This window comes from Tateyamaria omphalii (assembly GCF_019802125.1).
Lineage (GTDB): Bacteria > Pseudomonadota > Alphaproteobacteria > Rhodobacterales > Rhodobacteraceae > Tateyamaria > Tateyamaria omphalii_B.
On the sequence record NZ_JAHVHT010000002.1, the window covers coordinates 1 to 56,356 of the forward strand.

Below are 56,356 nucleotides of genomic sequence, written 5' to 3' on the forward strand. Positions count from 1 at the left end.
CGCAGCGATACATCCAAGCCAGCATAATACTCCATTCGAATTCTCCCATGTTCACAGATGCCCTGTGATCCTATCGGGAGCTCGACCTCAGTTCAGGGTCAGCCCAATTACGCATGCTTTGGGCTGCAGTCCGTCAAAAGCAGTAGTCTGGGAATAGCACGACAACCCAAAACCCTAACAAATCCTAAGTCCCCCTCTGTAACCCATTGAAGTCTATGGGGGCGTGGGGTGTCCCAGCGTGGGACACCCAGGGAACGGCCCCATCCGGGGCCCATGAAAATCAATGCACGACCGCATCCTCGGGCCGGGGCCGATTGGTCCCCGAAACCCGGTCCCCAATCAGCAGCCCATCAGGCCCAGCCGTCACCTCCACGGTCTCTCCATCCTTGATATCCCCGGCCAAAAGCATCTCCGCCAGCGGGTTCTGAAGCGCCGATTGGATCACCCTTTTCAAGGGCCGCGCCCCGAAAACCGGGTCATACCCCTCATCCGCCAGCCAGGTCTTGGCCGCCTCATCCAGCGACAGATCGATTTTCCGGGCCGCCAACCTTTTGAGAAGCCGGGCCATCTGGATGTCCACGATCCCGTCCATATCCCCGCGCGCCAGCCGATCAAAGATGATGGTCTCATCCAGACGGTTCAGGAATTCAGGCCGGAAATGCGCCCGCACCGCGTCCATCACATCCCGCCGCGCCTGAGACGCATCCGCCCCGTCCGGCAGCTGGCTGAGCGCCTGGGCACCCAAATTTGAGGTGAGGATAATCAGCGTCTGCTTGAAATCCACAGTCCGCCCCTGACCATCCGTCAGAACCCCATCATCCAGAACCTGAAGCAACACGTTGAACACGTCCGGATGCGCCTTCTCGACCTCATCAAACAGCACCACCTGATAGGGCCGGCGCCGCACCGCTTCGGTCAGCACGCCCCCCTCATCATAGCCCACATAGCCCGGAGGTGCCCCGATCAGCCGCGCCACCGCATGCTTTTCCATGAACTCCGACATGTCGATGCGAACCATCGCGCTGTCATCGTCAAACAGGAACTCCGCCACAGCCTTGGTCAGCTCGGTCTTGCCCACGCCGGTCGGCCCGAGAAACAGGAAAGACCCCAACGGCCGGTTCTCATCATTCAACCCCGCCCGCGCGCGGCGCACGGCATTGGCTACCGCACGCACGGCACTGTCCTGCCCAATCACCCGGTTGTGCAACTGCTCTTCCATGCGCAAGAGCTTCTCACGCTCGCCTTCCAGCATCTTGGACGTCGGAATACCGGTCCAGCGTTCAACCACGCTCGCGATCTGCTCAGGGCGCACGGCTTCTGCCACCATGGCATCCGTCTCGGCGCCCTCTGCCTCGGAAAGTTTACGCTCCAGATCCGGAATCACGCCATAGGACAGCTCACCCGCCTTCGCGAGGTTGCCCTCGCGCTTGGCGATGTCGAGCGCCGCGCGTGCATGATCCAACTGCTCCTTGATGTCACGGGCAGAGGCCAGCTTGTCCCGCTCGCCCTGCCATTGCGCCGTCATCTCGGCGCTGCGCTCCTGCAGGTCGGCGAGATCCTTCTCCAGCGTCTCGAGACGGTCTTTCGACGCCTGATCGTCCTCAAGCCGCAGGGCTTCCACCTCGATCTGCATCTGCAGGATCTGACGGTCGAGTGCATCGAGTTCCTCAGGCTTGGAGTCCACTTCCATCCGCAACCGGCTCGCGGCCTCATCGACAAGGTCGATGGCCTTGTCGGGCAGGAAACGGTCCGTGATGTAGCGATGCGAGAGCGTAGCCGCCGTCACCAATGCAGAGTCCGATACGCGCACGCCGTGGTGCAACTCGTACTTCTCCTTGATCCCGCGCAGGATGCTGATCGTATCCTCAACCGTCGGCTCGGCAATCATCACCGGCTGGAAACGACGGGCGAGGGCCGCGTCCTTCTCAACATACTTGCGGTATTCATCGAGGGTCGTGGCACCCACACAGTGCAACTCACCGCGCGCCAAGGCCGGCTTGATCAGGTTGGCCGCGTCCATCGCGCCATCCGTCTTGCCCGCACCTACAAGGGTGTGCATCTCGTCGATGAACAGGATGATCTCGCCCGCGGCTTCGGTCACTTCGGTCAGAACCGCCTTCAGCCGCTCTTCGAACTCACCGCGATATTTCGCACCCGCGATCAGCGCGCCCATGTCCAAAGCCAGCAACCGCTTGTTGCGCAGGCTTTCGGGCACGTCACCATTCACGATGCGCAGGGCCAGACCCTCGGCAATCGCGGTCTTACCCACACCCGGCTCACCGATCAGCACCGGGTTGTTCTTGGTCCGACGGCTCAGCACCTGCATGGCGCGGCGGATTTCCTCGTCGCGGCCAATGATGGGATCGATCTTGCCCGCCTCGGCCCGCTCGGTCAGATCCATCGCGTATTTCTTCAGCGCGTCATAGCCTTCTTCGGCACTAGCACTGTCGGCCGTGCGGCCCTTGCGGATGTCATTGATGGCAGAATTCAGAGCCTGCGGGTTCACCTTGCCCGCCTCAAGCGCATCCTTGGCACCGGATTTGACCATGCCAAGCGCCATCAACACCCGTTCGACCGGCACAAAACTGTCGCCTGCTTTCTTGGCCAGCGCCTCGGCCTCGGCCAGCACCTTGGCGGTCGCGTTGTCCAGGTAGACCTGCGCGGCATCGCCCGTCACCTTGGGCATCTTGGCCAGCGTCTGGTCCACATGGACCAACACGCGCGATGGGTCACCACCCGCACGCGTGATCAGGTTGGAGGCGAGGCCCTGCTCGTCATCCATCAACGCTTTCAGCAAGTGTTCGGGGGCAAGCCGCTGGTGGCTTTCGCGGGTTGCAATCGTTTGGGCCGCTTGGACAAAGCCGCGCGACCGCTCCGTGAACTTGGACAAGTCCATGGGTCATTTCTCCTTTTCAGCGCCCAGTTTAGCCCGCGCCCTCTCGGAGGCACACGGGCCATCGGGCCTATGGATCACAGATGGGTAAGAGCGGTGCGTTGCACAAGTGCCACAGGTCGAAAATCGGCGCGATTTTCCGGGTATACGCGCGCGGTCAAATAGTCCGTCAAACTCACATATTTGCTTCACAACCATACGGACACCTCACATTTTTCAGCAAAAACGTGCCGATTCAATGGCTTACTCATCGCTGGAATATCCATACGCCGCCGTAAAGAAAAAGTTAACAAATTCAGAATCTTGAGGCAGATCAGCGCGCAACATCCCGATGCCAATGCACGGCTCCGTGAATCGCCGTGACGGTTTTTCCCCCTGAAAACCGGGAACCGGCTACCCATGTCGTAAGTTATACGAGCAGAACCACAACATGTAGGTGACCAAAATGCAGACTGTTCCGTTGCAACTGAGCGATGTGATTTACAACGCCGCCACGCAGTCTTTCGAAGCTCTCGTGACCGTACACGACACGGACGGAGCACACAGCTACGCTTGCGCCATCGACGCACCCATTACCATGGAATTTGAAGACGCCGCCGCAGGGCTCGCGACGCAAGCCATGCGCCGCCACACGCACGGGCGGTCAAATGCGGCACATCTCCCCGCAGCACGCGCGCCGCGCCGCCCGAACAGACTGGCCGGTCTGCGTCGCATGACAATCGACAAGTTCGCAACGCTGCGCCCGCGCGCAGCCTGAGTTCCCTCGTTTCGTCGCTGGACCCGCATCGCGCTTTTCTGTCCCCCGCGCCATGCTCCACGACGAAACCAAGACAGAGACGGGTGCCTGCCTGCTAAGTCTCTGATACTGGCCCGGATGCCACGCGCATCCGGGCTTTTTTTCCGCCGACACCTGCCCTACACCCGGCCCAGGCCAAGCGCGAGGGGCAGAACATGGCAGATGACAGGTTGATCGTGGCGATGGATGTGCCACATGCGGTGGCAGGACTGGAACTGGCCGACCGGCTCGGCGACAGCGTCAGCTTCTACAAGATCGGGCTGGGGATGCTCACGGGGGGTGGTCTGGCGCTGGCCAACGAGCTGAAACAGGAACGCGGCAAACGTATTTTCCTGGACATGAAACTGTTCGACATCGGCGCGACCGTCGAGGCTGCGGTGCGGGGCCTTGCGCAATTCGATCTGGATTTCCTGACCGTTCATGGTGATCCGCATGTGGTCCGCGCGGCCAAGGAAGGGGCGGCAGGCAGCAACCTGAAAATCCTCGCCGTCACGATCCTGACGTCGCTCGACCGTCAGGACCTGGATGACAGCCTGATCCAAGCGGGCGACATCGGTGATCTGGTCAGTGAACGGGCCGGTCGCGCATTCGCGGCCGGGGCCGACGGCGTCATCGCTTCCCCGCACGAGGCGGCCATGATCCGGGTGCTGCCAGAGGCGGAGAATCGGCTGATCGTGACCCCGGGTGTGCGGCCTGCCGGGTCCGATCTGGGTGATCAGAAGCGAGTCGCAACACCCGCAAATGCCATCGCCAGCGGCGTCGACCACATCGTCGTGGGGCGTCCCATCTGGAAATCTCCGAACCCAAAAGCGTGCGCCGAAGCAATTTTGGCAGAAATGCTTAGTCCGCAGGCACAATCTCCAAACCACTGACAACGCGCCAGTTTTTAGACTCGTCCACAGAAACTGACGCTTATGTGGATCAATAAGTTGTGCCATTTCGGCAACGGACCACCGTATATTGGCCGGTCAGGAAATCCGTACTCGGAAAACTCCCGCAATGGTGGTAGTTTACCCTAGGTGATACTCCCCGACGAACCGGCTCTTCCTGAGGTTCGTCACCTCCCCCCGCTTAGCGCGGGGGGCTTTATGTAAGGCCCCCTAAAACTCGGCAGACCGTACGCCAGCTAGGTAGTCACGCAAGCGCGGCTTGAACAATGGCACGACCATCTCGTGGTCCAGAAAGGTCTGCACGTCCATCAGCTCCCACGCTTGTCCCTCATCCCCCAGCACGATGTCACGTGCGGTTTCTTCGGGCACATGCGCTGCGAAAAACCAAGTGATTTTGCCGCTGGTGGCGGCATAGTCACGGCCCCAGCGCACGAGCCCGGGATCGAGCGTCAGGTTCAATTCTTCCCGTGTCTCGCGCAGGGCACATTGCAGCGGCGTCTCGCCATTTTCCCATCCGCCACCAGGCAAATCCCAGTAGTTCGGCCATTTGATATTCGGATCGTCATCCCGCAGCATGGTCGCAAGGCGGTCGCCGACAAACAGGGCCAGCTTCGCTCCGGTGATCCGTCTGCCCATGTTCAATCCTTTGTCGATTTGCTACATCGACAGGACTAGCCACAAAGCCACCCCATGCCCAGCCTATGCCGTGATTGCCTGACCACCTTTGCAGCGGGAAACCGCTGCCCGTCCTGCAATGCGCCGCGCGTGGTCAGCCATCCCGAGCTGTTCGATCTGTCGATCGCGCATATGGACTGCGATGCGTTCTACGCCTCGGTGGAAAAGCGGGATGATCCAAGCCTTGAGGGCAAGCCAGTGATCATCGGCGGCGGGCGACGCGGCGTGGTGTCCACGGCCTGCTACGTGGCCCGCATCCGCGGCGTGCGGTCGGCCATGCCAATGTTCCAGGCGCTCAAGCTCTGCCCCGACGCCGTGGTGATCAAGCCGCGCATGGACGCCTATGTCGAAGCCTCCCGCGCGATCCGCGTCATGATGGAGGAGCTGACCCCCGCCATTGAACCCCTGTCGCTGGATGAGGCGTTCCTTGATCTCACCGGCACCGCCCGCCTGCATGGCGCACCCCCGGCGGTGATGCTGGCGCGGCTGGTCAAACGGATGCGGGACGAGTTGGGCCTGACCGGTTCCATCGGCCTCTCGCACAACAAGTTCCTGGCCAAGGTCGCTTCCGACCTCGAAAAACCGCACGGATTTTCGATCATCGGCGCGGCCGAGACGACCGACTTCCTCCGCAACAAACCCGTGCGCCTGATCTGGGGCATCGGCCCCGCCGCCCAGCAGTCGCTGGAGAAGGCAGGGATCCGCACCTTCGCCGACCTTCTGCGATGGGAGCAGACCGACCTCGTGGCCCGCTTCGGATCAATGGGCGACCGGCTGTGGAACCTTGCACGGGGCAAGGACGCCCGGCGCGTGACCCGCAACGCGCCCATGAAATCCATCAGCAACGAAACCACCTTTGGCGAGGATACGAACGATCCCGACATCCTCGACGGTCACCTCTGGCGTATGGCGGACAAGGTGGCGAGCCGGGCAAAAGCCAAGGGGATCGCAGGCCGCGTCGTGACGCTCAAACTGAAACGTCACGACCATTCGTCCCTGACCCGCCGCGTGTCCCTGCGCGACCCCGCGCAACTGGCCGACACGATCTACCGCACGGCACGCGGGTTGTTCGATCAGGTGGGGGATGAGGGGCCGTACCGCCTCCTCGGCTGCGGGATCTCCGACCTTGTGGATGCGGACAGCGTACAGGCTTCCGGTGACCTGCTCGATCCCGGCGCACGGCAAAGGGGCGAGGCCGAGCGCGCCGCCGATGCCATCCGGGACCGCTTCGGGCAGGATGCAATTGTGAAAGGGCGCGCCCTGCGCTGAGTGCTACTCAGCAGCCAGCGGCATCCGGCTCTGACCAACTGTCGACAGCTCGGACACAACCGTGCGTAGTCGGTCCCGCACATCATCGAAATCCGCGTTCGGCGTCACCGTGCGTTCGTTCATGTAGAGGGAGCGATCAATCTCCACCTGCACCGCATGCTGGTGGCGGGACGGACGACCATAGGCCTGCGTAATATAGGCCCCTGCAAAAGGCGCATTGCGTGCAACCGTAAAGCCGGCCGCGGCAAAGGCCGCCTCGACCATGTCCACGATCTCGGCCCCGGCAGCGGCACCGAACCGGTCCCCCAGAACCACATCGGGCCGTTTGCGTGCGCCCTGTGCAATGCCGTCCATCGCTTCATGCGGCATAGAATGGCAATCAATCAGAACGGTCAGCCCATGATGCTGATGCGCCCCATCCAGCAGCTTTTGCAGAATGGCGTGATAAGGCCGCCAATAAAGATCAATGCGCCGCTCGGCCTCGCGCATCGGCAGCTTCCCGCGATAGATCACCCGGCCATTCGCGACCACACGGGGGATCACGCCCAGACCGCTTGCAATGCGGGGATTGTGCCCTTGGCGGCGGACCCCTTCGATCAGGGCGGGGTCAAGCTCATCCGCGCTGCGGTTCAGATCGACAAAGGCCCGGGGCGCGCCGGCCTTGAGCAAGGGGGCGCCGTATTGCGGTGCCATGTCAAAGAGCTTGTCGACAAACGCGTCCTCGGACGAGCGGATCGTCTTTTCATCGAGCATGGTCCGACGCAGGAAACTCCACGGGTAGTCGCGACCCGAATGGGGCGATGCAAACACGACGCACGACGTGCGGCGCTCCGGGTGCAGAACTTCGTATGCGACCTTTGGCATGGCCCCTCCTCTGGCGTCCAACATAGCCCGAGAAGTGGGAAAGCCAAAAGCCCTTGATCCTCTGATCGACTCCTTTTATACGCCCCCTCACCCGGCGCGGATTCCCGCGCCCACAGGTCTGTGGGCAGGCAATTCGGGACGGTCAGAGTGGGCGATTAGCTCAGCGGTAGAGCACTTCGTTGACATCGAAGGGGTCACAAGTTCGATCCTTGTATCGCCCACCATCCATTTCGCCAACCGGGGCAACCCGCACGGCATCTACACCAGCGCAGATGCGCTAAACTGCAACCCGGCGCTGCTTCGCGCCATGAAACATGAGGAAGAAGCGCCATGAAGGTTCGCAACTCGCTCCGTTCGCTCAAGAACCGGCACCGTGATTGCCGCGTCGTGCGCCGCAAGGGCCGCGTGTACGTCATCAACAAGACGCAGCGCCGGTTTAAAGCCCGCCAAGGCTAAGGTCACAGCGATACAGATTGAAAAAGCCGCTCCATCCGGGGCGGCTTTTTTCGTTGGAGCGGTCGCGTTGCACCGCCACCCTCGGCAGCTTGAACACCAATGCAAAACCTGAGGCGTGCATTGCCAGACCGCGGGGTGGCGATCCAAGGCCAGTTCGATTCACTTTATGTCAGCCAAGCACATCTTCGCTCAGAAGGACGCGCCCAGACCAATCAAATCGCCAGCCCGGGGGGCGGTCTGGCAATGCACGGCGCCTTCGGCTTGATTCCGTGCAGGCACTTAAAACCCAGCACCCTTCGCGGTCCACGCCGCCATCTCGTCATCCGCAATCGTCAATGACACCCGCCAACGCCCCGCAGTCTTGCGCAGGATATAGACATGCTCCCAAGCAGCGATGACCTCGCCATCCTTTCCAAGCATCCGATACGCCATGCGCGCCTGTGCGACGTCCGGGAAGAGCGTTTCGACTGCCAGCAGCTCGCCTTTCGGCTCCACGACGCCTTGCTTGCGATAGAACTCCATCAGGCCGACGCAGTGATCACGGAAGGCGCCGCGCTCCATCGCAAAGTTCCCGGTGGGCGACGGAAAAAGGCCGACCTCATCCCACAACTCTGACAAAGCGTCGGCATCCTCCCGATCAAACGCGCCGACATAGTCGCCAAAGAACGCCGCGATCTCTGCCTGAACATCCGCGCTCAAGAGGCAACATCCACGTCAGGCTGCGCGTCAGCCTGTGCGAGCTGCATCTTCACAATGTCGGTAAAGGCCATCGTCGGGTTTGCTTCGGCCAGCATACCGATCTTCATCCAGAACTCCGCCTGCGCGTTGATGGACCGGCACATGACCGAACTGGCGCGCCGGATCTCCTCGTGCAGCCCTTCATCAATCTTGACCAGTCCCATGTCGTGATCCTTTCGATGATATACGGTTCATATATGAAACATATATATCAGAAGGTCAAGTTAGGGCACTAGAACCCGATGAAGTAATCCGCCAGCGCCATGAACAGCGGGATGCTCAGAATAGCCACCGGCGTGCCCAGCCCGGTGGACGTCCCCACATAGGCCGACGGGTTCGCCTCGGGCAGCGCCGCGCGCATCGTGGGTGGGCCAGAGATGTCAGAGCTCGACGCCGCCATGATCGCCAGCAACACCACACCGCCTGCCGAGAAGCCGGTCAGATGGTGCGCGATCAGACCTGCACCAAAGCCCAGCGCACCATGCACCAGAGGGGCCGTGATCCCGTAGAACAGGTACGCATGCGCCACGCCCTTCAGCTCCGACAGCCGCGACCATGCCTCGATCCCCATGATCAGCATCAGCACGGACAGCAGTCCCCGGAACAGCGGCTCGTAAAAGCTGGCATAGACCGATTCAGGCCGCGCAAAGAGGCCCAGCGCCAAGCCCAAAAGTAGGGCAGAAATGGCAGGCGACCGCATCGTGTCGACCAAGATGCCCTTGATCAGACCCTGTTCGACCGCCGGGCCACCTGTTCCTCCGCCACCCATGGCTATGGTGCCGCCCTGCACATTCGCGGCTGCTGCCTTCCGCGCAGCCGCCAGCCGCGCCAGCACGATGGCGGTCACAAGGGCCGCAACATCCATGAACGGATAAAGCGCGCCGATGAACCCTTCATAGGCAATGCCTTCATCATCCAGTACCGCCATGCCCGCCGCGAGGGTCGATGCGGACACCGCCCCGAACAGCCCGACCGTGGCCGTGGCGTCCAACTGCGACACGCCCCGCCACTTGGACAGCGTGAAGCGCCCCAGAACGACAATGGCAATGCCGAGTGCGGCCGCCAGTAGCGCAGGCACCGCCAGCTCCATGAAATTCGCCTCGCGGACAGAGATGCCTGCACCGATCCCCACTTTGAGCAGCAGCAAGACGACGATGAATTTGTAAATCGGTTCGGGGATCTCGAACTTGCTACCCAAAGCGGCCAGCACCATCCCCCCGATCAGAAAGGCGAGCGTCGGCTTCTGCAATTGCGCCAGAATGGTCGTAACAATCTCGGTGATGATATCCATGACACGCCTCTCCTTGGGGTTGGAGCAGCATGTAGCGGCGCGGCCAGTGGATAAAAAATATAACTATTGCTCCCTATCGTTCTATATTCTGAATGTATGGATACGCTGAATTATCACCACCTCCGCTATTTCCGTGCCGTCGCGCATGAGGGCAACCTGACCCGTGCCGCTGAAAAGCTGAACCTGTCGCAATCCGCTTTATCCACGCAAATCAAGGCGTTGGAGGCACGGCTGGGCCATAACCTTTTTGAACGTGTGGGCCGTCAGCTGAAGCTGACCGAGGTCGGACGCATCGCCCTTGACCACGCCGACCGCATCTTTGGCACCGGGCAGGAACTGATCGAGACGCTGAACCGCAGCGCCGCCCATGCCCCGCCCCTCCGCGTCGGTGCGCTCTCGACCCTGTCGCGCAACTTCCAGATGCAGTTCCTGCGCCCCATTCTGGATCATCCAGAGGTCGACATCGTTCTGAAGTCGGGTCAGAACACCCCCTTGTTGCGGTCCCTGGAAGAACTTGCGCTTGATGTCGTTCTGACCACGGATGCGCCCACCAGCGCTGCCGGCTCCGACTTCATCGCGCATCGCCTTGCCGGTCATGTCGTCAGCCTGCATGGCACGCCGGACCGGATGCGGCATGGATCATTGCAAACCCTGCTGTCCTCTGAACCCGTGATCGTACCTACAGAAAGCGCGATCCGGACCGGGTTCAACCGCCTTACAGCGCGGCTTGGCCTGCAACCGCGCATCATCGCGGATGTGGACGACATGGCGATGGTGCGCCTGCTTGCACGCGAAGGCGTCGGCCTCGCCCTTGCGCCTGACATCGTGCTGGCTGATGAGATCGCGTCCGGGCAACTCGTCACGGCACCGTTCAACACCGGCATCACCGACACGTTCTATGCCGTCACGACCCAACGCAGCTTTCCGCATCCGATGCTCTCGACACTGTTACCTGACTGAAGCCTGTGCATCACGGCACAGCGGCAGCCCTTGTCACCCCTGCCGTGTCGCATAGGTTCGGGCGATACATGAAATGCGAAAGGCCCAGATATGAGCGATCCCACCTACACGCCCCCCGCCAAATGGACATGGGACGCAGAGTCCGGGGGCAAGTTCGCCTCGATCAACCGGCCCATCGCCGGACCCACGCATGACAAGGAGCTGCCGGTCGGCAAGCATCCCTTTCAGCTTTACTCGCTCGCGACCCCCAATGGCGTGAAGGTCACGATGCTGTTCGAAGAGCTGCTGGCCGCGGGCATCAGCGACGCAGAATATGACGCCTGGCTGGTGGACATCGGCGAAGGCGACCAATTCGGCTCGGGCTTTGTGAGTGCCAACCCAAACTCCAAGATCCCCGCGCTGATCGATCGCTCTGGCGACAAGGAGCTGCGTGTCTTCGAAAGTGGGTCCATCCTGATCCACCTTGCCGAGAAGTTCGGCAAGTTCCTCCCTGCCTCCGGCCCCGCCCGGACGGAAACGCTCAACTGGCTGATGTGGCAGATGGGGTCGGCCCCGTTCCTCGGCGGCGGGTTCGGTCACTTCTATGCCTACGCGCCTGAGAAATACGAATACCCCATCAACCGCTACGCCATGGAGAGCAAGCGGCAGCTGGATGTGCTGGACCGTGAACTGGCGGAGAAGCCGTTCATCGCGGGGGACGAGTATACCATCGCCGACATGGCGATCTGGCCGTGGTACGGGCAGCTTTGCCTGGGCCGTCTCTACAGCGCGGCAGAGTTCCTGGATGTGGAGAGCTATACCAACGTGCTGGCGTGGGCCAAGAAGATCGACGAGCGGCCCGCGACCTTGCGCGGGCGGATGGTGAACCGGGCGTTTGGGGAGCCGGAAATGCAGCTTCACAATCGCCATGATGCGTCCGATTTCGACACGCAAACGCAGGACAAGATCGGGTCCAAGGACGCGTGAACGGTATTTGTCCCCGCGGGGACACGCTGTTCGGTCAGGTCACGCGATCTTCATCGCTGTCTGAAACTGCAACGAAACCAAGGCGCTGCCGCATCGTGCGGTGTGGTAGCGCATTTTAACCCGTGGCGCGGCACCCTCGTGCCCGACGGGGTGCGGTCGGTTGCCGGGCGCGCGAAGCAAGCTAGGTCAAAAACATCTTGTTTGATCGGAGACCTGCCCCATGCGCGCCATCCTTCTTGCCCTTTCGGTTCTTATCCCCTCCGCCGCTGTTGCAGACTTGACGGTCAGCTTTCGCGATGGCGCCCCAAAAGACCGCTTCACGCTCAGCTATGATGGAGCCTGTGCGCTGGACCGGCTCGACGTGCAGATCGACCTTGGCGCGGCACCGGCTGGGTTGATCTTTGACACCACGGCGGCGGGCGCAGGGGTCGAGGTATTCCAGCCGCTTGAATGGGTGTCGGGCGCTGCCAGCACCTCTGAAGTGACGGATGGTGATACGCTGTTGTCGCTGTCGCTCGACGAGGTTCGGCCCGGCGCGACCTGGGCCTTTACCGTGGACATCGACGACACGACAAGCACCCGGCAGATCACCGTGGATGGTTCGGAAATGGCTGGCGCCGTTCTAAGGGCTGACGGACAGGCCGCTGCATTTGATGCGTCGGGAATGGCGACGGTGCGGCTGGCAAACTGCCTGTCGTAGCGCGGGCGTTTTACCGCAGCGCGACACCTGCAGCATTGAGACGATCCTGCGACTTGGCCGTTGGTGCGGCCGCAAGCGTGCCTTCCGTGATGACCCCGACCTCATAGCCGCGCTGACGCGCCGCAAGTGCCGTTTTCAGGACGCAGTAGTTCAAGTCGAGCCCGACAATCCGGAGCCGCCCGACATTGAGCTCCGCCAGCAGGGGCTCCAGCGCGCCCGTTTCGAATGAATCCTGCACCCGTTTGACCAGAACATGGTCGGCAAGATCGTCAAAAGGTGCAGCCAGCTCGGTGCCCGGCGTGCCAGCCACCGCCTGCCCTTTCATCAGCAGGCGGGCGATGGCCTTGGTTGATGGGATGGACCATTCCTGGCGTACCGCGATGACAGGCATTCCTTGCGCCTTGGCTTCGGCCACTTCGTTCAGAATGGTGGCTTCGGCCTGTGCCTTGGCCTCATCAGAATAGGGGCCGTGATCCCAGAACACGGTTTGCAGATCGATCAGCAGCACCGCCGTCTGGGGCCGGTTCCCGATGGGATCGCCCTGACTGATGGCGCCGATGCGGTGAATGCCGTTGCCCAGCCAAAGAACTGAGCCCAGTGCGAATGCTGCCACGATATATCCCACGAGTGTCATATCTCAGCGCCCTCTTTCCTGAGCCGTTCCGTGAGCATCCGCACAACGCGCAGCGCGGTCGATACGTCGGCTGACGGCAGGTCGGCACCGATGGTCTGCACAAGCGCCATTTCCCGCTCGATCACCTGCGCGATCAGGGCGCGCCCCGTGTCCGTCAGGGCCAGAAGCGGCGACCGTTTGTGCCGGGGATTCGGACATTGCCGCGTCAGGCCGGAGGCAAGTGTTTCGTTGACCATGACCTGCACATACTGACGCTTGATGTCCAAATGCGCCGCGATGTCGGGCACGGTCATGTCGCCCTCTGCGTGCAACACCTCCAGCACCGCCCTCATCCGGACGGTCAGGTCGGTGTCCGCCAGCCCGCGTTCGACGGCAGCTTCGGCCGCCTGCATCAACGGGCGGGACATCCAGACGATCTGATAAAGCTCATCGTTCTGCATAATGACAATATACATGTCATTTTGACATTATAATTGTCAATATGATTTCAGCGCAAACAGCCTCGGGCTGAAATCACTCCGTCCAATTGGATTGAAGCGTTAGCGCCGCCCGACCTGGCGGCAGATCAGGATCACCGGCAGCAAGCCCACGGCCACGATCACAAGGCTGGGCACCGCGGCACCATTCAACCGTTCGTCCGAGGCGAGGCGATAGGCCTGCACCGCCAGCGTGTCGTAGTTGAAGGGCCGCATGATCAGCGTTGCGGGCAGTTCTTTCATCACATCGACAAAGACGATCAGCAATGCCGTCAGCAGGCTTGGCGTCAGGATCGGGAGGTGAACCCTGCGCAGGGTGGCGAAGGGCCCTTTGCCCAGTGATCGGCTGGCCGCGTCCATATTCGCGTGGACCAGCGCCTGCCCACCTTCGTAAGCGCCGAGAGCGGCAGCCAGGAAGCGGACCATGTAGGCAAAGACGAGGAGCCAGATGGAGCCGGTGATCAGCAGCCCGGTGGAGATGTCGAAGGTGCTGCGCATCCAGGCATCGAGCGCATTGTCGAACGCGGCGAAGGGCACGAGCAGGCCCACCGCAATGACACCGCCAGGCACAGCGTATCCAAGCCGCGCGATATAGGCGGCGATGGTCGAAGACCGTCCGGGACGGCTGCGCAGGTAGTAGCCCACAGTGATCGCCGCCACGAGCGTCAGCCCTGCCGCCGTCGAGGCAAGCACCAGGGAGTTGCGTATGAAGCCGAGGTAGCGGGTGCTCAGCAGGTCCTGCTCGGACCCAATGCCCATGTTGAAAAGCGCGATGATCGGGAAGACAGCCCCGAAGAAGACCGGCACGGTGCAAAGCGCGATGGCGCCGGCCGCGTACCAGCCCGTGAGCGTCAGGGGCGGGTGGTGGCGCTGGCCCCGGCTGGGGTCATGGTATTTGGCCTGTCCCCTTTGCGTCCGCTCCAACACCGCGAGCAGAAGCGCAAAAGAGAGCAGGCAGAGCGCCAGTTGCGCCGCCCCGGCCCGGTCGCCCATCGAGAACCAGCTGGTGTAGATGCCGGTGGCAAAGGTCTGGACCCCGAAATAGGCGACGGTGCCGAAGTCGGCGATCGCCTCCATCACCGCCAGCAGAACGCCCGCCGCGATGGCCGGTCGCGCGAGTGGCAGGCTGACCCGGAAGAACGCCGAGAGTGGGCGAGAGCCCAGTGCCCGCGCCGCCATGAAGGTCGAGCCACTTTGCTGGATGAAGGCGGCGCGGCTGAGAAGGTAGACGTAAGGGTAGAGGACGAGGACCAGCATGGCGGCGGCACCGCCGAGCGAGCGAATCTCCGGGAACCAATAGTCGCGTGGTCCCCAGCCCATGATACTCCGCAGCGTGGTTTGCACGATGCCGGGGTGGTCGAGGATATGCGTGTAGGCGTAGGCCAGCACATAGGCCGGGAAGGCGAGCGGTAGGACCAGCGCAATCTCGAACAGCCGCACGCCGGGGAACCGCGTCATGGTCACGAGCCAGGCCGCCCCCGTGCCGATGGCGAAAGTGCCGACCGACACCAATGCAACGAGGAGCAGCGTGTTGCCCGTGTAGCGCCCAAGTACGGTGCCGATGAGGTGCTGTACCGTGTCCGTCCCGCCCGTGGCCGCTGCCACGCCTACGGCCACCATGGGCAGCAGACAGATGAGCGCAACGATCCAGCCAAGCACCGGCAGCGCGCGCGGCACCGCGCTGCGCGGGGCGTCGGACTGAAAGAAAGAGGTAAGCGCCACGTGTGTTCCCGTTTCTGGACCTTTGGCGTTATCTTATGTTTTCGCTCGGGTTTCCAGTGTCTGGATGGGCGGAGGACACCTCCGCCTTACGAGGCCTGTGCGGGATGGCTGGTGATGGAGGGGGGCCAGCCCCCCGGCTGCGCCTCCCCCCGGAGTTTATCTGGCAAGATGAAGGATCAGTCGTAGCTGCGCTGGTCTTCGATCACGAGCCCGTCTTTGGGCAGGGAGCCGGGTGCATGGATCTCGATCGTGCCCTTGAGTTTGAGTGTGTCGATCACGGACTGCGCGTAGGTTTCGGTCGTGTCGCACGGGCTTTCGATCTGGACCGTCATGGCGTCCTGTTCACCCTGCCGGGTGGCGATGACGCGGGCGCGGGTGACTTCATCGTGCTTAGCGACCAGCGCCGCGACCTGTTCCGGGCGCACGAACATCCCCTTGATCTTGGTCGTCTGGTCGGCGCGGCCCATCCAACCCTTGATGCGCATGTTGGTGCGGCCGCAGGGGCTGTGGCCGGGCAGCACGGCACTCATGTCGCCGGTGGCGAAGCGGATCAGCGGGTAGTCGGGGTTGAGGGAGGTGACGACGACTTCGCCCACCTCGCCTGGCGCGACTGGGTCGCCGGTGCCGGGGGTGACGATTTCGACGATCACGCCTTCGTCCACGATCATCCCTTCGAGCGCGGGGGACTCATAGGCGATGTTGCCCAGATCCGCTGTCGCATAGGACTGCATGCAGGTGATGCCGCGGTCCTTGTACTCCTGACGCAGCGAGGGGAAGAGGGCACCACCGCCAACCGCCGCCTTCGTGATCTTGAGCGTCACGCCCATCTCTTCGGCCTTGTCGAGGATGATCTTCAGATAGTCGGGCGTGCCTGCATAGGCGGTGGTGCCGACGTCGCGCGCCGCTTGGACCTGTAATTCGGTTTGCCCCGTCCCGGCGGGCAAGACAGTCGCACCAACCGCCCGCGCACCGTTTTCGAAGATCATACCGGCAGGCGTAAGGTGATAACCAAAGCAATTCTGCACAATATCACCTGGCCCGAAACCGGCAGCATGCAGGAAGCGGCCCATGCGCCACCAATCGTGGCTGACCCCGCCCGGTTCATAGATGGGACCGGGGGATTGGAACACATGGGCAATGTTCGACACCGGGATGCCACCAAATGGCGGTTTTTCAGCCTGCCACTTTGCCAGTTCGGATTTGCGCAGAACCGGCAAATGGGCGAGGTCATCGATGTATTTCAGCTTGCCGATCTCGGGGAGGCAGTTGCCTTCGGCCGCTGCTATGCGCGCCAGATTGGCGTTCACCGCCTCAAGCTGCGCCGCATGGCGCGCGTCGGACGAGCGGGTTTCCAGATCGTCGTAATACACTTTGTCCAACATCTCTTTCATACCGCCCTGATCTGTTGCGGACCTTTGACATCGAGGCGTTCGATCTCGCCCCGCACTTCCATTTCCAGTTTGACCGTCACCACGTGCCAGCCGAGCTTGCCCAGATCGGCGAGGGTCTGGTCATCCAGCCGCGCCTGCACCGCTGTGTTGAGGTCTTTGTAAAGTATCGGCCCCTCTTCCAACGCCCCAAGGATCGCACCGCGCACTGCGTCGAACTTCCACGTGGGAATGCTCGTGACCCCATCGCGCCCTTCGGCGGGGGTGCGGCAGGCGACCTTGTCCATGTCAGTTGGCCAGAACGGTGAGCGGTTCACCCTTGCGCACGACAAAGGTGGTGATTGCAACCATCGGCGCGTCACCCACATTGGTCAGACCGCCATGCACCTGTCCTTCGGGGAAATAGAGCGGCGTTCCGACGGCGAACTCGACAATGTTGCCATTGGGCGCTTCGGCACGCGCGTCTGTGACAACCACCGTGTGTTCATCGCCCGGATGGGTGTGCAACGGAATGGTGGCCCCTACTGGCACGGTCAGGCGGAACACAACCACTTCCATGGTGTCCGATCCCGGCACGGCAGTGCGGCGGATTTCCTCGCGCGCGATGTCCTGTGCCAAGGCATTGCCCGCCATCAAGAGGGCGATTGCAGTCAAAACAAATCGTTTCATGCCAAAACTCCCTTAGCTCAGCCAACGTTTGCGGCGGCGGTAGCTCCGCACATCGCGGAAGGACTTGCGCCCTTCGTCCGACATGCCGAGGTAGAATTCCTTTACATCCGGGTTCTCGCGCAGCTCTGCGGCAGGGCCGTCCATCACCACGCGCCCGCTTTCCAGAATGTAGCCATAATGCGCAAAGCGCAGGGCGACGTTCGTGTTCTGCTCGGCCAGAAGGAAGGTCACGCCCTCATTCTCGTTCACCGATTTCACGATGCCAAAGATCTGTTCGACCAGCTGAGGGGCCAGCCCCATCGACGGCTCATCCAGCAAAATCGTCTCGGGCTTCGACATCAGCGCCCGGCCAATCGCCGTCATCTGCTGCTCCCCGCCCGAGGTATAGCCCGCCTGCGACTTCCGCCGCTCCTTCAGCCGAGGGAAATAGTCATAGACCATCTCAAGATCAGCAGCGATCGCACCCTTGCCATCCGAACGGGTATAAGCGCCGGTCATCAGATTTTCCTCGACCGTCAGGTGTTCGAAGCAATGCCGCCCCTCCATCACCTGCACGACGCCGCGTTTCACCAGATCGGCGGGATCCATCTCGGCCGTATTGGCCCCGTGATAGGTGATCGACCCCTTGGTCACCTCACCGCGCTCGCTCGCCAACAAACCCGAAATCGCCTTGAGCGTCGTGGTCTTGCCCGCGCCATTGCCACCCAGCAGCGCGGTGATGCCACGCTTCGGCACCTTCAGGCTCACGCCTTTCAACACGAGGATCACGTGGTTGTAGATCACCTCGATATTGTTGACCTCAAGAACGGTCTCGGTCTGAACCTCGGCATCCAGCATGGGCCACCTTCATTGTTCCAAAAATATGCAAATCCCCGGCGGCAACAGGTGCTGCCGCCGGGTCGTGGGGCTTAGCAGCCCGCTTCGATGTTGTTCTCGCTGGCGTAGGACGCGCTGTCCTCGTCGATCAGCGGCTGGATCACTTCCATGTCCGTGGCCGAGAATTCAGAGATCAGTGACCATGTGCCCGCGGATGCGTCCCACTGCGTCATGCCGATCAGGCCGGGACCACCGTGGTTTTCACACGACACGTTGAAGGACGGACCAAAGCCCGGCAGACCCAGTTCGGTCATCTTGGCTTCGGTGATCTCCAACGCTTCCATACCGTCGCGCATCATGGCTGGCGTGATCTCGGCCGTGCCATGGATTTCCTGCGCGGTTTTGGCCGCCTCGGCCGCCAGCATCGCGGCATAAAGGCCACGGTTATAAAGCACCGTACCGATCTGGTCGCCGGCACCCGCGGCCTTGCCCGCATCCACGACATATTGCTGGATGTCATCAAAGACGGGGAAATCACTGCCCACGCCGTGGAATGTCAGCGCCTTGTAGCCGTTCGCCGCGTCACCCGCAGGCAACACGTCGTTTTCAGAACCGGACCACCAGATGCCGATGAAGTTCTCCATCGGATAGCGGATGTTGGCCGCTTCCTGGATCGCCACCTGATTCATCACGCCCCAGCCATACATGATGACATTGTCGGGACGCTCACGGCGGATTTGCAGCCACTGCGATTTCTGCTCCTGACCGGGGTGATCCACGGCCACCAGCATCAGCTCAAAGCCGTGCTTTTCCGACAGCTCTTCGAGCGTGCGGATCGGCTCCTTGCCATAGGCGGAGTTGTGGTAGACGAGCGCGATCTTCTTACCCGCGATGTCGCCCTGGCTCATCAGGTAGTTGATCGCTCCCGACGCGCCATTCCAGTAGTTGGCAGGGTAATTGAACGTGTGGCTGAACACTTGGCCGTTGGCGGCAGAGGTCCGGCCATAGCCCATGGTATGCATGGGAATGTTGTCCGCCGTGGTCTTGGGGATCAGCTGGTAGGTGATGCCCGTCGACAGCGGTTGATAGACAAGGCTGCCTTCACCCTTGGTCGACTCGTAGCATTCCACACCCTTCTCGGTGTTGTAGCCCGTCTCGCATTCCAGCACGCGGGTCGCGACCCCGCCGATGCCGCCGTCACGCTCGTTCAGCAGGGTGAAGTAGTCGGCATAGCCGTCAGCAAAGGGGATGCCCCCCGCCGCATATGGGCCAGTCCGGTAGCTCAGGCTTGGGAACACGAGGTCCGCCATCACCGGGCTTGCCGCCATCATGGCTGCGACGGCATAGGTGCCTAGTTTGTATTTCATCGGTATTTCCTCCCTAATGGTTATCCGATGCGAGCCATCCGGCCCATCCGTAGGGCGGGGTTCACCCCGCCATTGTTGGTGGCGTCCCTAGTGCGGGAACGGCCACAATCTCAGTTTCTCCTTGGCCACGCGCCACAGCTGCGCCAGCCCGTGCGGTTCAAGGATCAGGAACATGATGATCAGCCCGCCCACGATGACCAGTTGGAAATGCGCCACGATGTCAGTGGGCCACCCGAACATGTCCACGCCGACGATCTTGAGCACCACGGGCAAGACGACAAGGAACGCCGCCCCGGCAAAGGACCCGAAGATGGAGCCCAAACCGCCGATGATGATCATGAAGAGCACAAGGAACGATTTGGTGATGCCGAACACCTCACCCACCTCGACCGCACCCAGGTAGACGGCAAAGAACAGGGCGCCGGACACGCCCACAAAGAAGGACGACACGGCAAAGGCGGTCAGCTTGGCCTTCAGCGGGTTCACCCCAATGATCTCGGCCGCGATATCCATGTCACGGATCGCCATCCACTCACGCCCAATCGATCCGCGCGTCAGGTTGCGGGCAAGAATTGCAGCCCCCACAGTGAACACCAAACAGAACAGGTAGGTGGCCCACGCCTCTGTGTTCGGACCAGTCACTTCGATGCCGAACACCGTACGCTCCGGCGCGTTGATCTGGCCAGAAGCGGAGTAGTTGTAAAACCACGACACCTTGTTGAAGAGCCAGACGAGGAAGAACTGCGCCGCCAGCGTCGCCACGGCCAGATAGAACCCCTTGATCCGCAGGGACGGTAGGCCAAACAGCGTGCCCACCGCCGCCGTGATGCCTCCGGCGAGGATCACGTGAAAAAAGATGTTCACATCCGGAAAGGCCGTCATCAGCTTGTAGCAGGCATAAGCCCCTACAGCCATGAACCCGCCTGTCCCCAGCGAAACCTGCCCGCAATAGCCAGTCAGGATGTTCAACCCAATGGCCGCGATCGCGTAGATCAAAAACGGCAGAAAGATCGAATTGACCAGATAATCCGTCATGACAAAGGGCATGACCAACACGGCCACCGCCAGCACGACATAGTAGCGATACCGGTCGAACTTGATCGGGAAGGTCTGGCTATCCTGCGGATATGTGGTCGAAAAATCGCCCGCCTCACGATAGAACATTATGCCATTCCTCCTGCCCGGCGCATGGTGAACGCGCCCTTTACCATCATCCCGGTTTTCCGCGCTTTGCCACATTTCCCGCCCGTGCCCATGGCAGACTGGCCCTGGGTAAATGGAGTGGGATCTATGACCGCGATTCTGGACGACATCCGTCGTCTCGATGCCGCGCACGCGCGGGGTGAATTGAGTGCTGTCGATCTGGCAGCGGAAAAGGCCAAGCTGTTCGAGGCGATACCGGACGCCGACGATGTGTATGTCGCAACACCGGCACGCGAACCGCCGCGCCGGACACAGTCGCGCCTGGGGCAAACACTGCTGCTCTGCATCTTCGTTCTGACGCTCTGCGCGGGGGCCACGATGCTGCTGACCGGCGACCTCATGCTTGCGATGACACTGTCGGTCACGGTGCTGGCCGCGCTGACGGTCGCGCTGTTCCGGCAATTGGACGACGGGTAAGAAGGCGCAGGGCGGGTGGGTGTCGTGAGGCAAAGCCTCACGCAGTCACCCGACCAAAGATCACACACGCTCAATGATCTTCTCCCCAAACAGGCCCTGCGGGCGGAACACGAGGAAGATCAGCGCCAGCACATAAGCAAACCAGTTCTCGGTCGCGTTCATGGTGAAACCAAAGAGCGCGCCGGCGAGGTCACCTGAGGACATGAAGAACTCGAACAGCTTCTCGCCAACCCCGATGATCAGCCCGCCGACAATGGCGCCGGGGATTGAGGTAAAGCCGCCCAGCATCAGCACCGGCAACGCCTTGAGCGCGATCAACGACAGCGAGAACTGCACGCCGGACTTCGCACCCCACATGATGCCCGCGACGAGGGCCACAAAGCCCGCAACCGACCACACCAGGATCCAGATGTAGTTCAGCGACACACCGACCGACAAAGCGGCCTGGTGGTCATCCGCCACAGCCCGCATGGCCCGACCCTGCTTGGTATATTGCGAGAAGATCACCAACGCCGTCACCAGCAGAATCGCAATGATCGTCGCCGTAATGTCCAGATTGTCGATGAAGAACCCATAGCCAAACAGGTTGAACGTCGCCTCATCAATGGCAAGGTTGATGCCCTGCGGCAGACAGGTCCCCTCGGCCAGACACACATCCAGCTTCTTGATCTCGGACCCCCACATCAGGTCGGCCACACCTTCCAGCAGGTACGCCAACCCAATGGTCGCCATGAACAGGATGATCGGCTCCTGCCCCACGAGGTGACGGAAGATGAACCGCTGCACCATCCACGCCAGCAGGATCATCACCAACACGGTCAGGATGATGGCGATGATCGAATGCACCTCCCACCCGAAGTGGTGAATCTTGGTCCCGAAAACCGCGTTGATCAGATGGGCAAAGGGCACCTGCCCCGACTGAATACCCACCAGCGTCATCGCAGCAAACAATGCCATGACCCCCTGGGCAAAGTTGAAGATGCCCGACGCCTTGAAGATCAGGACGAAGCCAAGCGCCACAAGGGCATAGAGCACCCCGGCCATCAGACCGTTCAGGAACACCTCACTGGCATAGATCAGTTGATCCGACATCTCTTACCCCTTCCATCCCATGGAGCTGCAGAACGCAGCGGCGGCCGGTCCCGTCGTTGCCGCGAACACGACGCGGTCCCCGTCACCTGCATTGAACAGCAGGTAAATGTCGGGCGCGTCAGCGGTGCAGTTTGCATAGGCGCGCTGCGGCGGCGGAAACTTCAATTCAACCAGGCCGTTCGAGCGCAAACGCGCATCCGCCCCGATCCAACCCGTCGTGTTGAATTGCGGCCATTGCGGAGACTTCGGCCCCGATCCACTGCACGTCCATGTCCCCGGTGTGGTCGAGTTGCCGCGCGCATGATCGAAGCTGACGGCAAAGTCGAACCCGCCGCCGGACCCTTGCGGATAGACGACGGTCATCTTGATCCCGCCCTCATCCTCATCCACGTCAAGCGGCGCAACCTGCGAAGTCCAGACAGTGGTCGGTTGCGCCGCGATATACCGCGCGCATTCCCCAAGGCCCGCTTCGAACAGCGCCTGATCCTGCGCCTGCGCCAGTCCAGCCCAGGACATCGCGACAAGCGCCAATGACACCAACCGCTTAATCATGCGACACCCCAAGATAGGCGTCGATCACATCCTGATTGTTGCGCACCTCATCGGGCGATCCATCCCCGATCTTCTTTCCGTAGTCCATCACGACCACACGGTCCGACAGGTCCATGACCACGCCCATGTCGTGTTCGATCAAGGCAATCGTGGTCCCAAATTCGTCATTCACGTCGAGAATAAAGCGGCTCATGTCCTCCTTCTCCTCCACGTTCATGCCCGCCATCGGCTCGTCGAGGAGCAGAAGCGACGGCTCGGCGGCCAAAGCCCGCGCCAGCTCCACCCGTTTCTTCAACCCGTAGGGCAGGCGCGCCACCGGCGTCTTGCGGATCGCCTGAATCTCAAGAAAATCAATGATCCGCTCAGCCACTTCCCGGTTCGCGGTCTCTTCCGCTTCGGCCTTGCCCTTCCAGATCGCCTGCCCCCACAGACCGGTCTTCATATGTGTCAGCCGCCCGGTCATAACGTTGTCGAGCACGGTCATGCCCTCGAACAACGCAATGTTCTGAAACGTCCGCGCAATCCCCTGCCGCGCCACCTCAAAGGGTTTCATCGGCGGCCGCGGTGCACCCTTGTAGAACACCTGCCCCACCTGCGGGATGTAGAAGCCGGAGATGACGTTCAGCATCGAGGATTTGCCGGCACCGTTCGGACCGATGATCGCGCGGATCTCTCCTTCACGAATATCGAACGAGATGTCCTTGATCGCCTCGACCCCGCCAAAGCGCAGGGTGATGTTCTTCATCTCCATCACCACGCCGCCGATCTTGCGGCCATCGGCAGTGACGTATCCTTCGGCCTGATCAAGCATGAACTGCCTCCATCGCCCGCGGGATCAGCGGGATATTAACCATTTTATGCGCACCCTCGGACATCGCCTCGGAGGGCTTGCCATGTTTGACGCACTTGAACGCCGCTACCTGCTGAAACTCGCATTTGACTGCCGTCGAAAGGGGCTGAGCGCTGTCGAAACCCGCAAGATCATGCGCCGCAACATCGGCTACTTCACAGGCGACAACCGCCTGTCTTGCGCGGTCCGGCACGTGTTCGAGGACAAAGACTGACACCCTCTTCACTTTGCTAGGTAAACTCCCCCCGGAGGGCCGATCCGCCACAAGTCCCCCTCGCCAAACATGACGCGCCCTACGGGATGGCGGGCGGGGCGATGGCGCAGCCGAGCGTCGCACCGACATCCTCATTCCGCAGCCATCTTCTGCGCCACGGCGGACGTCACAGCCGACCGGATCTCCAACGTCGCCGAAATCGACCCCTTGCGCCCATCTTCATAGGTCACCTCGGTCACCGTCGACACCTCCGACGATCCATCATAGAGCGCCGTGATGATGTCTGCGTACTTCTCTTCAATGATCCGGCGGCGTACCTTCCGCGTGCGGGTCAACTCGCCATCGTCCGCATCCAGTTCCTTGTGCAGCACGACAAAGCGATGCACCTGGCAGCCCGACAACATCTCGTCCTCGGCCACCGACCGGTTCACCTCTTCCACGTGGTCCGTGATGGTCGCCAAAACCTGCGGATGCCCCGCCAGCTCTTGATATGACGCATAGGCAATGTTGTTTCGCTCGGCCCAGTTGCCCACCGCGGTCAGGTCAATATTGATGAATGCCGTACACTCATCCCGCCCATTGCCAAAGACCACGGCCTCCAGAATGTTCGGGAAAAACTTCAGCTTGTTCTCGACATATTTCGGCGCAAACAGCGCACCTGACGCCATCTGCCCCACATCCTTGGCCCGGTCGATGATGCGCAGATGCCCGGTGTCTTCTTCAATAAAGCCCGCGTCGCCCGTCGCGACCCAACCCTCGGCATCCTTGGTGTCAGCCGTGCTTTCCGCGTTCTTGTAGTACTCCACGAACACGCCAGGTGAGCGATAAAACACCTCGCCATTTGGCTCGATCTTCAGCTCCACACCGGGGCACTTCACTCCAACGGTATCGCTGCGCACCTCGCCATCGGGCTGCGCTGTGATAAACACGGTGGCCTCAGTCTGGCCGTAAAGCTGCTTCAGGTTGATGCCCAAAGACCGATAGAAATCAAAGATTTCCGGCCCAATCGCCTCACCCGCGGTATAGCCAACACGCACCCGCGAAAATCCAAGCGTGTTCTTCAACGGACCATAGACCATCAACTCGCCCAGCGAGTACTTCAGCCGATCTACAAGCCCTACAGATTTGCCATCCAGAATGGCGGGGCCAACCTTCCGCGCGTGATCCATGAAGTAATGGAACATCTTCTGCTTGAACGCGCCCGCATCCTCCATGCGGATCATCACGTTGGTCAGTTGCCCCTCAAACACGCGCGGTGGAGCGAAATAGTAAGTCGGCCCAATCTCACGCAGATCAACATGCATGGTGTCCGCGCTTTCCGGGCAATTCGTACAGAACCCCGACCACAACGCCTGCCCAACGGAAAAGATAAAATCGCCAACCCACGCCATCGGCAGATAGGCCAGGATGTCATCGCTCTGCCGCAACCCATCGAACTCCGACGACGACTTCGATGTCTCGATCACGTTGCGATTGGACAGCACCACACCTTTGGGCTTGCCCGTGGTACCCGACGTATACAGCATGACGCAGGTGCTATCGTAATCCAGCGCCGCAATCCGCCTCGCCATCTCCGGCGCCAACTCATCCCGCTTGGCCCGACCGGCATCCTGCACATGTGAATACTGATGCAGTTTCGAATGATCGTATTTCCGCAGACCGCGCGGATCGAGGTAGATCATCTGCTCAAAGCCGGGCAGCTGCGCCTGCACTTCGATGACCTTGTCCACCTGCTCCTGATCACCCGCGATCACAAAACGCGCGCCCGAATGATCAAGGGTATAGGCCATCTCTTCGGCGGCGGCGTCCTGATACAGCGGCACGGGGATCGCGCCCGCCATTTGCGCCGCCATCATCGACCAGTAGAGATAAGGCCGGTTGCGCCCGATCACGGCGATATGGTCGCCGGGCTGCACACCCAAATCAATCAGCCCAAGCGCCAGCGCTTCGACCTCTTCCAGCGTCTCGGCCCAGGTCCAGCTTTGCCAGATCCCGAATTCCTTCTCGCGATAGGCCGGGGCCGATCCAAATTCCTTGGCATTTCGATGTAGCAGCGCAGGAACGGACACCAGCCCGTTCGCGCCTTCAGGCGACTTGACCACGAATGTTCCTCCCGAGCACCCCCTCCCCGGGGCGCACATGATCGCTTTGACGATTCTTACACGTCTAAGGATGTCCGGTTCACGCTGCGCGTCAACTTTTTCCTGATGTTTTCCCAATCCTTACGAATTGTAACAGCCCACCAGCAGCCGTTGTGCGCGGCGCAAATCCAGTGCTAGCCATAGATCATGGCACAGGATCACACAGCCTCCCTAACGGCCTCTGGCCTCAACCTGATCGCGCAAGCGCTCACGATCTACGACCGCGACCTGCGCCTTGCCGTCTGCAATGCCCCTTTCCAGCAAATGTTCGATCTGCCCGACGCCCTGGTCACCCCCGGCTCGACCTTCCGCGAGACGATCACCCACCTCGCCAAGCGCGGCGAATACGGCCCCATCGACGATCTCGACACCTTCGTGCAGGAACGGGTCGACCAGGCCCTCGCGTTCGAGCCGCACTACATGGAACGCACCCGCGCCAACGGCCGCACCATTTCTGTCGAAGGGTCGCCGCTCCCCCAAGGCGGCTGGGTCACCGTCTACACCGACATCTCCCACACCAAGTCGCAAGAAGCGCTCCTGCGTGCCCGTGCCACCGAACTTAGCGACCAGGTCCTGCAGCACACCGAAGCGCTCAGCTCCACCAACCGCCAACTTGCCGCCACCGTCTCCGCCCTTGAGGAAGCCAAGCGCCAACTGACGGAAACCGAAGCACGCACCCGCCTCACGACCGAAATGATGCCCGCCCACATCGCCCATGTGGATGCCACTGGGCACTACACCTACTCCAACCGACGGCTCAGTACGGTCATCCCCAGCCGCCCCTCGGAAATCGTAGGCGAACATATCTCCGACGCGCTCGGCGCCTTTGCATACGGACGCATCGCCTCAAACCTCGCCCGCGCCTATCAGGGTGAGGCATCGGTGTTCGAATTCACTGACGAAGCCAGCGCCAGACGCATCCGTGTGGCCTTCACCCCCGAAGCCTCGGGCGGCGTCTACATCCTCTCCATGGACATCACCGAGGAAACGCAAGCCCGCGTCGCGCTGCAACAAAACCGCCGCCGCACGCTGGCGGCACAGATGACATCGGGCATGGCACACGACTTCTCAAACCTGCTGACCATCATCCTCGGCCTGCAATCCAAACTATCCCGTATGTACAACCTCCCCCAAGGCGCCAGCGACCTGATCGAAGGCACGCTTTCAGCCACAAGACGCGGCGGCGAGCTTCTCAACGCCATCGCCGACATGACCGCAGGCCGCGCCATGCGCCCTGCCGCCACGGACATCGAAACGCTGCTGGCAGACGTCACCACCATGGCACAATCGACCTTGCCACCGGGCCTCACCCTAAGCACCTTCACCACCGTCACTGGCCCCCACATGCTGGACCCGGGCCTGGTCAAGGACAGCCTCCTGAACCTCATCCTCAACGCCCGCGACGCCTGCGGCACGGCCGGAGAGATCACGCTCACTGCTCGTCCCGTCCACGACACCTGGCTCGAATTCATCGTCACCGACACCGGACCCGGTTTCTCGAACGAGGCGCTCGAACACGGATTCGATCCGTTTTTCACCACCAAAGGCAGCGAAGGCTCCGGCATGGGCCTGCCCATGGTCTACGACATGACCAAACGCGCAGGCGGCGATCTGAAACTCGGCAACGGCGACGTCGGCGCGCAAGTCCGCCTGCGCCTGCCCTTGCGCCCCGCCCCGCAACTCGCAGGCGCCCTCGTGCTGCTGGTCGAGGATGACCCCGACCTGCGCCAACACTACCGCGACCTCCTGATGGGCATGGGCCACGCCGTGATCGAAGCCGCAGGCGTGGATGAGGCCATAGCCCTCACCGCCGACCTGCCCGACATCGGCCTCGTGTTGTCGGACATCAACCTCGGCTCCGGCACCCGCACTGGCATTGACCTCGCCACCCAATTGAACGGCAGCCTGCCCGTGATCCTGATGACCTCGCTCCTGCCCAGTGACCCGACCTTCCACACGGCAAGCCGCACCGCTCCTGTCCTGCGCAAACCGTTCGAAGCCTCGGACCTCGCCGCTCTTCTGCAGGCAGACGCCGCATGACCCAGCCCCTTGTCACCATCCTCGACGACGAACCGGCGATCCGCACGATCCTCGCCGATGCGCTGGAAGAGGCCGGGTTTCGCACCCTCTCCTTCTCCCGCGCCTCCGCCTTCGAAGCGGCGCTGAAAACCCACAAACCCGACGTATGCCTCGTTGACCTCGGCCTGCCCGACACCGACGGTCTGACGCTGGTTCACAAACTCGCCCTCGAACAAGGCGCTGCAGTCATCATCATCTCGGGCCGCGCACAGGTACAGGACCGCGTAACGGGCCTAGAACTCGGCGCCGACGACTACATCATCAAACCCTTCGACCCGGCCGAGGTCGTCGCGCGCATCCGCGTCCGCCTGCGCACCCCCAAAGCCACAACGCAAACCGGCCAGATCGCCAATTTCAACGGCTGGACCGCCTCCTTCGACAGCTACACGCTGACCGATGACCAAGGCAGCGAAACCCCGTTTTCCCATGCCGAAGGCGAAGTGCTCCGCCTCTTCCTCGACGCGCCCAAACGGCTCATCAGCCGCGCCCAGATGCAGGAAATGCTGGGCGGCGGCGCGGGTGACAGCTTTGACCGCGCCATGGATGTCCGCATCAGCCGCCTGCGCACCAAGCTGCGCGAAGACCCCAAGAACCCCCGCCTGATCAAAACGATCTACGGCGCCGGTTACATCTTTCTGGGCGATGTGCAGTGGACATGAGGATTCAACCCGTGGCAGAATCACCCCATGGTCGAAGCGCTCCTCTACCGTTCTGACGACGCCCGGTTCTACCGTGTCGAAATCACGTTCAACCTTTTCGCCGAAGCATCGGTAGTGATCGAATGGGGCGTCAAAGGGGGCAAACCCTGCCGCCGCATCACCTGCCACAGCGACCTGCGCGCGGCCTCCACCGCCGCCGACCGCTACCGGCAACGCGCGCTCAGACGGGGCTACGCCAAAGCCTGAAGCCCCGCGGCATGGGCCAGCACTCGCAGGCCCGCCACGAGATCGGCCTCATCCGTATCTTCCTCAAAGGCATGACTGATCCCGCCGATGGACGGCACAAACAGCATCGCCACAGGCATCACCCGCGCCACATTGGTCGCATCATGCAACGCCCCTGACGGCATGCGCCGCCACTTCCCCGGTGCCACGGCCTCCGCCCCCGCCTCCAAACGCGCGCGCAGATCAGCATCCATCGCCACAGGCTCCAACCCCAACAAAGGCCCCTTTTCAACACCAAGATCCATTTCGTCAGCCACCTCGGCCAAGGTCTCCTCGATCACCGCCTCCATCCGCGCCAGCCGATTTGCATCTCCATCCCGCCACTGCATGGAAAACCGCACCTGCCCCGGCACGATGGACGACGCATTCGGTGCCACAGTCACATGCCCAATGGTCCAGACCGATGACGGCGTGACCACATTCCGCAACCGCTCATTCAACCGGCTGGAAAAAGCCACAAGCCCCTGAAACGCATCCCGCCGCAGCGCCATAGCTGTGGTGCCAGCATGGTTCTGCTGCCCGGTCAGCGTGATGACCCTATCCCGAATACCAACAATATCCGTTACAACGCCAATCTGCTCACCAGCGGCATCCAAGGTCGCCCCCTGCTCGATGTGCAACTCGACAAACCCGGTGAACCGCCCCGGATCAACAGGTGCCCCAATGCGATCCCCGACAACCCGACGCGCATCGCCCAGCGCCACACCCTCATGGTCCACCAACGCATCCGCCTCGGCCAAAGACAGCCCGCCAGTCCACACATTCGAGCCGGTGGTCACGCCATACCGGCCCTCTTCATCCTGAAAGGATACCACCGAAATCGCCGGATCACCATTTTCCACACTGGCCCGCGCAACCTCCAAAGCGGCCACAACGCCCAGCGCCCCATCCAGCCACCCGCCCTGCGGCTGACTGTCCGAATGCGACCCCAAAAGCAGCGAAGGCCCCTCCGCCAACCCAAACAGGTTCCCCGTCGCATCAAAGCGCGGCTCAAGCCCAGCCTCAGCCATCCGCGACGCCAACCAATCCCGCGCCGCCATGTCCGCCTCGGAATACGCAGGCCGCACCACGCCCTTGCCCACACCCGACGCCCCAAAGGAACGCAGCACATGCAAATCCGCCAAAAACCGCTCAGAATTCAACGCCAACGCAATCCCCTTCTTCTGACCAGAAATACCACGGGGAGCTCGAGGGGCAGCGCCCCTCGTCAGCAAAAATAGATCGCGCGCGCCGTCAGGCGCACATCTGGATCACTCCGCCGCCGCGGCCCCTTCAACGGCCTCGACGCGTACGGCAGAAAACTTGAACTCCGGAATCTTGCCGTATGGATCCACCGCCGGATTCGTCAGAATATTCGCCGCCGCCTCCACATAGGCAAAGGGCAGGAACACCATATCCGGCGACACCGCCCGATCCTCTCGCGCCATGATCTCGATCGACCCGCGCTTGGTGGTCAAACGCACCGTATCCCCCGGCACCGCACCCAGCTTCCGCAGGGTCGACGGATGCAAGGAACAATTCGCCTCCGGCTCCACCGCATCCAGCACGGTCGCACGCCGGGTCATCGACCCGGTATGCCAATGCTCCAACTGCCGCCCTGTCGTGAGGATCATTGGATACTCCACATCCGGCACATCATCCGGCGCAATCACGGCAGCCGGGGTAAAGCGCGCCCGTCCATCCGGGCGCGGAAACCCATCACCAAACACAATCGCCTGCCCCGGATCTTCCGGGCTCAGCGACGGATAGGTGACAGCATTCTGCCCCTCCAGCCGCTCCCAGGTGATGTTATCGAGCGACTTCATGTTCAGCTTCATCTCGGCAAACACATCCGCCGGGCTTTCATAGGTCCACCCGAGGCCCAACCGTTTCGCCAGTTCCACCTCGATCCACCAGTCTTCCTTGGCCTCACCGGGTGGCGGCACCGCAGGGCGACCCATCTGCACCTGACGGTTCGTGTTGGTCACGGTGCCCGTCTTCTCGGCAAAGGCACTCGCGGGCAGGATCACATCCGCATAATTCGCTGTCTCGGTGATAAAGATGTCCTGCACCACCAGATGATCCAGCTTGGCCAGCGCATCGCGCGCATGCTCCACATCGGGGTCCGACATCGCCGGGTTCTCCCCCAGAATGTACATCGCCTTGATCTGATCCGCGTGCACCGCATCCATGATCTCGGTCACGGTCAGACCTTTCTCGTTGGAGAAGTCACCAGACCCCCAAACGTCCGTGAACGCCGAGCGCACGCCATCATCCGTCACCGTCTGATAATCCGGCAGGAACATCGGGATCAGACCCGCGTCGCTGGCCCCCTGCACATTGTTCTGCCCCCGCAGCGGGTGCAGGCCAGCACCGGGCCGCCCCACTTGCCCTGTCATCAAGGCCAGCGAAATCAAACAGCGCGAATTGTCGGTCCCATGAATGTGTTGCGACACACCCATGCCCCAAAAGATCATCGCCGACTTCGCGCCAGCAAAGGTCCGCGCCACATCGCGCAACACATCCGCCTCGATCCCGCAAATCTCCGCCATCTTCTCGGGCGCAAAGCCCGCAAGGTGGTCCTTCTCCGCCTCCCAATTCTCGGTATAGGCGTCGATATACTGCTGGTCATACAGACCCTCTTCCACGATCACATGCATGATCGCGTTCAGCATCGACACATCGGCACCGGGCCGGAACTGCAGCATGTGGCTGGCAAAGCGTTTCAGCGCCTGCCCACGCGGATCCATGACAATCAGCTTCCCGCCACGCTTGGTGAACTGCTTGAAATAAGTGGCGGCAACCGGGTGGTTCTCGATCGGGTTACATCCAATCGCAATCGCCACATCCGCATTCTCGATCTCGTTGAAGGTCGCGGTCACAGCCCCCGACCCCACATTCTCCATCAACGCAGCAACAGAACTCGCATGGCACAACCGCGTACAGTGGTCGACGTTGTTGTGGCCAAAGCCCTGCCGGATCATCTTCTGAAACAGATAGGCTTCCTCGTTGGTACACTTGGCCGACCCGAAACCAGCAACCTCACGGCCCCTGCCCTTCAACCCGTTCGCCGCAAAATCCAGCGCCTCCTCCCAGGAGGCTTCGCGGAAATGCGTCGACCAATCGCCGGGGTCCACGTTCAACCCCTTGGCGGGCGCATCCTCCCGCCGGATCAGCGGCTTGGTCAGACGGTGATCGTGATGGATGTAGTCAAAGCCAAAGCGCCCCTTCACACAGAGCCGCCCCTCGTTGGCAGGCCCATTGATGCCCTCGACATATTTGACCTTGCCGTCCTTCACCTTCAGCGACACCTGACAGCCCACACCACAGAACGGGCAAATGCTCTCGACCTCACTGTCGTAATCCTTGCTGTCGCCCACCTGCGCGTCATCAACGACCGTGGACGGCATCAAAGCGCCAGTCGGACAGGCCTGCACACACTCGCCACAGGCAACACAGGTACTCTCGCCCATCGGGTCCGCAAAATCGAAGGTCGGATAAGCATCATGCCCCCGCCCCGCCATGCCGATCACATCATTGACCTGCACCTCGCGGCAGGCGCGCACGCACAACCCGCACTGAATGCAGGCATCCAGGTTCACCGACATCGCCACATGGGAATCGTCCAGCAGCGGAATCCGCCCCTCTTCCAGCTTCGGAAAGCGGCTCTCGGACACACCGTTCATCTCGGCCATGTCCCAAAGATGGGCGGACTTGTCATGCGCCACATCGCGCTCGGGTTGATCCGCGACCAGCATCTCAACGACCATCTTGCGCGCAGACTCGGCGCGCGCAGAATTTGTGGTCACAACCATGCCCTCGGACGGCTCGCGAATGCAGGACGCGGCCAAAACCCGCTCACCTTCAATCTCGACCATACAGGCGCGGCAGTTTCCGTCGGGGCGGTACCCCGGTGCAGGCTTGTGGCACAGATGCGGGATCACCAGACCACGACCATGGGCCACTTCCCAGATGGTCATGCCCGCCTCGGCTTGCACTTCCTGTCCATCCAGCGTGAACGTCACCTTGTCAGACATGCGCCAAATCTCCCTGTTCTGCCATAGATATAGGAGAGCGCGCACAATCCCGTGACTCCCAATCCCGACACCGCACCCCGGTTTTGCGCCATGTAGGTTTCCGATCCGCAACCATTGCTCACCCCCGGCAACAAGGATAGCCAAAGGGCATGCTCGCACGTCCCTCCCCCGACAGCCTCCGCATCACAGCCCAAACCCTCATCGTCGGCGCGATTGGCGCCGGGATCGCCGAAGCCATCGGCGCCCCCATCGCGGTGCTTACAGGCCCCGCACTGGTGGTCAGCCTCGCCGCCCTGGCAGGGCTGCGCACAGGCATCGACGACACGGTGCGCAACCTCGTCTTCCTGCTGGTGGGCGTCTCCATCGGCAGCGGCGTCGACAGCAACGCAACAGAGGCCATGCTGCGCTGGCCCCTCGCCTTCGCCGCCCTCGGGCTGATGCTCTGGGCCACGCTCTGGCTCTGCGGCAGGCTCCTGCACCACGGCTTCGGCCTCGACAAACGCAGCGCCTACCTCGCCGCGACACCCGGCCATCTCAGCTTCGTCGTGGGGCTCTCAACCGGCCTCAACCTCGACACCACACGCATCGTCGTGATCCAGTCCGTCCGGCTCCTCGCGCTCACCCTCACCGTCCCCGCCATCGCACTGGCCTTCGGCTTCGAACTCACAGGCCAGGTCCTGCCCCCCGGCCCTCCGATGGCGTGGACCCACCTCGGCCTCCTCCTCATCGCAGGCCTCGCCCTCGGCTACGCACTGGACAAGATCGGTCTGCCCGCGCCGCTCCTGATCGGTGGCATGGTCGCGTCCGCCCTCGGTCACGCGACCGAGGTCACACCGGGGGTCATGCACCCCTGGCTCAGCTACGCCGGGCTGATGACCGTCGGCACCCTGATCGGCGCACGGTTCAACGGCATCACCCGCCGCGCCCTTGCCCAATCGCTTCTGGCAGGGCTCACCGTCACCACACTCACGGTCCTGATGGCCCTCGCCGCCGCGATCCCGGTCGCCTACACACTCGGCTTCGACCCCACCCACGTCCTGATCGCCTTCGCCCCCGGAGGCTTGGAGACCATGATCGCAATGGGCGTCGTCCTCGGCGCAAACCCCGGCTTCGTCGCGGCTGCCCACGTCTCCCGCCTCCTCTTCCTGACAATCCTCCTCCCCGCCTTCGTCGGCCGCCTCCAACGCGCCTGATCCACCCTTCATCTTGCAAAATAAACTCCCGCCGGAGGCTCCCGCACTTTCCACAGGCACAGCACCGGCCTAGAACAGGGACAACTGAACAACAGGCACCCATGTCCCACATCACTCTTATCCGCCACGGCCAGGCCAACACCCATGCCAAGGACGAAGCCAGCTACGACCAGCTCTCGGGCCTCGGCCACCAACAATCGGCCTGGCTCGGCGACCACATGCGGTCCACGCACCAGCACCACACACGGCTCTACACCGGCACCCTGCGCAGGCACCGCGAAACGGCCAAAGGCATGGACACAGGCATGAAGGCCACCGAAGACCCACGCCTGAACGAACTTGAATACTTCACCATGGCCCAAGCCCTGGAGGTCGAGCACGGCATCCCCGTTCCCACCGCGCCCTCGGAATTCGTCCACCACTTCCCCAAGGTACTGGCCCACTGGCAAGACGACAAACTCGACAACGTCCCCGAACGGTTCTCCGAGTTCGAAAAACGGATCAAGGACGCGCTAACCGAGATCGGCCAAGGTGAGGGCCCCGCCCTTGTCGTCACTTCGGGTGGACTCATCGCCATGACCATGCGGCTCCACCTCGGGCTCGAAGTCACCGCCATGGCGAACGTGGCGCTCGCGATCATGAACACGTCGATGCACCGCCTGCACCCCATCGGCGGCACATGGTCGCCGGTGATGTTCAATGCCGTCCCGCACCTCGAACACCCCGACCGCCACCACGCTCAAACGCACGTTTAGAGGCCAAAGATGAAACTCTACTACGCCACCGGCACCATCTCGATCGCCGTCGCCATCGCACTGGAAGAGGCGGGGCTAGACTACGACACCCACCAACTCAACTTCGCAGCGGGTGACCAGCAATCCCCCGATTACACGGCCATCAACCCCAAAGGCCGCGTCCCCGCCCTCGACGTAAACGGCACGATCCTCACCGAAACCGGCGCGCTCCTCGACTACATCGCGACACAAACGCCGGGCCTCATGCCTACGGACCAGATCCAGGCAGCCAAGGCGCGCAGCGTCATGTACTACCTTGCCTCCACCATGCACGTGAACCACGCCCACAAAATGCGCGGCCACCGCTGGGCGGACAACGAATCCAGCTGGCAAGACATGACAGCCAAAGTCCCCGAGACCATGACCGCCTCCGCCCAATTCGTCGAAACCGACTGCCTCGTCGGCCCCTACATCCTCGGCGACACGTTCACACTGGCCGACGCCTACCTCTTCATGGTCTGCACATGGCTGCCGGGCGATGGCGTCGACCTCGCCCCCTTCCCCAAACTCCGCACCTTCATGGCTGCGATGGAAGCGCGCGACAGCGTCAAAACCATCCGCGCCAAAGGAATGCTCGGATGACACATCTCTGGGTCCGCGCCGAACAACGCGCCAACGAAGACCGCGTGGGCCTCACCCCCGAAGGCACGGCCAAACTCATCGCCGCCGGGATCAAGGTCACAGTCGAAGACAGCCAAACCCGCTGCATCCCGACGGACCGCTACGCCCAGGCGGGCGCCACCATCGCCCCTGAAAACGCATGGCCCAGCGCGCCGGAAAACGCGATCATCTTCGGCCTCAAGGAACTCCCCGAAGATGGCACGCCCCTGCCGCACAAACACATCATGTTCGGCCACGCCTACAAGGGGCAGCCCGCGGGCCAGATCCTCCTGCAACGGTTCAAGGCAGGCGGCGGCACCCTCTACGATCTCGAATACCTCGTCGACGAGGCAGGCAAACGGGTCGCCGCCTTCGGCTACTGGGCGGGCTACGCCGGCGCGGCAGTCGCCCTCAAATGCTGGATCGCCCAACAACACGGCCGCACCGCAGGCCCGGTACAGGCCTACCCCAGCTCCAACCACCTGCTGGCAGAACTCCAATCCGACCTCGTCGCCACGGGCACCCAGCGGCCCACCGCCCTCATCATCGGCGCCTTGGGCCGCGTCGCCTCAGGGGCCGCAGACCTCTGCACCGTCATGGGCGTGCCCACCACCCGCTGGGACATCGAAGAAACCAAACACGGCGGACCCTTCCCCGAAATCCTCCAACACAACCTCTTCTTCAACTGCATCCTCGCACGGCCCGGCACGCCGGTCTTCGTCCCCGCCGACACACCCCACAAACCCCGCAAGCTGACCGTCATCGGCGACATCGCCTGCGACCCCGACAGCGACTTCTCCCCGATCAAGGTCTACGACCGCACCACCACATGGGACGCCCCCGCACTCCGGGTCCACGACAGCCCCCCACTCGACGTCACCGCCATCGACAACCTGCCCTCCATGCTCCCGGTCGAAAGCAGCGAAGACTACGCCGACCAGCTGCTGCCCAGCCTCCTGACGCTGCATGATCTGACCGCAAACGTCTGGGGCCGGGCAAAACACACCTTCGACCAGGCCACACAATCCGTTTCTTCTGACTGAAAATACGACGGGGTCTGGGGTGGAACCCCAGTCCAACCGCCAACAAAGGACGCAACGCATGACTATCCACTGGTGCGGCACCGGCCTCTCCGCCATCCCCGGCCTCAAACGGTTGATCGAGCTGGGCTACCCGGTCACAGTCTGGAACCGCACGGTGGCCAAAGCACGGGACGCCGTTGGCAGCTACACGCAAGACATCCGCGCCTTCGACCTCCACGCAGTCAAGGACGCCCTGCAACCGGGCGACACCGTGGTCTCCATGCTGCCCGGCGACTGGCACGTCCCGCTGGCCCAGGCCGCGATCGACGCCAAAGCGCACTTCGTCTCCTCCAGCTACATCGCCCCGGAAATGCGCGCACTCGATCAAAAGGCCAAGGAAGCAGGCGTGGCACTGGTCAACGAAGTGGGCCTCGACCCCGGTATCGACCACCTGATGGCGCACCACCTCGTCGCTGCCTACCGCAACTCAGGCGCCTATGACGACAGCAACCGGATCAGCTTCACATCCTATTGCGGCGGTGTCCCCAAACACGCCAACGCCTTCCGCTACAAATTCAGCTGGGCACCGGTCGGCGTTTTAAAAGCCCTCAAATCCCCCTCCAAATCCATACGAGCAGGCGAAGAACTGACGGTCACCAAACCCTGGGACGCGATCACCACGTACTCCGCCCCGCTGCCGCAGCCAGAAACGTTCGAGGTCTACCCAAACCGCGACAGCCTCCCCTTCATGGCCGAATACGGCTTCGACCCGAAATGGGAGGTGCATGAGTTCGTCCGCGGCACCCTGCGGCTCAACGGCTGGGCGGACGCATGGAAAGACGTCTTTGCAGAGATCGAAACCAACCCCAGCGACACGCGGCTGGCCGAAATGTCGGACAAACTGCTGGTAGAAAACAGCTATGCCGAGGGTGAGCCCGACCGCGTGATCCTCTGCGTCGATCTCATGGCTGAAAACGCGACAGGCACCGCTTGGCACCAAACCTATGTGATGGATGCCTGGGGCGACGCGCGCGGCACGGCCATGGCACGGCTCGTGTCGATCCCGGTCTCACTTGCGGTTCAGGCGGCCCAGGGCGGTGCGATCAAACCGGGCGTTCACGCAGCACCCTCCGACGGGCACCTCGTCGCCAACTGGATGGACGAAATCAGCCGCCTCGCCCAACACCTCGCCATCGTCGACCACACGCCGTAGGGCGGGGTTCACCACACCCTCACCGCAAGAGCGCATCCTCATCATCCCCAAGCGGCAGGCCCAACGCCTCCATCCCCGCCTCAAGATGATCGGTGAAATGCGGCGTGCCCAACAGGTAGTCCGCACAGGGCGTGGTGGCTTCGGCTTCGGCGGTATGCAGCGCCTCGCTCCAGTCATCGGGTTCGAACGCGCCGCGCCCGACCCACATGATCGCGATCAACTCGGCCTGTTCGTCCGTATCCAGCCGGTCGATCAGCCCGCGCAATTCCGCCTCGGCCCGCTCCAACTCGCGGCCCATCAACACCACCTGCGCCACCACGGCGCGCTCAATCTCAAGGTCCATAAACAACCCTCCTGACCAGACCTTTGCGCACACAAGGAAGGTGGGCCTTGATCCGGATCAAATGGACGCGGAACCCGCTCCCTTCTCTTGCAAGGTAAACTCTCCACCATCGCACGACAGGCGGTTTTGCCGCCGCGAGGGAAGGGCCGGGACGCTTACCCGCAGGAAAATCTGAACAGGAAGCTAACCGCTCTGCCCAAACCTTAACGCGGGCCAAGTCTGAACAGGAGTTTAACACACCTGCGCTCTCCAAAATACGCAGTTTTGACGCCAAAATGTGTAGTTTCGGGAATCCGCCGAAAAACAGGGGCCGACGCGCCCCTGCAAAACGCGCAATTTCACGCTCAAAATGTGCGTTTTACCAAAAATCAACCATCGCACGCCCCGTTAACCCCGGCGCGCGGTGCTCAGGCAAAGATACGGTAGTACAGCCAGTCGGGCAGAAACTGGGACCCGCGAAACAGCAGCGAAAAGAAGGTCGGAAAACTCTTCTTGAACCCATCGGTCAGCATGTGCTCGAACATCTCACGCGCGGCCTGCTCCGGCTCCATGATAAACGGCATCTTGAAGTCGTTCTTGTCCGTCAACTGCGTCTTGATAAAGCCCGGATTGGCCACCTGCACCCGTACGCCCGTGTCCTTCAAATCGGCGTACATGCACTCAGCAAGCGACATCGTCGCAGCCTTCGACGCGGTATACCCAATCGACCCCGGAAGCCCCCTGAAACCCGTCAGGGACGAGGTCAAAACGATATGCCCCGCGTCCTTCGCGACAAAGGCAGGAACCACCTGTCCCAGTACCCGCATGAAGCCGGTAAAGTTCACATCCGCCATCGTCGTGGCCTGTTCGGCATTCCACTCCTTGGCCGAAAAAGGCCAATAAACTCCGGCCAGTAGCACCAGTCCGTCAATCTCGCCCACCGCCTCGGCAGCGGCCTTGACGCTGTCGTCATCGGCAATGTCGATGGTCTGGTAAGATGCCTTCCCCGGCAGCTCTTCGACCAGTTCTTTCAACTTGTCCTCGCTGCGCGACGACACGATCACCTCGATCCCTGCGCGGCTCATGCAATGGGCCAGCGCGCGGCCCAACCCGTCGCCCGCGCCCACCAGCCAGTATCGTTTGCCGCTCAGGGAATTGTCAGTCATGCTGCTTCTTTCAACTCTTCATTTGCGGGGCGCATGGTCGCCACCAGCTCAGCCACCTTGATCCCGTATTTCCGAAACTGCGACCGGTTCACGATGGTTCCGTTCGGCGCCAGATACATCCAGTCTACTGTGTCGAGCACATGCCCACCCGACGCTTCCGGCAGGCGGAATTTGTACTTCAACTGCACCGAATTGCCGGATTGTTGCCCCGACCCGTCGCCCACAACGTCATCCGCGCGCGCCAGAATCTTTCCATCATTTCCGATGGTTAACCTCCACGCGCGCGTCTGCTGCGACCCGTCATCATAGGTAAACACCTCGTCCATGACGCCGGTGTTCCCTTCCCACTTGCAATCGAACTCTCCGACAAACCGCGACGACACACGCCCTGTCGGACCGAAGATCACGCCCTCACAAATTATCGGTCCATTCAGATGCGTACGGACATCGAATTGCGGCCCGTTGCCCAGTGCATAGTCTTCGGGGCTCTGCGCCAGAAAGTCGGCATAGCGCGACCGGCTCCAGCCAATCAGCAAAACGAACACAGCCCCGACAAGGGCAAAGATCAAACCGTCCATGTCACGTCTCCTTCAAATCTGTCGTGGCAAGCAGCGCGATGGCCACGACCTTGAGGCCACAAGGCACGGCTGCATAGAGCAGCGTGAGAAGCGTCAGCGCTTCGGGCGGATGGGTGGCCGCACCGCTGTCGAAACCGGCCCGCTCAAGCGCGGGCAACAGGGTGACGGCAGCAAAGGCCAGGGTAAATTTCGACACAAAGGCCCACAGGCCAAACCCTTCGGACGCCGAGGGGCTGATGCGCGCCATGCGGGTGGCAAACACGGCAGGCAGCACAGTCAGGTCGGCGCCCAGGGTGGCACCAGACAAGGCACAGATGATCGCAAAGGCGAACCAGTCGCCCGGCCCCAGTGTAACGGCCCATCCAAAGGCACAAATCGCCAAGACCATCGCGCTTAACAGCACGGGTTTGGGGCCGTAGCGTTCAGCCAAACGCCCCCAGATTGGGGCTGCCAGGGCGGCGCAGAGGAAGAACAGCAAAAGCAGCGGTCCTTCGAAGCCGGGCGCCTCCAACCTACTCTCGACAAAGAACAAAAACAGCGTGGAACTGACTGCCACGGGTGCCGCATTAACAAGCGCAATCAGCAAAAGCCTGCGCGCAAGCGCATCGCCAAGCACCGCCTTGAACCCCACCGACGGCGGCAAGCCATCACTAACCCACTCGCCCCGCATCATCACCAGCGCCGCAAAGGCCAGAACGGCAAATCCAACCGCGAACCCGGCAAAGGGTGCCCCGATGAAACCACCCAGCATGACCGGCGCAATGGCGGCCACACAAACGCCCAACAACGCCCCGGTCTCGCGCCAGCGCGCAAGCATCAAATGCCCCTGCCCGGGCAGGCGATCCGCCTTCACAACCCCTTGGGCGTAGAAGTTGATCGTCAGGAAGCTGAAGGCCGAAAACACGCCCGTCAGCATGAGCGCAAACCACACCAACGGCGGTAGAAGCGGCGGCACGGCAAAGAGCCCCAACATCGACAGCGCCATGACAGCGCAGCCGATCAGAACGGCCACCCCCCGACGCGACCGCAGCGCTTCGGACAGCCGTCCAAAGAGCGGATCCTGCACCACGTCCAGCAGACGCAAGCCAAACAAAACGGCGCCCAAGGCGGCAAGCGACACACCGTACTCATCGACGTAAAACTTGGGTGCATGGATGTAAATCGGCAGCCCGGCCGCGCTCAGCAACGCGGCAAAGACCGCGTAGGCTGGCAGACGTGTGGGCTGCGCATTGCTCACCGCGACACCTCCTCCGACGGAGGCAGCGGACGGGCGCGATAGGTCGCGCGTTTCCACCACAATTTCAGTGCCTGCCAGTGGATCAACGCCAGCACCCGGCGCGAGCCCAGCGGGCGGCGCAGAGCGGCCCGCAGGATCGCGCGGTTGGTAAGAGGGCAACGGCGCCCCGTGAGTGTGGCAATCAACCCGCCCTCACCGTCGCGGGAATAGTCGATCCAGACGCCAATCCGGTCATCGCGAATGTCGAAACGAAATTCATATCCGCCTTCAATGGGTTGGAAGGGCGAGACATGGAAGATCTTGGTCGCGCGCAGCCGATCTTCGGCAGCTATGGGGCGCAGGTCCGGGTGGTTCACAAGATAGCTGTGCCGGTCGCCAAAAGTGTTTGTCACCTCGGCAATGACCGCGATCATCTCCTCATCGGCACGGCGGCACAGCCAGAAGCTGACGGGGTTGAACACGTGGCCCAGAACCTTGGGCTGCGCGAGTAACTCAATCCGGGCGACGCCCGTGATCTGATGCGCCTGCAGCACCTCTCGCACCCACGCGGCTCCACGACCGGCCTTGGGCGCGCCGCCGTGATCCACGTCATCCAGCGCCATCAACCCACGCTTGTTGCGCCCGAACAGGCCCGGCAGACGCAGCTCAGCCTCGGCATCGAGCAGCATGTAATCGACCGTGTAGCGAAAGGCATTGTCGATGGCCCCCTTCCGCCCGTGAAAGGTCACACCCGCGATATGATCAACGGTTGCACTCATTCCGCGGCCACCTGCAATTGCGGGGTGCGCAGCAGGGCGCGGGCGACGTCAAGGCCGGAGGAGAGCCCATCCTCGTGGAACCCGTGCCGCATCCAGGCCCCGCAGTACCACGTGTTGTTCGACCCGTTCATCGCCCGCACCTGCTCCTGCGCCGCCAGCGCCGCGAGGTCATAGACCGGATGGCGCAGCACGGTCTGGTCATAGATCATCTCTTCGCGGATCGTACGCTTGGTGTTCAGCGTGACGAAATGAATGTCGTCCATCGGGATAGGCTGCAGCGAGTTGATCCAATAGGTCAGGTCGATGCGGTCGGACTGGACGCCCTTGTCCTCGGTATAGACCCAGCTGGACCAGACCTGCCGATGCTCGGGCATGATGGCCGCGTCACGGTGCAAGACGACGTCGTTGGGCTGGTACTTCACGGCGCCGAGTGCTGCCTGCTCCGCCTCAGTCGGGTCGGCCAGCAGCTTGAGGCTGTCGTCGGAATGGGTGGCAAAGACGACCTCGTCGAACATCTCCCATTCGCCGCCCCACGCCTTGACCTGCGCGCCGCCCGCTGTCCGACGGACGGATTGCACCGGCGCGCCAAGCCTGATGTCCACGCCATTGCCTAGCATCGCCGCTTCGATCCGGCGCACATATTCAACCGAACCGCCGTTGACCGTGTACCATTGGTGCTGGCCCGTATGGTTGAGCAGCGCGTGGTTCTCGAAAAACTGGATCATCGCGTGGGCCGGAAAATCCATGATCTTCTCGGTCGGCGTGGACCAAATCGCACCGCTGAGCGGCAGCAGATAGAAATCGCGGAACCAGTCACCTGTGCCCATCACGTCCAGAAACTGCGCAATGGTACGAGAGCGATCTTCATTCGCGACGCGCAGGGCATGCTTGTTGAAGCGGAAGATGTCGCGGACCATGCCCAGAAACTTCGGGTTCAACGCATTGCGCCGCTGAGCAAAGAGGGCGTCGAGGCTGGCCAAACCATATTCCAGCCGCCCGCCGTCAATGGACGCACCGAAGCTCATGTTCGATTTGACAACCGGCACGTCCAGCTCAGCAAACAGTTCCGCCATGTTTGGATAGTTGGCGTAGTTGAACACCAGAAAGCCGGTATCTACTGGCTGATCGCCCCGCTTGCCCGCCATAATCGTGCGGGCGTGGCCGCCCAGGCGCGGTTCGGCCTCGAACAACGTGACGCGATGGTCGGACGCCAGCGCATGGGCTGCACCCATGCCGGAAATGCCGCCGCCGATCACGGCAATGCGCTTCGGAGCAGTCGTAGCAGATTCAAATGGCATAAGTTGTAGTGTCCCGTGCGTCTTTAGGTTTGCTTTTGTTTACGCAGGGATGGCGCAACCGGATGCACAAAAACCAGACATTTATTTTTGATCCGAATGCTCTCGTGTCGCGTAGACGGTTCATGTTTGCGGGTTTAGACACGTCTGAAACAGATGCGCAGCCAGCCGTCGGAATGTTTCCGGGGGCGGCGACAGGACCGGCACTCATGAAAGACAGCGACGGAAAACGGATGCAGTGGGTCGACCACATGATCCGGATCCGGGATCATCAGGACCAGGCGGCCTTTGCGGCGCTGTTCGGTCACTTTGCCCCGCGGGTCAAAGGATTCCTGATGAAATCCGGCGCAGATGCGTCGCTGGCCGAAGAAGTCGCGCAGGAGGTCATGGCCACCTGCTGGCACAAGGCAAACATGTTCGATCCCGCGCGGGCATCGGTGGCGACCTGGATCTTCACCATCGCGCGGAACCGAAAGATTGACGTGCTGCGCAAGCAGCGCCGCCCTGAGCCCGAAGATCTGGCATGGGGCCCCGAAGAAGAACCTGATCAGGCCGATGTGATGGCCCTGCAACAGGAAAGCGAACAGTTGGGCCGGGCGATTGCCGAATTGCCTCCAGCCCAGCGGGAACTGATACAAAAGGCGTATTTCGGGGACCTGTCCCATAGCGAAATCGCCGATCAAACCGGTCTGCCCCTGGGCACGATCAAATCAAGGATTAGGTTGGCGCTGGAGCGATTGCGCCACGCGATGAAGTGACGGATATGGAACAGAAGATCACACATCACCTGACGGATGACATCCTGATGGCCTATGCAGCCGGGACGCTGCCCGAGGCCTTCAACCTGATGGTCGCGACGCATGTTTCCCTCTGCGACGAGTGCCGCGCGGTTGTTGAAAGCTACGACGCTCTCGGGGGCGAGGTGTTGGACCAGGCACCTGGCAACGACATTGCCCTGACACCGGGCAGCTTTGCCGCGACAATGGCACTGATTGCCGGTGGCACCCCGGACGAGATACGCACACCACGGATGCGCGATGCCGTCCTTCCGCAACCGTTGCTCGATTACGTGGGCGGCGGCTTCGACAATGTGAAGTGGCGGTCGGTTGGCATGGGCGTGAAGCAGGCCATACTGCCCACATCCAAGGATGCGTCGGCCCGCTTGCTTTACATCCCTGCTGGCGCTGCAATGCCTGATCACGGGCACAACGGCATCGAAATGACGATGGTGTTGCAGGGTGCGTTTCAGGACGAGGACGACTACTTCGCGCGCGGCGATGTCGAAGTAGCCGACAGCGATATGCATCACACGCCGGTGGCAGACATTCACGAGGATTGCATTTGTCTCGCAGTGACTGACGCCCCTCTGCGCTTCCAGGGCCTGCTGCCCAAGATTGCACAGCGCTTCGCTCGTATCTGACCGGTTTGGGCGGAGGACACCTCCGCCTTATCTCACCCTACCCGAACGCACTCACGCCATCCGATCCGGCGCCTTGTTCAGCCCCCATGCAGAGATAGGTTGCTGACGACCGGGCAAGGCCAGTGACGGGAAGTGCTGCCAATCCGACTGCCGCACATCAAGCGCCTGCATCACGTCCTCGGAGACGAGCAGCGACACGCCTTCAACCTTGGTGGCAGCTTCGAGCCGGGCCGCCACGTTCACCGTGTCGCCCAAAACAGTGTATTCCAGCCGCCCCTGCCCACCGACAACGCCTGCAAACACCTCACCCAGATGGATGCCGATACCCAGGCGCACATCCTGGACACCGCCCAGAACTTCGCGGGCAAAAGCAACGGCACAGGTTGCAGCGTCGCTGTGCCGGTCATCAAACACCACCATCGCACCATCACCCACGAACTTGTCGACAATGCCCCCGGTCTCGTCCGCTGCCTTGGAAATGCTTGCGCGGTAGCGCGCGAGGAAGGCGGAGAGGTCCGCCGGAGACAATGTCTCGGCCCGCGCGGTGAAGCCACGGATGTCGACAAACACGACGGCCATACGCTGCTGTTGGCCCTCGCGCATCGCATCGAGCCCGCGGGTCGCCAGTTGTCCATCAAGCTCCGCAGGCAGGAAGCGGGTCAACTGACCGCGCGCCTCTGCTTCGTCAATGGACCGGCGCAAGAGCGCGCGGATCCGCATGGAGGCAGTGACCAGCACGCCAGCCGCAAGCGCGATCATGACGATACGAACAAGATTTGGGGGCCACCCGAACAGGAAGATCAACCCGGCACGCGCTTCCGCCTCTGTCGCGAGAAACGGGATCGTCAGGATGGCAACAAAGCCAACGATAAGCACGACAGACATGCATGCCAGAAGCGGAGGGTTGAAGCGGAGCGCACCGCAAGCCAGTACGACAGGGACCAGCCATATGGTTGGAAAGGCGGCAATGAACTGCCCCGAAAGCCCCATGTTCGACAGGCTCAACCATGTTCCGAGCAATACAAAAACGCAGTCGATCAGCGCGGAAGGCCATGCCATCCAGGCACGAAACCGGCCAGCACCGATCAAGACGATGATACCCAGCCCAAGCCCGAAATAGCTGAGCATGGTCATGGCGGCGTAGATCAGCTGCAGCTCCAGGACCCTGGAGTCGGGCAGACCCGTGAACCAGACGGTAACGAATAGAACAACGGCCAACGATGACGAAATGATCAGGCGCAGGATACCGATGAACCACTCGGCCTGCGCCTCGGCCTCGAAAAAGATACGCTGTGCCTGAGGGGTCATTCCGCTGCCGGTGGTCGATTGTCCAGCGCCAGCGCACCCTGATCCTGCAATTCTTCGAAGTCGAAATTGTCGAGCTTGCCCGCCCGCTTGCCCGCCCGTTCGGCGGCGGTGGTGATCCCTTCGACATCGCGGCGGGCCTGGTCGAAATGCGTTTCCAGCTTGCCCGCCCGTTCGACCACCAGTTCCACGTCGCGGTGCAGGTTGCGCAGCATCTTGCGGATCTCGCCCGCCTGCTCGCGCATCCGCGCATCCTTGAGGATTGCGCGCATCGTGTTCAGTGTCGCCATGCAGGTGGTCGGGGACACGATCCAGACCCGTTTGTCGAAGCCCTCGCGCACCAGGTCGGGGAAGTTCGCGTGCAGTTCGGCATAGACGGCCTCGGACGGCAGGAACATCAGAGCGCCGTCTGCAGTCTCGCCCTCGATGATGTACTTCTTGGAAATATCGGTGATGTGCTTCTTCACCGCCGTCTTCATCATGGCGACGGCCTGCTTCAATTCGTGATCCGCCTCAGCCCGGCGCAGCGCCTCATAGGCTTCCAGCGGAAATTTCGAGTCGATCACGATCGGCCCGGGCGGGTTCGGCAGATGCACCATGCAATCCGCCCGCGTTCCATTCGACAGCGTCGGCTGCCACGCATAACTATCGCTGGGCAGCGCCTTGCCCACGATGTCTCGCAACTGGATCTCCCCAAAGGCCCCCCGCGTCTGCTTGTTCGACAGGATGTCCTGCAGCTTCAACACATCGCCTGACAGGTTGGTGATGTTGTCCTGCGCCTTGTCGATGGCTGCCAGCCGTTCCTGCAACTGCGTCAGACTGGTTGTCGTCTGCTTTGAGGAGCCATGCAGGGTTTCCTTCATCCGCTCCTGCATCTCGGTCAGGGCGCGGTTCTGGTGCATCGCATTGTCGTTGAGCCGATCCTGCATCTGCTGCTGGACAGAGGCGAGCCGCATCTCAACCGTCTGCGCCAACTGCGCCTGACCATTCGTCGCCGTATCCGACACGGTCTGGATCGAGGCGCGCAATCCCTCCTGCCCCTGTGCCAGACCCTGCACGTGCTGGCCCAGATAGCCCAATTGCTGCGCAAGTGGCTCAGCAGCCCGCGCTGACCGACCCGCCGCGCGCAACGCCATGATCAGCAGAACCACGATCAAGCACAGGACCGCGGCCCCGATCAGGGCCACCATCACCAGCGGGTCGCTGGTGTCGAGGGGTGTTTCGCCAATCTGGATCATGTGCGCCCGAACAGCCGTTCGATGTCGGCCAGTTTCAACTCCACATAGGTGGGCCGCCCGTGGTTGCATTGGCCGGAATGCGGCGTCGCTTCCATCTCGCGCAGAAGGGCATTCATTTCCTCGGCGTGCATACGACGGCCCGAGCGGATGGAGCCGTGACACGCCACGCGGGACAAGATCGCCTCGACTTTCGCCTGTACGGACTGGGACGACCCCAGATCGGCCAATTCGTCCAGAATGTCATGGATCATTGCCTTGGCATCAACCTCGCCGAGGATCGCCGGGGTTTCGCGCACGGCAATCGCGTCTCCGCCAAAGGCTTCTATGCCAAGACCAAAACGCGCCAGATCATCAGAAATCTCAAGCAGGCGCGCGCAATCACCCGCCGACAGGCTGACAATCTCGGGGATCAGCAAGGCTTGCGCCGCCACGCCGTTCTCGGCCATCTGGCGTTTCAGCTTCTCATACACCAGCCGCTCATGCGCTGCGTGCTGATCGACGATGACCATGCCCGTGGCGGTCTGGGCAACGATGTAATTCTCGTGCACCTGTCCGCGCGCGACACCAAGCGGCAGGTCAGTCGAGGCCTCTTCGCTGTTGCTCATCGGCTGTGGTGTCTCAACCACCTGCGCGCTGAAGTCCTGCGCCATCTCGGCAAAGCCGGTATCGATGGGCGCGCGCGGCCCAAGGCTGGGCCGGTCCATCTGGTAGACGCGCGGCTCTGTCGGTTCCGGGCGCATCGCGCCCAGCGTGGCACCCGCCACGGTGGTTGACGCCCGGTGTCCCGCTTCGGCCAAAGCGTGGCGCAGGCCCGATACGATCAGCCCACGCGCCACACCGGGATCACGGAACCGCACCTCGGACTTGGCCGGATGCACGTTCACATCCACAAGCTGCGGATCGCAATCCACGAACAGCGCTGCCGCCGGGTGCCGATCACGGCTGAGGAAGTCGAAATAGGCCGCGCGCAGGGCACCGGTCAACAGCTTGTCCTTCACCGGGCGGCCATTCACGTACAGAAATTGCGCCACCGCCGCGCCGCGTGAATAGGTCGGCAAGGCCGCAAACCCGGTCAAGTGCAGGCCATCACGCTCGGCATCGATGGCAATGGCGTTGTCGGTGAAATCGCCACCCAGAACATCGCGCAACCGCCCCTTGAGGGCGGCGACCACATCCCCGCTCTGCGCCTCGGCCCTGAACACCGTACGGGGATCATTGGAAACGTCACGCAGTTCGAAGCGGATGAAAGGTTCGGCCATGGCAAGGCGTTTGACCACATCCGTTATGGCCTGAGCCTCGGCCCGGTCGGTGCGCAGGAATTTCAAGCGCGCGGGCGTGGCATAGAACAGGTCTCTCAGCGTGATTACGGTGCCGCTGTTCAACGCAGCAGGTTTCACAGCACCTATCTCGCCCCCTGCCACACTGATTTCCGCCGCACCCTCACCCGGCACACGACTGGTGATGGTCAAGCGGCCCACGGCACCAAGACTTGGCAGCGCCTCGCCCCGAAACCCGAAAGTGTGGATGTTCAGCAGATCACTGCCGTCGATCTTGGACGTTGCGTGGCGGCTCAAGGCCAGCGGTAGGTCGTCCGCCGAGATACCGCAGCCATCATCGGTGACCCGGATCAGGGTCTTGCCGCCGTCCGCCACATCAATAGAAATACGCTTGGCGCCCGCATCAATCGCGTTCTCGACCAGTTCCTTGACGGCGGAGGCCGGGCGTTCCACCACTTCGCCTGCCGCGATGCGATTGATCGCGGCATCGTCCAACTGTCGGATAACAGGACGTATATTGGGGGCGTGGGAGTTCATGCCACAAGACTTAGCATGAAGGGCTGCGATTCGACCATGCCGAGTTTGGCGGAGGTCACCTCCGCCTTACGATCCCGTCGCTGCCTTGTACCAGGCGACAATGGCCGCCCGCTCGTCCTCTTCCATGTAGCTCAGATTGGCGGGTGGCATCGCATGGGACACGCCAGATTGCAGATAGACAGCACGTGCATGGCGCGTCAGATCAGCTTCCGTCTCCAGCGCGACACCCTTCGGCGCCCAATGCAAACCGGGCCAGACCGGCTCGGCTGCATGGCACATGGAACAGCGTCCCAGAACGATGTCATGCACGTCCGTGAACCCCTCGGCCTCGGCAAAGCGCGTGACGACAGCCGCTTCGCGTTGCTCGGATGGGGCCACAGACAACCATGCGATCAGGATGAACAGGATCACCGTCACACCCCACGTCCAATGCGGGTTCCCCTTGCGCGCGTGATGGGTATTGAACCAGTGCCGGATCGTGACGCCCATCAGGAAGACAAGGCTCGCGATCACCCAGTTCCATTCGGATGCAAAGGCCAGCGGGTAGTGGTTGCTGAGCATCAGGAAGATGACAGGCAAGGTCAGGTAGTTGTTGTGGGTCGACCGCTGCTTAGCAATCTTGCCATAGATCGCATCCGGCGTCCGCCCCGCCATTAGATCCGCGACCACGATCTTCTGGTTTGGAATGATAATGAAGAATACGTTGCCCGACATGATTGTGGCCGTGAACGCCCCGAGGTGCAGCAGTGCCGCGCGCCCCGTAAACACCTGCGCATAAAACCACGACATCGCGATGAGCACTGCGAAAAGCGCCACCATCAACCCCGTCTGATCCGCGTTCACAAACACCTTGCAGAGCGTGTTGTAGATGACCCAGCCCAGCGCCAGCGACGCCAGCGAAATCCCCACGGCCTGCCATGTGGCCAGATCCATCACGTTGGGATCAATCAGGTAGAACTCGGCGCCCAGGTAGTAGACCAGCACCAGCAAAATGAACCCGCTGATCCACGTCCAGTAGCTTTGCCATTTGTGCCAAATCAGCCCGTCCGGCATGCCTGCAGGCGCCACGAGATACTTCTGGATGTGGTAGAACCCACCGCCATGAACCTGCCATTCCTCCCCATCCGCGCCGCTTTTCAGATTTCGGTCGCGGTGCAGGCCCAGATCCAGTGCGATGAAGTAGAATGACGACCCGATCCACGCGATGGCCGTGATCACATGCAGCCAGCGCACCGCAAATTCCAGCCACGCGCCCATGGCGGCGAAATCATACATGATGTTGGATCCCTTGCGTTCTGCGGCGCAGAATAGCAGCCTGCGCGCCAAGGGGAAGCGGGGATAGAGGGGACCAGCCCCCTCGCGCTGACGCGCTCACCCCCGTGGTATTTTCAGTCAGAAGAAGAAAGACTAGTCGTAGCGCAGTTCCGCTGCTTTACCCTTGAATACCCAATAGGCGAGCGCTGTGTACCCTCCGATCATGGGGATCACGAAGATGGCGCCGACCAGAATGATCATAAGGCTTTCGGGCGCGCTGGCTGCCTCGTAAATGGTCAGCTGTTCCGGCACCACATAGGGGTAGAAGGAATACGCCAAGCCGCCGAATGCCAGGATGTACAAAGCAATGGCATAGGAGAATGGCGCGCGCGCCCCGGCGTCCGTTGCATTGGGCAGTCGTTGCAGCGACCGCCACAACAGCAGAACCATCACGGCCGACAGGATGGGCAACGGGGCCAGCAGGAATATTTCGGGCACCGAGAACCACTTGTCGAAAATGCGCGGGCTGACAAGCGGCGTGGCGAGCGACACTGCCCCAAGGCCCAGGATCAGGCCCCAGATGCCACCCTTGGCCCAGGTCACGGCCTTGGCCTGCAACGCCGTTTCCGTCTTCAGGATCAGCCAGCACGCCCCGATCATGGAATAGGCGACCGTCAGAAACACCGCCGTGATACCGGCAAAGGCCCAAGTGCCCCAGGTGCTTTCCAAACCCATCACGTATTTGCCCAGCATGAAACCCTGCGCCAGCGACGTCATCAGCGACCCCACAAAGAACAGCCAGTTCCAGGTCGCCTTGTGCGGGGTGGGGGCCTTGACCCGGAACTCGAACGCCACACCCCGCAGGATCAGCCCGATCAACATGATGGCCACCGGCAGGTAAAGCGCCGTCAGGATGGTCCCGTGCGCAGTCGGAAAGGCCACCAGCAAAAGCCCGATGGCCAGCACCAACCACGTTTCATTCGCGTCCCAGAACGGACCGATAGAGGCGACCATCGTGTCCTTCTCTTCGTCCGTGGCGAAGGGGAAGAGGACACCAACGCCCAGGTCGAACCCATCAAGGACGACGTAAACAAGGATCGACACGCCCATGAGGGCCGCGAAGGTGAAGGGCAGCCAGACAGCCGGATCGCCAAACAGGTCCATTCACGTCACTCCGCCGGTATTTCGCGCGCAATGGCTTGCCCCGACAGGGGCGTGCGCGGGCGTGGCACATCCCCATCTACCGCCTTCCGCGCAAGGAAGAACAGAACCCCGATGTAGGCCGCAAGCAGCAGGGCATAGATCGCCAGATAGGCGGCCAAGGTGGTGCCGACGAAAGGCGCGGGCACATCGGCCACCGCCATTTCCGTGGTCAGCACGCCCTGCACGAGCCACGGCTGACGGCCGATCTCGGTCGTGTACCAACCGGCCAACGTGGCCACCCAGCCAGAGAACGCCATGGGCACCATCGCCAGCATCATCAGCTTCGGCACACCTTCGGGCCCACGTTTCTTGCGCAGCATCAGATACGCCGCGGCCCAACTGAGCAGCAGCATGGCAAAGCCTGTCCCCACCATGATCCGGAACGACCAGAATACGGGCGCCACCGGCGGGTGCATCACCGTACCATCATCGGCCACGAAGTCGTTCAGACCCGGCACGACACCATCGGCTTTGTGCTTGAGAATGACGGAGGCCATGTTCGGAATACCCACCTCCATGCGGTTCTCGCGCGCTTCTTCATCAGGAATGGCGAACAGCAGAAGGGGCACATTAGATTGCGTCTCCCAATTGCCCTCCATCGCGGCCACCTTTTGCGGCTGATGTTCCAGCGTGTTCAGGCCGTGCATGTCGCCCATGAAGATCTGCACAGGGATCAGCAGCGCACCCATGAAAACACCGGTTTTCAGGGTGACGCGCACGCTATTGCTACGATCCCCCAGAAGCCAACGGAACGCACTCAGACCCGCAATCAGGAAGGCCACGGTCAGACCCGATGCAAGCAGCATGTGGGTCAAACGATAGGGCATTGACGGGTTGAAGATGATCTCGAACCAGCTTGTTGCGTAAGCCACACCTTCCCGCATCTCGAATCCCTGCGGCGTGTGCATCCAGCTGTTCAGCACGAGGATCCAGAAGGCCGACATGGTCGTGCCAAACGCCACGAGGAAGGTCGCTAAGGTATGCAACCACCCCGGCACACGCGAAAATCCGAACAGCATGATACCCAGGAACACAGCCTCAAGGAAAAAGGCCGTCATGACCTCATAGGCCAGGAGCGGCCCGGCAATGTTGCCAACCGTCTCCATGAAACCGGGCCAGTTGGTCCCGAACTGGAACGACATGGTGATCCCCGACACGACCCCCATGGCGAAGGACAGGGCAAAGACCTTCACCCAGAAGCGATAGGCTTCCATCCAGCGCAGATTGCCAGTCGCGTTGTAACGCAGCTTGAAAAACAGCAGCACCCAGCCCAAGGCGATGGTGATCGTCGGGAACAGGATGTGGAACGAAATATTGGCCCCGAACTGAATGCGGGACAGCATGAGGGTGTCCATGAAAGACCTCTGCGAGAAACAGTTACCTTTGATGTCTTGAAGCAGATATAGAGGGGACCCTGCACAGATCAGCGGGGGTGCGACAGGGTGCACATGCGCGTTTTGTCACAGACAGCGTGTGGCGGGTTTCGCGTGACTTGTAGAAGCTGCCTCGGTGCAGCTACGGGATGGCAGTCGTTGGCGCGCAATGAAAAACCGATTGCCGATTTGCCGAACAAAGCGGACGCTGGCACTCACTTGGCCAACGTCCGCTTCTGCGCCCTAGAGTTTGTTGATTGAGTTTCCGCCATCCGCGATCATTGCGCTTCCGGTCACGAAAGACGCGTGATCGGAAAGGAGGAAGAGAGCCGCCTGCGCGATCTCGGATGGCTCGGCCATGCGCTTCAGCGCGTGGAAACCCCGCACGACCTCGTGAAAACCGGCATCCTCTCCAGCCATCGGTGTCTTGGTGCCTCCGGGCAGAAGCGCGTTGACGCGGATGTTCTCGGGTCCATGTTCCGCCGCCAGAACCTGGGTCATGCCGATCAGGCCCGCCTTTGCCGCAGCGTAGGCCCCCATACCGGGTAGGCCGATCGTGTGCCCGACGAAGGAAGAGGTGAAAACAAGAGAGCCGCCGCCGCGCTTCCGGATCGCCGGTATTTGATACTTCGCCGCATAGAATCCGCTGTTGAGATTCACCGCCAACACCTTGTGCCAGTTGCTCTCATCCATGTCGGGGATGGGACCCATGTCTCCCGTCACACCGGCATTGTTGAACGCACCATCAAGACTGCCGAAGTGTTTTTCCGCACATTTTACCAGCTCTTCCGCGTAGCCGCACTCTTCGACGTTCCCGGTCACGAATTCCGCTTCGCCACCATCGGCCAAAATCTCGTTGGCGATTTTCTCAAGCAGTTCACCACGACGCGCCCCCAGGACCAGTCTTGCGCCCTGCGCCGCGAAAATCTTTGCTGCGGCGGCCCCGATGCCGCTGCTTGCGCCAGTGATGATGATCGTCTTTCCGTGCAGAAGCATTCCCGTCTCCGTTGATGAAGTGTCAGGGGATGCCTATTCAAACGGCGCCATTGGACCGACCCGCTTCCTGCGCAAACACTCTCTATCCGGGCGCAAAGCGGCCATTCGCTCAAAGTGCAGCATCCGTTTTGAAGGGCTCGGTGCCGACCTTCGAGTAAACGCAGCATCAGTTCATTGCGAAATGCTCTGTCGTGATAGGAACCGGCCCATTCCCGCCGTTCGACGTGGGTCCTGAACGCTGCGGTTGGCCCGCTTTTCGGACATTCGCTGCAAGCGCAAAATCGTGACAGGGTCGAACTCACGGACTGCGGGACAAAGCCGCCGTTCGAGATAGTTCTACGTATGCTCACATGGCATCTTCTGCGAATGTACGAACTTTCTTGCTCTGGGGATCGGGTCGCCGAAGTATTGATCAGGACCGAGGTGCTGCCGCTTGTTCAATTCGAAAGTATCAAGCAGGCAAAAGTCCACCTTTGCCACGGTTGCGGTCCACCCAGAGAAGTGCCCTTGATGCCACTTCCAATATCGTGAGAGCAGATTTTCGCGATAAGAATAGCCATGAAAATCAAATGCTAGCACACCGTTTGTAGCATAGACGTGGCTACCGCGGAATCCATCTCCAGGCGCAATCCACTCTCCGTAGAACCCCTCCGCCGAAGTCTCTTCCAGAAATACACCAGCTAGAATGTGACAGGCACCAAACCCGAAGAACACACGGTCACGCTGTTGCCAACGCTGTTCCGGGTCGCTCTTAAAGTTGCGCTTAGGTCTGAACATGCAGCCAGATTGGTCTCACGAGGGGGCAAGTTCAATCTGCATTTTGGGCTCAAAGCGCACCTAAAGTGTCGCCCTATCAACACGCGAACGGCTGCGATTGGCTAGCTAGCCGCCAAACCCGCGTCCAAGGCAGTCAGCACCTGCGCCACCTCACTTTCGGTGATGACCAACGGCGGCGACATCATGATATTGTTGCCCCCGATGCGCACCATTGCACCAGCCTCATAGGTCGCCTTGTGAACGCGTTTCATACTGTCGGCATCCAGCGGCGTCTTGGCCGCCCGGTCGCTCACAAGCTCAATGCCCGTCATCAACCCATGCCCGCCACGCACATCACCCACGATGTCGTACTTCTCCATCAACGCCACGCAACCCTCATAAAGCTGCATACCCCGCGGTCCGGCGTTCGCCTTTGTATCAAGGCGCAAGGTCTCCTCAAGACAGGTTGTCACCGCTGCCGCGCCAACCGGATGGGCAGAATAAGTATAGCCGTGAAAGATTGCGCCGTCCGCGTCCGCCTTCTCGAACACGTCAGCCACCGCTTCACTCATCAGCGCAGCACCCACCGGGAAATAGCCCGAGGTGATCCCCTTGGCACAACTCATCATGTCCGGCTGCACGCCCCAATGACGTGACCCGCTCCAATCGCCGGTCCGGCCAAAGCCGGTAATCACCTCGTCGGCGATCATCAGAATGCCGTGTCGATCACAAATCTCGCGCATTAGCGGCATGAAAGTCTCATGCGGGACAATGACGCCCCCCGCGCCCTGAATGGGTTCCATGATAAAGGCGGCAATGCTCCCTGCCCCCTGAAACTCGATCTCATCCTCCATCGCGGCGGCAATGTTCTGGGCAAGTTTGGCCGGATCGGTCTCGTGAAACGGATTGCGAAAGGGATAGGGCGACGGCAGGTGAAAACAGCCCGGCATCAGCGGCTCATAAGCCACGCGGAACCGGTTGTTCCCGTTTACCGACGCGCCGCCAAAATGCGTCCCGTGATAGCCCTTCTTCAGCGACAGGAACTTCGTCCGCCCCGGCTCCCCCTTGATGCGATGGTACTGCCGCGCCAGGCGCAGGCACGTCTCGACCGAGTCTGACCCACCCGAGGTAAAGAACACCCGCGCCATGCCATCCTCGGCAAAGAACTCGCGCACGGCATAAGACGCCTCGATCGCAGTCGGGTTCGACGTACCGAAAAATGCCGAATAGTAAGGCAGATCATAAAGCTGCTTGGCGATCGCATCCTTCACCGCGTTGTTGGAATACCCAAGGTTCACGCACCACAGACCGCCCACGGCATCGACGGTCCTATGCCCGTCGATATCCTCGATCACGGACCCTTCAGCGCCCGTGATAATGGTCGGCGCATGGGCCATCGCCTCACCCGGATGGCCCATGGGATGCCACATGTGGCGGGCATTGTTGGCGCGCAGGAAATTGTCGTCTTTCATCTTCGGGCCTCCTTCTGGGTTCAGACACAGAAGGCCACGAACACGGCGCCCGCACAATGCAGATCAAAAGCGTTTGCACATTTTTTCATCACACCGCACAGTCCCGACGCAAAGAAAACGACGCGGCAGGGGGGCAGCCGTTCCGTCCCGGAACACCACCCCCTAACGTCGCGCAGTCACCACCTGGGAGAAACCTATGCTCAAACGCACCCTCGCCGCCTTTGCGGCCACGGCCACGCTCGCCACCGCCGCATATGCGGAAACAGACG

The 56,356-nt window shown here is 61.6% G+C and carries 56 protein-coding genes and 1 tRNA gene (1 of these 57 cut by a window edge); 21 read left to right on the forward strand and 36 right to left on the reverse strand.

The features are described from left to right. Window positions 1-280: 280 nt before the first annotated feature. A complete protein-coding gene (clpB, locus tag KUV51_RS08955; RefSeq protein WP_222521302.1) occupies window positions 281-2,896 on the reverse strand; it encodes an ATP-dependent chaperone ClpB in 2,616 nt (871 codons plus the stop codon). 442 nt (window positions 2,897-3,338) lie between these two features. Here clpB and KUV51_RS08960 point away from each other — a divergent pair, with 442 nt between their 5' ends. Together KUV51_RS08960 and pyrF are read left to right on the forward strand one after the other, a co-directional pair. Then, the gene (locus KUV51_RS08960) at window positions 3,339-3,650 is read left to right on the forward strand and encodes an orotidine 5-phosphate decarboxylase (RefSeq protein ID WP_222521303.1); all 312 of its coding nucleotides are present in this window, start codon (window positions 3,339-3,341) and stop codon (window positions 3,648-3,650) included. A 194-nt stretch (window positions 3,651-3,844) separates the two neighbouring features. After that, the gene (gene pyrF / locus KUV51_RS08965; RefSeq protein WP_222521304.1) at window positions 3,845-4,561 is read left to right on the forward strand and encodes an orotidine-5'-phosphate decarboxylase; all 717 of its coding nucleotides are present in this window, start codon (window positions 3,845-3,847) and stop codon (window positions 4,559-4,561) included. A gap of 228 nt (window positions 4,562-4,789) precedes the next feature. On the opposite strand, the gene KUV51_RS08970 is transcribed toward pyrF, so the two are convergent. Continuing rightward, entirely contained in the window at window positions 4,790-5,215 is a 426-nt protein-coding gene (locus KUV51_RS08970; protein ID WP_222521305.1) for an NUDIX hydrolase, read from the reverse strand. Window positions 5,216-5,269: 54 nt separating this feature from the next. On the opposite strand from KUV51_RS08970, the gene KUV51_RS08975 reads away from it, so the two are divergent. Next, a complete protein-coding gene (locus KUV51_RS08975; RefSeq protein ID WP_222521306.1) occupies window positions 5,270-6,523 on the forward strand; it encodes a DNA polymerase IV in 1,254 nt (417 codons plus the stop codon). 3 nt (window positions 6,524-6,526) lie between these two features. On the opposite strand, the gene KUV51_RS08980 is transcribed toward KUV51_RS08975, so the two are convergent. Next, window positions 6,527-7,387, reverse strand: a complete 861-nt coding sequence (locus KUV51_RS08980) for an N-formylglutamate amidohydrolase (RefSeq protein ID WP_222521307.1) — start codon at window positions 7,385-7,387, stop codon at window positions 6,527-6,529. Window positions 7,388-7,536: 149 nt separating this feature from the next. On the opposite strand from KUV51_RS08980, the gene KUV51_RS08985 reads away from it, so the two are divergent. Together KUV51_RS08985 and ykgO are read left to right on the forward strand one after the other, a co-directional pair. Beyond that, window positions 7,537-7,611: transfer RNA gene (locus KUV51_RS08985), tRNA-Val, on the forward strand. Between the two features lie 106 nt (window positions 7,612-7,717). Further along, window positions 7,718-7,843 (forward strand): type B 50S ribosomal protein L36, encoded by a 126-nt coding sequence (gene ykgO / locus KUV51_RS08990; protein ID WP_005850168.1) that lies wholly within the window; start codon window positions 7,718-7,720, stop codon window positions 7,841-7,843. A gap of 279 nt (window positions 7,844-8,122) precedes the next feature. Here ykgO and KUV51_RS08995 read toward each other — a convergent pair whose 3' ends face one another. The 3 genes from KUV51_RS08995 to KUV51_RS09005 all read right to left on the reverse strand — a co-directional run bounded on the left by KUV51_RS08995 (window position 8,123) and on the right by KUV51_RS09005 (window position 9,872). After that, complete coding sequence (locus KUV51_RS08995) at window positions 8,123-8,542, reverse strand: DUF4440 domain-containing protein (protein WP_222521308.1); 420 nt, start codon at window positions 8,540-8,542, stop codon at window positions 8,123-8,125. Continuing rightward, a complete protein-coding gene (locus tag KUV51_RS09000; RefSeq protein WP_222521309.1) occupies window positions 8,539-8,745 on the reverse strand; it encodes a ParD-like family protein in 207 nt (68 codons plus the stop codon). Before KUV51_RS09000 ends, KUV51_RS08995 begins: the two co-directional genes overlap by 4 nt. A 68-nt stretch (window positions 8,746-8,813) precedes the next feature. Then, window positions 8,814-9,872 carry a sodium-dependent bicarbonate transport family permease gene (locus tag KUV51_RS09005; protein WP_222521310.1) on the reverse strand — a complete coding sequence of 353 codons (1,059 nt, stop codon included), beginning with the start codon at window positions 9,870-9,872 and terminating at the stop codon, window positions 8,814-8,816. A gap of 96 nt (window positions 9,873-9,968) precedes the next feature. On the opposite strand from KUV51_RS09005, the gene KUV51_RS09010 reads away from it, so the two are divergent. The 3 genes from KUV51_RS09010 (at window position 9,969) to KUV51_RS09020 (ending at window position 12,498) form a co-directional block, all read left to right on the forward strand. Then, window positions 9,969-10,832, forward strand: coding sequence for a LysR family transcriptional regulator (locus KUV51_RS09010; RefSeq protein WP_222521311.1), 864 nt, complete (start codon window positions 9,969-9,971; stop codon window positions 10,830-10,832). A gap of 90 nt (window positions 10,833-10,922) precedes the next feature. Next, window positions 10,923-11,798, forward strand: coding sequence for a glutathione-dependent disulfide-bond oxidoreductase (yghU, locus tag KUV51_RS09015; RefSeq protein ID WP_222521312.1), 876 nt, complete (start codon window positions 10,923-10,925; stop codon window positions 11,796-11,798). A gap of 220 nt (window positions 11,799-12,018) precedes the next feature. Continuing rightward, a complete protein-coding gene (locus tag KUV51_RS09020; protein WP_222521313.1) occupies window positions 12,019-12,498 on the forward strand; it encodes an aggregation factor core in 480 nt (159 codons plus the stop codon). Between the two features lie 10 nt (window positions 12,499-12,508). On the opposite strand, the gene KUV51_RS09025 is transcribed toward KUV51_RS09020, so the two are convergent. The 9 genes from KUV51_RS09025 to KUV51_RS09065 all read right to left on the reverse strand — a co-directional run bounded on the left by KUV51_RS09025 (window position 12,509) and on the right by KUV51_RS09065 (window position 20,734). Then, on the reverse strand, window positions 12,509-13,132 hold the full coding sequence (locus tag KUV51_RS09025; protein ID WP_222521314.1) for a cysteine hydrolase family protein: 624 nt from the start codon (window positions 13,130-13,132) through the stop codon (window positions 12,509-12,511). Beyond that, window positions 13,129-13,587, reverse strand: a complete 459-nt coding sequence (locus tag KUV51_RS09030; protein WP_261385754.1) for a MarR family winged helix-turn-helix transcriptional regulator — start codon at window positions 13,585-13,587, stop codon at window positions 13,129-13,131. Before KUV51_RS09030 ends, KUV51_RS09025 begins: the two co-directional genes overlap by 4 nt. 84 nt (window positions 13,588-13,671) lie before the next feature. Further along, window positions 13,672-15,285 carry an iron ABC transporter permease gene (locus KUV51_RS09035; RefSeq protein ID WP_315898825.1) on the reverse strand — a complete coding sequence of 538 codons (1,614 nt, stop codon included), beginning with the start codon at window positions 15,283-15,285 and terminating at the stop codon, window positions 13,672-13,674. A gap of 221 nt (window positions 15,286-15,506) precedes the next feature. Beyond that, the gene (locus KUV51_RS09040; protein WP_222521315.1) at window positions 15,507-16,712 is read right to left on the reverse strand and encodes a phenylacetate--CoA ligase family protein; all 1,206 of its coding nucleotides are present in this window, start codon (window positions 16,710-16,712) and stop codon (window positions 15,507-15,509) included. A gap of 5 nt (window positions 16,713-16,717) precedes the next feature. Beyond that, window positions 16,718-17,005 (reverse strand): DUF6958 family protein, encoded by a 288-nt coding sequence (locus KUV51_RS09045; RefSeq protein ID WP_222521316.1) that lies wholly within the window; start codon window positions 17,003-17,005, stop codon window positions 16,718-16,720. A gap of 1 nt (window position 17,006) precedes the next feature. Continuing rightward, window positions 17,007-17,387 (reverse strand): cupin domain-containing protein, encoded by a 381-nt coding sequence (locus tag KUV51_RS09050; RefSeq protein WP_222521317.1) that lies wholly within the window; start codon window positions 17,385-17,387, stop codon window positions 17,007-17,009. A 12-nt stretch (window positions 17,388-17,399) separates the two neighbouring features. Beyond that, window positions 17,400-18,224, reverse strand: coding sequence for an ABC transporter ATP-binding protein (locus KUV51_RS09055; RefSeq protein ID WP_222521318.1), 825 nt, complete (start codon window positions 18,222-18,224; stop codon window positions 17,400-17,402). 71 nt (window positions 18,225-18,295) lie between these two features. After that, a complete protein-coding gene (locus tag KUV51_RS09060; protein ID WP_222521319.1) occupies window positions 18,296-19,570 on the reverse strand; it encodes an ABC transporter substrate-binding protein in 1,275 nt (424 codons plus the stop codon). A gap of 87 nt (window positions 19,571-19,657) precedes the next feature. Further along, window positions 19,658-20,734: a branched-chain amino acid ABC transporter permease gene (locus KUV51_RS09065; RefSeq protein WP_222521320.1), complete on the reverse strand. Its 1,077-nt coding sequence runs from the start codon at window positions 20,732-20,734 to the stop codon at window positions 19,658-19,660. Window positions 20,735-20,860: 126 nt separating this feature from the next. Between KUV51_RS09065 and KUV51_RS09070 the strand changes: the two genes are divergently transcribed. Next, complete coding sequence (locus KUV51_RS09070) at window positions 20,861-21,190, forward strand: SHOCT domain-containing protein (protein ID WP_222521321.1); 330 nt, start codon at window positions 20,861-20,863, stop codon at window positions 21,188-21,190. A gap of 60 nt (window positions 21,191-21,250) precedes the next feature. Here KUV51_RS09070 and KUV51_RS09075 read toward each other — a convergent pair whose 3' ends face one another. The 3 genes from KUV51_RS09075 to KUV51_RS09085 are packed head-to-tail and all read right to left on the reverse strand — an operon-like array spanning window position 21,251 to window position 23,645. Beyond that, entirely contained in the window at window positions 21,251-22,282 is a 1,032-nt protein-coding gene (locus tag KUV51_RS09075; protein ID WP_222521322.1) for a branched-chain amino acid ABC transporter permease, read from the reverse strand. Between the two features lie 3 nt (window positions 22,283-22,285). After that, complete coding sequence (locus tag KUV51_RS09080) at window positions 22,286-22,834, reverse strand: hypothetical protein (RefSeq protein WP_222521323.1); 549 nt, start codon at window positions 22,832-22,834, stop codon at window positions 22,286-22,288. Beyond that, entirely contained in the window at window positions 22,827-23,645 is an 819-nt protein-coding gene (locus KUV51_RS09085; RefSeq protein ID WP_222521324.1) for an ABC transporter ATP-binding protein, read from the reverse strand. The genes KUV51_RS09080 and KUV51_RS09085 overlap by 8 nt, the downstream gene beginning before the upstream one ends. Window positions 23,646-23,727: 82 nt before the next feature. Between KUV51_RS09085 and KUV51_RS09090 the strand changes: the two genes are divergently transcribed. Further along, window positions 23,728-23,898: a hypothetical protein gene (locus KUV51_RS09090; protein WP_222521325.1), complete on the forward strand. Its 171-nt coding sequence runs from the start codon at window positions 23,728-23,730 to the stop codon at window positions 23,896-23,898. 131 nt (window positions 23,899-24,029) lie between these two features. On the opposite strand, the gene KUV51_RS09095 is transcribed toward KUV51_RS09090, so the two are convergent. After that, on the reverse strand, window positions 24,030-26,000 hold the full coding sequence (locus tag KUV51_RS09095; RefSeq protein WP_315898810.1) for an AMP-binding protein: 1,971 nt from the start codon (window positions 25,998-26,000) through the stop codon (window positions 24,030-24,032). Window positions 26,001-26,186: 186 nt separating this feature from the next. Between KUV51_RS09095 and KUV51_RS09100 the strand changes: the two genes are divergently transcribed. The 3 genes from KUV51_RS09100 to KUV51_RS09110 are packed head-to-tail and all read left to right on the forward strand — an operon-like array spanning window position 26,187 to window position 29,023. Beyond that, window positions 26,187-28,079 (forward strand): PAS-domain containing protein, encoded by a 1,893-nt coding sequence (locus KUV51_RS09100; RefSeq protein WP_222521327.1) that lies wholly within the window; start codon window positions 26,187-26,189, stop codon window positions 28,077-28,079. Next, window positions 28,076-28,777 (forward strand): response regulator transcription factor, encoded by a 702-nt coding sequence (locus KUV51_RS09105; RefSeq protein ID WP_222521328.1) that lies wholly within the window; start codon window positions 28,076-28,078, stop codon window positions 28,775-28,777. The genes KUV51_RS09100 and KUV51_RS09105 overlap by 4 nt, the downstream gene beginning before the upstream one ends. Window positions 28,778-28,804: 27 nt before the next feature. Beyond that, entirely contained in the window at window positions 28,805-29,023 is a 219-nt protein-coding gene (locus KUV51_RS09110; RefSeq protein ID WP_039685520.1) for a WGR domain-containing protein, read from the forward strand. On the opposite strand, the gene KUV51_RS09115 is transcribed toward KUV51_RS09110, so the two are convergent. Then, window positions 29,008-30,210, reverse strand: coding sequence for a hydantoinase/carbamoylase family amidase (locus KUV51_RS09115; protein WP_222521329.1), 1,203 nt, complete (start codon window positions 30,208-30,210; stop codon window positions 29,008-29,010). The genes KUV51_RS09110 and KUV51_RS09115 overlap by 16 nt on opposite strands. A gap of 102 nt (window positions 30,211-30,312) precedes the next feature. Further along, the gene (gene fdhF / locus KUV51_RS09120) at window positions 30,313-33,078 is read right to left on the reverse strand and encodes a formate dehydrogenase subunit alpha (RefSeq protein ID WP_222521330.1); all 2,766 of its coding nucleotides are present in this window, start codon (window positions 33,076-33,078) and stop codon (window positions 30,313-30,315) included. 254 nt (window positions 33,079-33,332) lie between these two features. On the opposite strand from fdhF, the gene KUV51_RS09125 reads away from it, so the two are divergent. The 5 genes from KUV51_RS09125 to KUV51_RS09145 all read left to right on the forward strand — a co-directional run bounded on the left by KUV51_RS09125 (window position 33,333) and on the right by KUV51_RS09145 (window position 37,900). After that, the gene (locus KUV51_RS09125) at window positions 33,333-34,271 is read left to right on the forward strand and encodes an AbrB family transcriptional regulator (RefSeq protein ID WP_222521331.1); all 939 of its coding nucleotides are present in this window, start codon (window positions 33,333-33,335) and stop codon (window positions 34,269-34,271) included. A gap of 101 nt (window positions 34,272-34,372) precedes the next feature. Continuing rightward, window positions 34,373-35,026: a histidine phosphatase family protein gene (locus KUV51_RS09130; RefSeq protein ID WP_222521332.1), complete on the forward strand. Its 654-nt coding sequence runs from the start codon at window positions 34,373-34,375 to the stop codon at window positions 35,024-35,026. A gap of 9 nt (window positions 35,027-35,035) precedes the next feature. Then, a complete protein-coding gene (locus KUV51_RS09135) occupies window positions 35,036-35,647 on the forward strand; it encodes a glutathione S-transferase family protein (protein WP_222521333.1) in 612 nt (203 codons plus the stop codon). Next, window positions 35,644-36,708, forward strand: a complete 1,065-nt coding sequence (locus tag KUV51_RS09140; RefSeq protein WP_222521334.1) for a saccharopine dehydrogenase — start codon at window positions 35,644-35,646, stop codon at window positions 36,706-36,708. Before KUV51_RS09135 ends, KUV51_RS09140 begins: the two co-directional genes overlap by 4 nt. Window positions 36,709-36,766: 58 nt before the next feature. Next, complete coding sequence (locus KUV51_RS09145; protein WP_222521335.1) at window positions 36,767-37,900, forward strand: saccharopine dehydrogenase C-terminal domain-containing protein; 1,134 nt, start codon at window positions 36,767-36,769, stop codon at window positions 37,898-37,900. A 19-nt stretch (window positions 37,901-37,919) separates the two neighbouring features. Here the strand turns inward: KUV51_RS09145 and KUV51_RS09150 are convergent, their stop codons facing one another. The 6 genes from KUV51_RS09150 to KUV51_RS09175 form a co-directional block, all read right to left on the reverse strand. After that, window positions 37,920-38,243, reverse strand: a complete 324-nt coding sequence (locus tag KUV51_RS09150; protein ID WP_222521336.1) for a DUF3775 domain-containing protein — start codon at window positions 38,241-38,243, stop codon at window positions 37,920-37,922. A 407-nt stretch (window positions 38,244-38,650) separates the two neighbouring features. Beyond that, entirely contained in the window at window positions 38,651-39,388 is a 738-nt protein-coding gene (locus tag KUV51_RS09155; RefSeq protein WP_222521337.1) for an SDR family NAD(P)-dependent oxidoreductase, read from the reverse strand. Next, window positions 39,385-39,966: a DUF3833 family protein gene (locus KUV51_RS09160; protein WP_222521338.1), complete on the reverse strand. Its 582-nt coding sequence runs from the start codon at window positions 39,964-39,966 to the stop codon at window positions 39,385-39,387. The genes KUV51_RS09155 and KUV51_RS09160 overlap by 4 nt, the downstream gene beginning before the upstream one ends. 1 nt (window position 39,967) lies before the next feature. Next, window positions 39,968-41,203 (reverse strand): MFS transporter, encoded by a 1,236-nt coding sequence (locus KUV51_RS09165; protein ID WP_222521339.1) that lies wholly within the window; start codon window positions 41,201-41,203, stop codon window positions 39,968-39,970. Continuing rightward, complete coding sequence (locus tag KUV51_RS09170) at window positions 41,200-41,961, reverse strand: DUF1365 domain-containing protein (protein ID WP_222521340.1); 762 nt, start codon at window positions 41,959-41,961, stop codon at window positions 41,200-41,202. Before KUV51_RS09170 ends, KUV51_RS09165 begins: the two co-directional genes overlap by 4 nt. Further along, entirely contained in the window at window positions 41,958-43,259 is a 1,302-nt protein-coding gene (locus tag KUV51_RS09175) for an NAD(P)/FAD-dependent oxidoreductase (protein WP_222521341.1), read from the reverse strand. The genes KUV51_RS09170 and KUV51_RS09175 overlap by 4 nt, the downstream gene beginning before the upstream one ends. A 206-nt stretch (window positions 43,260-43,465) precedes the next feature. On the opposite strand from KUV51_RS09175, the gene KUV51_RS09180 reads away from it, so the two are divergent. Then, window positions 43,466-44,014: a sigma-70 family RNA polymerase sigma factor gene (locus KUV51_RS09180; RefSeq protein ID WP_410001071.1), complete on the forward strand. Its 549-nt coding sequence runs from the start codon at window positions 43,466-43,468 to the stop codon at window positions 44,012-44,014. A gap of 5 nt (window positions 44,015-44,019) precedes the next feature. Beyond that, the gene (locus tag KUV51_RS09185) at window positions 44,020-44,676 is read left to right on the forward strand and encodes a ChrR family anti-sigma-E factor (RefSeq protein WP_222521342.1); all 657 of its coding nucleotides are present in this window, start codon (window positions 44,020-44,022) and stop codon (window positions 44,674-44,676) included. Between the two features lie 51 nt (window positions 44,677-44,727). Here the strand turns inward: KUV51_RS09185 and KUV51_RS09190 are convergent, their stop codons facing one another. From KUV51_RS09190 to KUV51_RS09230, 9 genes are all read right to left on the reverse strand, one after another. After that, window positions 44,728-45,984 (reverse strand): adenylate/guanylate cyclase domain-containing protein, encoded by a 1,257-nt coding sequence (locus KUV51_RS09190; RefSeq protein ID WP_222521343.1) that lies wholly within the window; start codon window positions 45,982-45,984, stop codon window positions 44,728-44,730. Next, window positions 45,981-47,219, reverse strand: a complete 1,239-nt coding sequence (locus KUV51_RS09195; protein WP_222521344.1) for a DNA recombination protein RmuC — start codon at window positions 47,217-47,219, stop codon at window positions 45,981-45,983. Before KUV51_RS09195 ends, KUV51_RS09190 begins: the two co-directional genes overlap by 4 nt. Further along, window positions 47,216-49,033: a DNA mismatch repair endonuclease MutL gene (mutL, locus tag KUV51_RS09200; protein ID WP_222521345.1), complete on the reverse strand. Its 1,818-nt coding sequence runs from the start codon at window positions 49,031-49,033 to the stop codon at window positions 47,216-47,218. Before mutL ends, KUV51_RS09195 begins: the two co-directional genes overlap by 4 nt. A 66-nt stretch (window positions 49,034-49,099) precedes the next feature. Then, window positions 49,100-50,308, reverse strand: coding sequence for a urate hydroxylase PuuD (locus KUV51_RS09205; RefSeq protein ID WP_222521346.1), 1,209 nt, complete (start codon window positions 50,306-50,308; stop codon window positions 49,100-49,102). A 132-nt stretch (window positions 50,309-50,440) separates the two neighbouring features. Then, on the reverse strand, window positions 50,441-51,451 hold the full coding sequence (locus KUV51_RS09210; protein WP_222521347.1) for a cytochrome d ubiquinol oxidase subunit II: 1,011 nt from the start codon (window positions 51,449-51,451) through the stop codon (window positions 50,441-50,443). Window positions 51,452-51,456: 5 nt separating this feature from the next. Next, window positions 51,457-52,845, reverse strand: a complete 1,389-nt coding sequence (locus KUV51_RS09215; protein WP_222521348.1) for a cytochrome ubiquinol oxidase subunit I — start codon at window positions 52,843-52,845, stop codon at window positions 51,457-51,459. A 261-nt stretch (window positions 52,846-53,106) separates the two neighbouring features. After that, complete coding sequence (locus KUV51_RS09220) at window positions 53,107-53,859, reverse strand: SDR family oxidoreductase (RefSeq protein WP_222521349.1); 753 nt, start codon at window positions 53,857-53,859, stop codon at window positions 53,107-53,109. Window positions 53,860-54,195: 336 nt separating this feature from the next. Further along, window positions 54,196-54,636, reverse strand: coding sequence for a hypothetical protein (locus KUV51_RS09225; RefSeq protein ID WP_222521350.1), 441 nt, complete (start codon window positions 54,634-54,636; stop codon window positions 54,196-54,198). 101 nt (window positions 54,637-54,737) lie between these two features. Continuing rightward, window positions 54,738-56,087 (reverse strand): aminotransferase class III-fold pyridoxal phosphate-dependent enzyme, encoded by a 1,350-nt coding sequence (locus KUV51_RS09230; protein ID WP_222521351.1) that lies wholly within the window; start codon window positions 56,085-56,087, stop codon window positions 54,738-54,740. A gap of 196 nt (window positions 56,088-56,283) precedes the next feature. On the opposite strand from KUV51_RS09230, the gene KUV51_RS09235 reads away from it, so the two are divergent. Beyond that, window positions 56,284-56,356 carry the 5' portion of an ABC transporter substrate-binding protein gene (locus KUV51_RS09235; protein WP_222521352.1) on the forward strand. It continues 935 nt past the right edge of the window, so 73 of the gene's 1,008 nt are visible here — the first part of the coding sequence; the start codon lies at window positions 56,284-56,286; the stop codon falls past the right edge of the window.

What these genes read in the sequence shown, in the direction of transcription:
- KUV51_RS09105 (WP_222521328.1), top strand. Translation starts at nt 28,076, where the DNA reads ATGACCCAGCCCCTTGTCACCATCCTCGACGACGAACCGGCGATCCGC.
- yghU (WP_222521312.1), top strand. Translation starts at nt 10,923, where the DNA reads ATGAGCGATCCCACCTACACGCCCCCCGCCAAATGGACATGGGACGCA.
- KUV51_RS09020 (WP_222521313.1), top strand. Translation starts at nt 12,019, where the DNA reads ATGCGCGCCATCCTTCTTGCCCTTTCGGTTCTTATCCCCTCCGCCGCT.
- KUV51_RS09005 (WP_222521310.1), bottom strand. Translation starts at nt 9,872, where the DNA reads ATGGATATCATCACCGAGATTGTTACGACCATTCTGGCGCAATTGCAG.
- KUV51_RS09090 (WP_222521325.1), top strand. Translation starts at nt 23,728, where the DNA reads ATGTTTGACGCACTTGAACGCCGCTACCTGCTGAAACTCGCATTTGAC.
- KUV51_RS08980 (WP_222521307.1), bottom strand. Translation starts at nt 7,387, where the DNA reads ATGCCAAAGGTCGCATACGAAGTTCTGCACCCGGAGCGCCGCACGTCG.
- KUV51_RS09140 (WP_222521334.1), top strand. Translation starts at nt 35,644, where the DNA reads ATGACACATCTCTGGGTCCGCGCCGAACAACGCGCCAACGAAGACCGC.
- KUV51_RS09060 (WP_222521319.1), bottom strand. Translation starts at nt 19,570, where the DNA reads ATGAAATACAAACTAGGCACCTATGCCGTCGCAGCCATGATGGCGGCA.
- KUV51_RS09230 (WP_222521351.1), bottom strand. Translation starts at nt 56,087, where the DNA reads ATGAAAGACGACAATTTCCTGCGCGCCAACAATGCCCGCCACATGTGG.
- KUV51_RS09160 (WP_222521338.1), bottom strand. Translation starts at nt 39,966, where the DNA reads ATGGACGGTTTGATCTTTGCCCTTGTCGGGGCTGTGTTCGTTTTGCTG.
- KUV51_RS09210 (WP_222521347.1), bottom strand. Translation starts at nt 51,451, where the DNA reads ATGGACCTGTTTGGCGATCCGGCTGTCTGGCTGCCCTTCACCTTCGCG.
- KUV51_RS09110 (WP_039685520.1), top strand. Translation starts at nt 28,805, where the DNA reads ATGGTCGAAGCGCTCCTCTACCGTTCTGACGACGCCCGGTTCTACCGT.
- KUV51_RS09040 (WP_222521315.1), bottom strand. Translation starts at nt 16,712, where the DNA reads ATGTTGGACAAAGTGTATTACGACGATCTGGAAACCCGCTCGTCCGAC.
- KUV51_RS09055 (WP_222521318.1), bottom strand. Translation starts at nt 18,224, where the DNA reads ATGCTGGATGCCGAGGTTCAGACCGAGACCGTTCTTGAGGTCAACAAT.
- KUV51_RS09065 (WP_222521320.1), bottom strand. Translation starts at nt 20,734, where the DNA reads ATGTTCTATCGTGAGGCGGGCGATTTTTCGACCACATATCCGCAGGAT.
- KUV51_RS09190 (WP_222521343.1), bottom strand. Translation starts at nt 45,984, where the DNA reads ATGACCCCTCAGGCACAGCGTATCTTTTTCGAGGCCGAGGCGCAGGCC.
- KUV51_RS09135 (WP_222521333.1), top strand. Translation starts at nt 35,036, where the DNA reads ATGAAACTCTACTACGCCACCGGCACCATCTCGATCGCCGTCGCCATC.
- KUV51_RS09050 (WP_222521317.1), bottom strand. Translation starts at nt 17,387, where the DNA reads ATGAAACGATTTGTTTTGACTGCAATCGCCCTCTTGATGGCGGGCAAT.
- KUV51_RS09085 (WP_222521324.1), bottom strand. Translation starts at nt 23,645, where the DNA reads ATGCTTGATCAGGCCGAAGGATACGTCACTGCCGATGGCCGCAAGATC.
- clpB (WP_222521302.1), bottom strand. Translation starts at nt 2,896, where the DNA reads ATGGACTTGTCCAAGTTCACGGAGCGGTCGCGCGGCTTTGTCCAAGCG.
- KUV51_RS09195 (WP_222521344.1), bottom strand. Translation starts at nt 47,219, where the DNA reads ATGATCCAGATTGGCGAAACACCCCTCGACACCAGCGACCCGCTGGTG.
- KUV51_RS08975 (WP_222521306.1), top strand. Translation starts at nt 5,270, where the DNA reads ATGCCCAGCCTATGCCGTGATTGCCTGACCACCTTTGCAGCGGGAAAC.
- KUV51_RS09045 (WP_222521316.1), bottom strand. Translation starts at nt 17,005, where the DNA reads ATGGACAAGGTCGCCTGCCGCACCCCCGCCGAAGGGCGCGATGGGGTC.
- KUV51_RS09080 (WP_222521323.1), bottom strand. Translation starts at nt 22,834, where the DNA reads ATGATTAAGCGGTTGGTGTCATTGGCGCTTGTCGCGATGTCCTGGGCT.
- KUV51_RS09205 (WP_222521346.1), bottom strand. Translation starts at nt 50,308, where the DNA reads ATGTATGATTTCGCCGCCATGGGCGCGTGGCTGGAATTTGCGGTGCGC.
- KUV51_RS09185 (WP_222521342.1), top strand. Translation starts at nt 44,020, where the DNA reads ATGGAACAGAAGATCACACATCACCTGACGGATGACATCCTGATGGCC.
- KUV51_RS09100 (WP_222521327.1), top strand. Translation starts at nt 26,187, where the DNA reads ATGGCACAGGATCACACAGCCTCCCTAACGGCCTCTGGCCTCAACCTG.
- pyrF (WP_222521304.1), top strand. Translation starts at nt 3,845, where the DNA reads ATGGCAGATGACAGGTTGATCGTGGCGATGGATGTGCCACATGCGGTG.
- KUV51_RS09155 (WP_222521337.1), bottom strand. Translation starts at nt 39,388, where the DNA reads ATGACTGACAATTCCCTGAGCGGCAAACGATACTGGCTGGTGGGCGCG.
- KUV51_RS09000 (WP_222521309.1), bottom strand. Translation starts at nt 8,745, where the DNA reads ATGGGACTGGTCAAGATTGATGAAGGGCTGCACGAGGAGATCCGGCGC.
- KUV51_RS09175 (WP_222521341.1), bottom strand. Translation starts at nt 43,259, where the DNA reads ATGCCATTTGAATCTGCTACGACTGCTCCGAAGCGCATTGCCGTGATC.
- fdhF (WP_222521330.1), bottom strand. Translation starts at nt 33,078, where the DNA reads ATGTCTGACAAGGTGACGTTCACGCTGGATGGACAGGAAGTGCAAGCC.
- KUV51_RS09075 (WP_222521322.1), bottom strand. Translation starts at nt 22,282, where the DNA reads ATGTCGGATCAACTGATCTATGCCAGTGAGGTGTTCCTGAACGGTCTG.
- KUV51_RS09225 (WP_222521350.1), bottom strand. Translation starts at nt 54,636, where the DNA reads ATGTTCAGACCTAAGCGCAACTTTAAGAGCGACCCGGAACAGCGTTGG.
- KUV51_RS09145 (WP_222521335.1), top strand. Translation starts at nt 36,767, where the DNA reads ATGACTATCCACTGGTGCGGCACCGGCCTCTCCGCCATCCCCGGCCTC.
- KUV51_RS09030 (WP_261385754.1), bottom strand. Translation starts at nt 13,587, where the DNA reads ATGTATATTGTCATTATGCAGAACGATGAGCTTTATCAGATCGTCTGG.
- KUV51_RS09180 (WP_410001071.1), top strand. Translation starts at nt 43,466, where the DNA reads ATGAAAGACAGCGACGGAAAACGGATGCAGTGGGTCGACCACATGATC.
- mutL (WP_222521345.1), bottom strand. Translation starts at nt 49,033, where the DNA reads ATGAACTCCCACGCCCCCAATATACGTCCTGTTATCCGACAGTTGGAC.
- ykgO (WP_005850168.1), top strand. Translation starts at nt 7,718, where the DNA reads ATGAAGGTTCGCAACTCGCTCCGTTCGCTCAAGAACCGGCACCGTGAT.
- KUV51_RS09220 (WP_222521349.1), bottom strand. Translation starts at nt 53,859, where the DNA reads ATGCTTCTGCACGGAAAGACGATCATCATCACTGGCGCAAGCAGCGGC.
- KUV51_RS09170 (WP_222521340.1), bottom strand. Translation starts at nt 41,961, where the DNA reads ATGAGTGCAACCGTTGATCATATCGCGGGTGTGACCTTTCACGGGCGG.
- KUV51_RS08970 (WP_222521305.1), bottom strand. Translation starts at nt 5,215, where the DNA reads ATGGGCAGACGGATCACCGGAGCGAAGCTGGCCCTGTTTGTCGGCGAC.
- KUV51_RS09070 (WP_222521321.1), top strand. Translation starts at nt 20,861, where the DNA reads ATGACCGCGATTCTGGACGACATCCGTCGTCTCGATGCCGCGCACGCG.
- KUV51_RS08960 (WP_222521303.1), top strand. Translation starts at nt 3,339, where the DNA reads ATGCAGACTGTTCCGTTGCAACTGAGCGATGTGATTTACAACGCCGCC.
- KUV51_RS09025 (WP_222521314.1), bottom strand. Translation starts at nt 13,132, where the DNA reads ATGACACTCGTGGGATATATCGTGGCAGCATTCGCACTGGGCTCAGTT.
- KUV51_RS09130 (WP_222521332.1), top strand. Translation starts at nt 34,373, where the DNA reads ATGTCCCACATCACTCTTATCCGCCACGGCCAGGCCAACACCCATGCC.
- KUV51_RS09215 (WP_222521348.1), bottom strand. Translation starts at nt 52,845, where the DNA reads ATGGACACCCTCATGCTGTCCCGCATTCAGTTCGGGGCCAATATTTCG.
- KUV51_RS09150 (WP_222521336.1), bottom strand. Translation starts at nt 38,243, where the DNA reads ATGGACCTTGAGATTGAGCGCGCCGTGGTGGCGCAGGTGGTGTTGATG.
- KUV51_RS09010 (WP_222521311.1), top strand. Translation starts at nt 9,969, where the DNA reads ATGGATACGCTGAATTATCACCACCTCCGCTATTTCCGTGCCGTCGCG.